Here is a 57671-nt window from a genome sequence, read left to right on the forward strand (position 1 = left end):
CGACCACGCGAGGGTTCGTATTCATCCGGGCTTAACCCCCCTGAATGTTGCCCCTACGATGCCCCTTCGCTACCTTGCCGTCTGTACGATCCGACGCCCGGTGCGCTACGTTTGTGCCTGCGAAACGGCCGAATTCCGCAACCGGGCGACGCTTTGGACACGTAGCGTCGATGAATGTGGGGCCGACCCGTCGGCCCGTTCTGCGCTACGGCGTGATCTTCGCAGGATGACGCGACCGTTTGAGGCGTGAGCCACGATCCCTGTACTGCGGGACCTCGTGTTGTTGTCGGACTCCGTACCTGCACCCACGACCACTCAGATTTGCCGATCGGGCTCATGGCCGCTGCACCTTTCATGTTTTTTCTGCTGGCAACGGTAGCTGTCGTTGCCGCTATCGGGATGCTCATTTCACGTAGCCCGGTTTACAGCGCCCTCTGGCTTGTACTGAATCTGTTCTGCGTGGCGGGTCTCTATCTCACGTTGAACGCGACGTTTATCGGCGTCATCCAGATTCTGGTCTACGCCGGTGCGATCATGGTCTTATTCCTGTTTGTCATTATGCTCCTCAATCTTGAGGCTTTACCTCGATTAGAGGAGATCAACTGGACCATGGTAGCGGGCTTTGCACTGGGCGTTGTGGTGCTTTCGCAGCTGCTCTACGTCATTGCCAGCGGCTTCGATCTTCCGATGGAAGCCATGGAAGCGACCGCAGAGACTGGTAGCGCGGAGTTGCTCGGAAAACATCTCTACACGCGCTACGCGCTCCACGTCGAGGTCGCCGCAGTCCTTTTGCTCGCGGCCACGGTGGGCGCCGTCATGCTTGCACAGAAACGGTTTCAATAAGCTGGTTTGTTGCCGGTCGGCTCCGGTTTCCAGAGAATTGTCCCTGGAATCGAGTAGCTGGCGGCGACGCACCAAAGGCAACAAACGACTAAAACCCTTCTCTCCGCGATGGAAGTCGCTCTCAATTGGTATCTCGGCCTCAGTGCGATCCTCTTCTCGATCGGTACGCTCGGCGTGCTGTTCAAGCGGAATGCGATCGTTCTGCTTATGTCGGTAGAGTTGATGCTTAATGCCGTCAACCTCACGCTCGTCGCTCTCAGTCAGTCGATGGGAGACCCCGACGGGCAGTTGCTCGTCTTCTTTACGATCGCCGTTGCGGCCGCGGAGGCCGCCGTGGGTCTCGCGATCGTGATTGCCATCTTCCGTCGGAAGCTGACGGTCGACATCACGGAGATCAATCTGTTCAAGTTCTAGACGATCTCTGCTGGTCTGATGGGGCGTGGGCACTAAGATTCCGCCTGCGCACCGACGACCGACGCATGTAGCATCCTGCCCGACGGTCGGGCCTCTCCTCCACACGTACTCGTCACTCGGCTTCGTCCATGAGTCACGACCTCCTCGTTCGCCTCATTCTGCTCTTGCCCCTCACGGGGGCCGTCCTCCTCGGTGTCCTGCCGCTCTTTATGCCGGCACTTCGGAAACGAGAGAGCCTCATCGGCACGATCGGCACGTCGATGGTGGTGATTCCATTCGCGATCACGGTCTACCTGTTCGCCAGCTACGGCGGCGATCCCGTGACCGTCAACTATTTCACGTGGATGCAGGCCGGCGACCTGACGCTTGATTTCGCATACCGCATCGATGAGTTATCCCTCATCATGACGCTCATCGTTACGGGCGTTGGTGGCGTGATTCACCTCTACTCGACGGGGTACATGCACGGGGATTCCGGGTACTGGCGCTTCTTCGCCTACCTGAACCTGTTCATCTTCGCCATGCTCAATCTGGTGCTGGCGAACAACCTCGCGGTGCTGTTCCTCGGCTGGGAAGGCGTCGGGCTGTGCTCGTACCTGTTGATCGGGTACTGGTACACAGACCTTGAGAACAGCGCAGCCGCAAACAAAGCATTCATCGTCAACCGCATCGGCGACTTCGCCTTCCTGATGGCGATGTTCCTCATCTTCAGCGAGCTCGGGAGCCTCAGCTTCGATGTGCTCCTCTCGGATGCGGCCTCGGTGCTCTCAACGGACACGATCAACTATATCGTGCTCCTGCTCTTCATTGGAGCCACCGGTAAGTCCGCCCAGATTCCGCTGTTCGTGTGGCTCCCGGACGCCATGGCCGGCCCCACGCCCGTGTCGGCTCTGATTCACGCCGCGACGATGGTGACGAGTGGGCTCTACCTGCTCGCTCGCATGTCTCCGATCGTCCTCGAAACCGAAATTGTGATGGCCATCATCGCCATCACCGGTGCCCTCACTGCGATCATGGCGGCCACGATCGCCATCACGCAGAATGACATTAAGAAGGTGCTGGCGTACTCGACGGTGTCGCAGCTCGGCTACATGTTTATGGCCGCCGGCGTCGGCGCATTCTTCGTCGCGATCTTTCACGTCCTCACCCATGCCTTCTTCAAGGCTTGCCTCTTCCTTGGCTCTGGCTCCGTCATACACTCGATGGAGCACGTCGAACACGATCTCGAGCACGAAGGGGAAGATGTGTCCGACTTCGACCCGCAGGACATGCGGACAATGGGTAACCTGCAGAAGTACATGCCGTCCACCGGATGGACGTACTTCATCGCCACGCTCGCCATCTCGGGCATTCCACTTCTCGCCGGGTTCTTCTCGAAGGACGAAATCCTGTTCAAGGCGTTTGAGTACGGCTACGACGGCAACACCTACGCCTGGTTCGTCTGGGTCGTGGGTATCGTGACCGCTGCGCTGACCGCGTTCTACATGACCCGGTCGTACTACCTCACGTTCATGGGCGAAGAGCGCTGGCCGATGGCCGACAAGATACACCCGCACGAATCGTCCTGGCGAATGACGGTGCCGCTCTGGATTCTGGCAGCGGGCTCGGTCCTCACCGGATTTCTCGGATTGCCCGCCGTCATCGCACACGGCGAATGGAACTGGATTCACCACTACCTCGGCGCGGACTACGGCGGGCCGGTCGCCGAAGCCAGTGTCGCCGGCCACGTGTCGCTTCCTATCGAGTGGGCGCTGATTGGACTTAGCAGCGTGATTGCTGTTGGCGTCTTCTTCTACGCTCGCAACGTGTATCTCTCGCAAGGCATTGCCTTTGATGAGTCGCTGAAGGCGCGCTTCGGCGGACTGTACGAGCTGTGGGAGAATAAGTATCGATGGGACGACTTCTACAACAACGTCGTGGTCGAAGCGCTCATCAATCAGATTTCCCGCGACGGTCTCGCCCCGTTCGACAGCAAAATCGTCGATGGTGCCGTGAATGGTATCGCCAGCGCCACGCAGGAGTCCAGCAGCTTACTTCGCCGCATTCAAACGGGTGTTGTGCAGAACTACGCGCTCGCTCTGGTCTTCGGCGTCGTTCTCGTCATCGGACTGATGCTGTTCGGCGGTTGACCGCCCATCGTTTTCGTTCCGCCCTCTGTCCCTGCGCCGCCTCAACGCACTGCTACTGAACATGGAGATTCCTCTTCTCACGTCCATCGTCATCTTTCTGCCGGCTCTCGGTGCACTCGCCGTGGCCCTGCAGAACAACGTATCCTCGATCCGGTGGACGGCGCTCGGTACGACGCTGCTCACGTTTGTGCTGTCGCTCGGCCTCTGGTGGGGCTATGACCCGGCCGCAAGCGCTGCCGCTCCTCAAATGGCAGATGTGGCCTCGGGCTGGTTTCCAGCGTCCCTCGATGTGAAATACTTCGTCGGGATCGACGGGCTGAACATCTTCCTGATCCTGCTGACGACGCTCCTGGGCCCGATCGTGGTCGCGTCCTCGTGGACGTACATCGAAAAGAAGCATCGTGGGTATTACTCGCTCTTCCTGCTTCTACAGACGGGTATTACGGGTGTCTTTGCATCGTACGACCTGATCCTCTTCTACATTTTCTTCGAGCTCACGCTCATCCCGATGTACTTCATCATCGGAATCTGGGGTGGGGAAGATCGCATCTATGCGGCGATCAAGTTCGTTCTGTACACGCTCGTCGGTTCGCTACTGATGCTCGTTGCAATCCTGTTCCTCGGCTTTGAGGCGGGCAACGCAATCAATCAGGGCGTCTTCACGACCGACTGGTTCAAGTTGCTGGAGTTCACGATCCCGGTTCAGACGCAGGCGTGGCTCTTCGTTCTGTTCGCGCTCTCGTTCGCGATTAAGGTGCCGCTCTTCCCGCTCCACACGTGGCTACCCGATGCGCACGTTCAGGCGCCGACGGGCGGCTCGGTCATCCTGGCCGGCGTCCTCCTGAAGATGGGAACGTACGGTCTCGTCCGCTTCTGCCTGCCGCTATTCCCGAATGCCGCGCAGGACTGGGCGCTCGTCTTCGCCATCCTCGCCGTCATCGGGATTATTTACGGGGCTCTCGTCGCCCGCGTCCAGCCCGATGCGAAAAAGCTGGTCGCATACTCCTCCGTGAGTCACCTTGGCTTCGTCGTGCTTGGCATTTTCGCCTTCACCGACATCGCCATGCAGGGGGCTGTCATCCAGATGGTCAACCACGGCATCTCGACCGGTGCTCTCTTCCTCATCGTCGGTATGCTCTACGAGCGGCGCCACACGCGCCTGATGGAAGACTATGGCGGACTCGCGACATCCGTGCCCGTGCTAACCTCGTTTATGATTTTCTCCGTGCTCGCATCGGCCGGACTGCCCGGGCTGAACGGGTTCGTGGGGGAGTTCCTCATTCTGGTTGGGACCTTTAAGAGCGAAGTGATCGCGAGTCCCGTGATCGTCGGTCTCGCTACGACGGGCGTCATCCTCGCCGCCGTCTATCTCCTGTACATGGTGTACGCCACGTTCTTTGGCGAGCTCACAAACGAAGCTAACGCGACGATGCCCGATATGAACGGACGCGAGCTGGCGCTCATGCTGCCTCTCGCCGTTCTGATGTTCGTCATGGGCTTCTTCCCGACGCCGTTCCTGAAGCAGATGGAGCCGTCGACGACGTTTATCATGGAAACCATTGAGGAGCGTCGTGCCGATGCGCTTGAACTGCAGCGCATGCAGGAGGGGATGGAGGAAGGCCGCGCTGTTCGCGTCACCCCCGCGGGCCCCGAGACGGGATCGAAGGGGACCACGAGCGTCCCCACCGCACTCCCGAACGAATCGGGCGAATAAATCGCTCCGGGTTGTTCTCTGACTTGCACCGAGTCGTTTCTTTTCCATCCAACCGACGCCGACGCTATGCCGGACCGTGAACCGCTTTCCGAAGCCGAGATCCAGGATGCACTCGCACGCCTCGACGGGTGGACCTTCGAGAACGATGCAATCCATAAGACCTACGAGTTCGACGACTTTCGCGAGGCGATCTCGTTTATCGTCCAGATGGCATTCTACGCCGAAGAAGCGAACCATCACCCTGAGCTGGAAAACGTCTATAACTCCGTGACGCTGTCGTTTACGACGCACGACGCGGGCTCGAAGGTGACGGACATGGACATCGAACTCGCCCGCACCATCGACGACGCGCTCGGCGCGTAGCGATCGACATTTTAGCAGCGCTCCCACTTGGTGGCGAACCCAACCGAGGAGAGGGCTGCGCATTGCACTGGCGCTCGTAAGACCTGTACTGCAGGCATAGCGTCTCTTCACTGCCAACTTGCTTGCCGCTGTAATGGACCTCTCTCAAGCCTTTTCGACGATGGCAGCCGACCTGCCGGCCATCTTTTCCATGTCGCTGGTCACGCTGGCCAGCCTGGTCATGATCCTGCAGGAGTCGCTGAGCGAAAATGATCGGCCCATCCCATGGATCGGAGTCGGTGCGCTCGCTATCGCTGCGATCTGGGAAGTTGCTCACCTCGGCACTCCCTCGGGCACGGCGTTCTTCGAGTCCATCCGGACTGGAGGCTTTGCGTCTTATATCAACCTCATTGTCCTGGGGAGCGGCATTATCACGATTGTCCTGTCCGTGCCGTATCTGGACAACATCAAGCATGGCTATGGTGAAGTGTATGCCATGATCATGTTCGCCACCGTCGGAATGCTGATGCTCGGGACGGCGAACAGCCTTGTGTCGATTTTCGTCGGGCTCGAGACGATGTCCGTTTCTTTGTACGTCCTTACCGGTCTGATCCGGGAGGACGAAGGATCGGTCGAGTCCGCTCTCAAATACTTCTTGCTCGGGGCGTTCTCGACCGGTTTCTTCCTTTACGGGATTGCGCTGATGTACGGCGCCACCGGGACGATGTACCTTCCGGAGATGCAGGGAGCTGTACCCGAAGGCTCAATCATGTTCTGGGCCGGCGTGGCGCTCTTCCTTATCGGTTTCCTCTTTAAGGTGAGTGCGGCCCCGTTTCACATGTGGACGCCGGACGTCTACCAGGGAGCCCCGACGCCGCTTACGGGATACATGTCGACAGCGTCTAAAGCTGCGGCGTTCGCGTCTCTCATCCTGGTCCTGTTCTACGCGCTGCCGGATGAGCGGTGGAGCCTTGTCCTCTCTGCCGTCGCGGTGATCACGATGATCATCGGAAACGTTCTCGCGGTCGCTCAGGATAACGTGAAGCGTATGCTCGCGTATTCCTCGATCGCCCACGCAGGCTACGTCCTGGTCGCACTCGCTGCTGGGACCAACGAAGCGTATGCTGGCGCCATGTTCTATCTGTTGATCTACGCGCTGATGAACCTCGGTGCCTTCGGTGTGATGGCGATGCTCGAATGGGATGGCAAGGAAGGCCGGGTCCAGTCGCTCAATTCGCTCGCGGGGATCGGATACGAGAAACCCCTCCTCGGTGTGGCGATGGGCGTCTTCATGTTCAGCCTGACGGGCTTTCCGCCGCTGGGTGGGTTCATGGGCAAATACGCCGCCTTCGCTCCGGCCGTCGATGCAGGCCTTACCTGGCTCGTTCTGATTGCGGTCCTGATGAGCGCCATCTCGGCCTACTACTATCTGCGGGTCGTGTACGTCTTCTGGATGCAGTCGGCGAGTGACACTCCGGAAGCACAGGAGACGCCGAGTTCCTTTGCTCTGACAAGCACACCGGCAACGACGGCGATCGTCGTCTGCGCCGTCGCCCTCGTCGTCCTGGGTGTTTACTCCGGCGGGCTGCTTGACATGACCATCGGATTCTTCGACAGTGGGATGATGGCCGCAACGCCGTAACTCGAGGGAGCCCTGACTGATTGGAGAACGCCTGAGGGAATGGAAGACCTGATACAGAATCGAATTCCGCATGCCCCGCAAATGGGGCTGTTCGTGCGACCGGATATTCCCGACACGCACGTGCAGAACGCAATTAAGGATTACGCTCAGCACGTTCGGGCTGGCGATGTCGTCGCGCTGTACGACGCGACGCTTTCTGGCAACGCGAAGGATGGAGCCGTCTTCACGTCCGATCGGTTCGTCTTCCAGAACACGGATCTAGAGGCTCCACAGACGGTCCGATACCGGGATCTGATCGAAGTACACGCCAAACGTCGCTGGCTCGGACTCGGCGGGAAGAAGGTTGAGCTGACCGTGAACCGCGGGCGGGCCACGTTCGACCTGGTGATGGACTTCTCCGGTCAGCCCGATGCCGCCGACTACGTCGCTGAATTTCTGGACGAGGCGATCTCCCGCAGCGTTCAAATCGGCTCGAACCCAGACCCCGAGGATCGTGCTGGTACCGATATGACCGTCGTACGCGATGAGTTGATTCGTTTACGAGACCGCGGGGTGCTGTCGGAAGCAGACATGGACCGGATGCTTGACGCTCTCGAGAGCCCGGGTGACGACGCGAACTCGTGATTGGCTGTCGTTACGCGTCACTGTGATCCGAAACCCACACCGAAGTACAGCAAAAAGCGCCTGCTTCTCGACGAGGCAGGCGCTTTCCGTATGCAGGGCGTAGGTTCTTCAGCCTCGAGTGGCGTGTCGGATCAATGGCCGAGCGCGAATGCGCAAATCTTCTGCTTGAGCTTTTCGGCGCTTTCGGCCCGAAGAACCCGGTTGGCCCCGAGGCGATGAGCAAGGAAAATGCGGCGACTGGACACCTCGTCGACAACGCAAACCCAGCGAGCACCAAACGGGGGGACGGGATAGTCGGCGTGGTGCAAGAGCAGCCGTTCGGCCGCGTTGACGGCCCTACGAATTCGTTCCTCTGCGTTCGGGCTCCACGCCCCGCTGAAATGCGCGGCAGCGTCGTCGACCGGGAAGGATGTCACGTATGCGCTCGGGTCTTCCGAAACGAGGGGAGGCTCCGGAACAGCGACAGGCGCGTCGATGGGATCACCGGATGGCGACTCGTGACACCGACTTTCGGGACCCGATGCTGAACTGTGCGGTCGAAGTGGCACTGAATTGACGTGGGGGTTTGGGACGACGGCTTCTCGGCCTAACATATTGATAATAGCGTGCCAAACTCGACTGCTCCACGTGTTGAATAACAGTCTCGTTGATTGAGAATCCGCCCTGCCGGACCCATAGCCGCTTTAACCGGGCATGAAGCGGTTCTCTACACAACCATGTCGTCACATACGATCCTTCTGACGTCGAACACGAATGTGGAGAATATACGTCTGGATGATTCAAGTGTAAGACGTTGGCGCATGCCGTGTTGAGACGAGACACGGGCGGAGTCAATCTCATGCGCGGGCTCGTTTGGGCACTGATTCATCATTGGAGGCAAACGAAATAAGACAATTGATTGGAAAGTCCACGTCCTGTTTACGAGACGCGAGAAGGGGAGGCTGCGATGGATCATCTTGTGCTTACGCCGAGACGGGTTGTTTGGCTCGGGCCCTCACTGATATGAGATCCTGACTCTGAGGGGGAAAAACGATTGAGTTATGGGGAGGAGAAGGTCCATTGATGCGTCAGAAGACGATCCCTGCTGACTGTAAGCAAATGTATCCTTCGATCGTCTCCCTTCGGAACGCTCGTCATACTAACAACAGCAAAACGTCGTAGCGCTGGGTTGGACGGTACCGGGAGGCATCGAGTCCCCTTCGACCACATGTCTCAGCATCATGCCCATCTCTCTACGCACTCTCCGGGCGGCACTTCTTGCTATCGTTGTCGTCCTCTGCTTCGTTCCCGCTGTGCAGGCTCAGGTGCCGGTGAAGCCGGGCATCGAGCGCGCCGGTATTGAAATCAAGCGCGGACTCGATATCGTGCAGCCGCCATCCGTCTTCTACAAACGCGTTCTACGAAATGCGGCCCGGCCGATTCGTGTCGATTCATTAGGCATACTACGCGTCCCACGGCCGCAGGACCTCGACGCGATCCAGTATCGCGACCGTTCGCTTGGGTTCGCGATCAACCTCCAACACGCTATGGTTGTGTCGGATGGGCAAATTGTCGACGTCGACGTGAGCAACCAGGCTGTCCGAGGGACAAGCGGTGGAACCGACCGAATCGAAGAGGAAGTGATCATCCTGCGTCCGCCGCCGGAAGACGCATTTGACGTAGCGATACCCGATGGACTTGAGTGCGTCGAACTAAAGCCGGGATCGGCAGAGGACGTCGCATCACGCGGGCGTCTACATGCAGTGGATGGGCAGCGTCCCGCACCGTGCAAGCAGGTGCAAGGTGTCGAAACCGTAATCGACGTTGCAGCCTGGTACGATGCATCGATGACGAATGCCCTGACCGGCGTCCGCGCTCGGAGTCAGCGATTCCACAACGCCCGGGAGCTCCGAGGATGGCTGAAAAGTCGGGCACCGGGAGGAGAGCAAGTCCGATTTATCCTCGTCGCGACTCCTCCGGCGGAGGATCGGATTGTCTTTCGTGAGCGACCGGGTGTCGACAACCTTCCGCTACAGCCCATCAACGTGAACGTCACCTTCACCGAGGTGTCGGAATCCGGTTTCGAGTGGATCACGACCCTTGCGGGTCTCGGAGGTCCCAACCGGAGCGATCTTCCAGGTGCGCCGGGACCGCGATACAGCGCGCGCCGCTTTAAGGGGGACGCGATGACGGCGGTGCGGTGGAATGTGTCACCCAATCAGCGCTACGAGATTCAACTCTTCGGGAGTACGCAGGCCGCAATCTCCGACGAGGCGCCCGGGAACCATCACGACGTGCCGTATGGAATGAGCCTGGCCGCGCGATTCGGCGAACGAAACGCCACAGGCTTCGAAATCCGGATCGAGGGTTCGTACGAAGACGACCCGTTCCAGCGGAATACACTCCGCCGCGGGGACCAGCGCATTCGCGTCCTCGGAGGCTTCGACCACGGACATTTGCTTACGAGTCGCACCCAGTGGCACCTCGCTGCCGGACCGACATACTTTGTGGATCGGGTCAACATCTGGGAGGTGCGGGATGACGGTCGACAACTCGGTTACACCGTCGACGCGGCGTTCCACAGAAATACAGTTCTCTTTCGTCTACCATCGATCTTTAGCGTGGCCGGCCAGCTCTACCAGTCGTTCGGATACGTGCAGGACACCGGCAACTCGAACCTGACCGTTCGAGGACGCATAGCAGCTAAGCCCCGATTTATCGTCGGCGGAACGATGCTCGCGCTGGGACCTGTGGCTCACGTAGAGTACACAGATAGTGACTACGCAGACATTCCGGGCTTCTCCGAGACGAACGTTCAGGTGGGGCTTGAGGTCACATCGTGGATCACGTTCTAACAAGACTCCACGGTCGGTGGATGCTGCATCGGCGTACGCGGCTTGCGCATGCCGAATGCGAAAAGCGGTGGCCGCGACCAAGCGACATCGAGTAATGAGGTGTACACGTGGGCTTCTTCCCGAACGGGAGGGAGCCCACACGTTTGTCTAGGACCTGTGGCGACTGTCGGTCGCTAATACTGAATCCAAATGATCGTTAATCCGACGTTGTCATATAGATTTGGTATCACGAGTCGCGCAGTGATAGAGAGCTCGTCCGTACAGGGCTTACTGCGGGGAAGATGCCGATGGCGGAGGCGGAAGGCTCGGCACCAGATCGACAACGTCGAACGTTTCCACGCACATCCACACGATGAACAGCGTGTACAGCCCGATCAGAATCCACGCCTCGGGCCGGGTGAGAACGAGGTTCGTGCGCATCATGAGAAAGACGATAACGGTAGCGACGGTCAGAACGCCCATGAGCGGGGCGGCGATGGAGTAGTTGACCGTTACGGCACCGGCGATCATGACGCCCGCGGGGATGCAGACGAGCAAGTCGAAAATATTGCTACCAAGAACGTTCGCTACGCTCGCGATCGCGTTGCCGGATCGTGCGGCTCGGATGCTCACGAAGGCGTCGGGGATCGAGGTTCCGGCGGCAACGACCGTGACGCCCCACAGAAAATTCGGCGTTCCCAGGACATCGCCGAATCCAATGGCCGCACGAATGAGCCCTTCTACGCCGAGGAGGATTGCCCCGAGCGCCACCGTGAGGCGCATCCATTCATGTCCCAGTGCGATGCCTCCGTTGTCGACCCCGGAGGAATATTCGATCGTGTCCTGATACTGAACGAACACGTATACGCCGTACATAATGAGCGGGACGACGGCCAGTGAACGCGTCACCATCCCGTCCAGAGCACCCGGTACGCCATCGACTGGGTGATAAATGACGGCGAAGGAAAACACGAGGAGCAGGACCGCGACTGCGATCATGTAGAACTGCGCTTCCTTATAGACGATGTCGCGGTTTGCATTGAGCGCAGTGTCCGAGGTGAGGCTCGAGAGCGCTGGGATGATCATCACGTTGAAGAGCGCGGATCCCACGACTGCAGCGATCCCAAGCTCAAATTCACCATGCAGGACCGTGGAGAAAATGACAGTCGATAGCTCTGGGAAGCTCGATCCGATGGCCACGACCACAGCACCTTGAATAACGGGGGGAAGGTCATAGTATGTGGCCAGGCGCTCACTTGCTGCCTCCAGCCACCCGCTCGCTTTCCATATCACAGCTGTAGACACAGCGGCGAGTGCTATGAACGCGAGAACGATTTGTACAGGGCCCATGCGGGGGCGGTGTAAAGTCTTGTGTGAGCGTAACGTATTGTAGCCGGTCCCGGCGAGTGGGTTCGTCTCTATGTGCAGAAACCGGCCGACCGACGTTGAACACATTCAGCGGAGTACGAGAGTAGGATGCTTTATCCTACGATCGGTCGTACTGTGGTTCTGGAGTCAAGGGTCGAGTCGAGGTCTTGGTCCTGATCAAGGAGGGGTCGCGGGTCAAGGCCGAGGACGACACCAACATGTCCCGCCGACCGAGACGGTGAGCGGGACATGGTAGGAAGGATAAACCGGAAGCGCGGGTTTACTTCATTTATGGGCAAGCACCTCTACCTTCTCAATCGTCGGCGGCTCGGCCAGCAGGTCGTCTGCCTTTTCCATGAGGGCTGCGGCAATATCTCCGTCGAGATGCGCTTGTCGGCCCGCTTCGTCCTGGGCGGTGTCAAAAATACCAAACGTCGTATCGTCGATCTGGAGGGCATAACACGACACGGTGAAGTCCTCATCCTCGGCGAGGGGAAGCGCGGACTCGAGGAAGTCGCGAACCTCATCCACTTTGTCAGGCTTTGCGTTCAGGCGTGCGAGAAGGGCTTTTCGTTCTGTAGCCATCACGAATCAGAGTCTATGAGAAAAGGTACTCTATCCCAACGGCTTCCCTCAGTGCGTGTACCTGCTGAACTGTGACTATCGGCATATACTCCTCCATTCGACTGATGCCGGAGGCCCGGGGACCGCTCGGTGATACGTTCCCCAACAAAAAAACGCGAGACGCCCCATTCGGCGCCTCGCGTTCTCGGGGTGAATTCGCCTCGGTTTCGTTACGGAGCCGGTGTAGCGACAGCACCGTCCGGAATACGGTAGTAGACGACGCGATCATCCTTATCCAGCACGTACAGAGACGCGCCGTTGTTCGTCACGAAGAACCCAAACGGGAAGTTCGTCGAGACGGTTGAGCCGTTGGACGAGAAACTAAGATTCCGAATGATGGCCCGCTCCGTACGCTCCGCCATGTCGATGACGTGAACTTCCGTTACGGCAGAGCCAATTCTCTTCGTGCTCACGGGAACGAACAGACGGTCCCCGACGCGCTCTTCGCTCGGATAGAGGCCGCGAACAATAGTGCCGCCGAGGTTCATCGACTCGCTCACGGTCCCGTCGGCACTCATCCACGTGATCCCAGATTCTCGGAGGACCGCCAGGCCGTCCCCGGCAGGCATCGCGGCAAGAGCATTTCCGAGACTCTTCTGCCCGAGATTCGTCACATCGCCGAACTCACCCGTGTCTAGATCGATCGTGCTATGCGAGGAGTCGGTGACAGCGTGAACGGTTGCGGACGTGAGCAGGACATGGCCGGATGACAGGCCGCGAGTCCAGGCGAGTTCGCCCGTTGACGCGTCCCACGATGCAACAACCTGATCACCACCCGCGGAATCCTTCACGATGTGGGCAACGAGCCGCCCGTCAACGAATCGCAGTCCACGGACGTCAACCGCTTCCTCAATTGGCTCCGATTCCCAGGTCATCTCGCCCGTCGCAAGGTCGTAGGCCTGGATCATCTTGTCCGGTCGGCCAACGGCTTTGAAGTTGGTCGTATGCGGCACATACGCGGTTCCGTCGTGGACAGCGGCGGACGCGGTCAAGCGGCCTCCGATTGTCGATTCTCCGCCCAGCGCGGTGGCCATCCGGTCGGTCGATCGGGTGGTTGCAGACGACTTGAACAGCTGAGAGCCATCGGAGAGACGGTAGGCTTCGGTTCCGCCCGTGTCCATGTCGATCATGACGGCATCGTCGAAGACGCGGATGCCTCGAACCGGTGGGGCAACGCGGGCTCCGTACGGGGACGACCAGACGACATCACCGCTCGTAGCATCGAGCCGTATCACGCGCTGCGCGTCCTCCGACCATTGTGCTAGATCCGTCTGATCTGTGGCCAGAAGCAATTCGTCTTGTTCCGGCAGGTAGTGAACGGCGGCGATGCCCGTTCCCGTCACTCCGTCGGCACGCCAGCGAATGTCGCCGGTGGACGGGTCAGTAAGGACGAGGCCGTTGTTGACCTTTATTAGCACGCCGTCGATGGCCGGGACTTCGGCCGCGAGACTCTGTGCGTACCGGTTGAAGAGCTCGCCTCCTTCGACGGTTGTGTTCTCATCGCTCAGGGCGGCGGCAAGCCGCTTCGTGGCCGCATCGCCGATCGCCTTCTGCTCGCTCAGGCTCCAGTCGAATTCGGAGGTCTCCCAGAGAACGGAGCCATCCCTGAGGTCAACGGACCGAATCTCGTCAGAGCCTTCCCGGTTATCGAACACCATCAATACATTGGATGACGGCATCGCGACGGTTGTGAGCTGCTCGCCGTCAAAATCGGCGAGGGAGAATCCAGCAAAGGTGGTTGACTCTTTGAACGACTGTTTCAGCATTCCACCGAGGCCCTTCTTCTCGCGGGCGTCGTAAATGAGCTGTCCGGTGTCGTCCATGACCCAGGCATCCTTCTGTTGCCGGGCGACAATTTCGCCTGTTGGCGTGGCACGGACAGCGTCAACGTCTTCGGTTGACATCGACCACTCCTGGGGCACCGTGCTTTGCATCGATGAGCCGCAGCCGGTTAGCAGCAACAGCATGAACAGGCCGGCAGCGCCGTGTAGTCCGCGTCTTGAGAGCCATAGATGCACGTTCGTGTGTCGCAGTCTTTCAATCATCTGTACGAATGTAAACGAAGGGAGAGAGGAGGGGAGCCTCGACGGATGAGCACACCCAATTGCACGGGATCGCTGCTCATCGAGACATGTCATACGCCCACTGATCGAACGAGGCTACATATAGAGAGGCGCAATCCAGGTGCTGCGGCGGACATTCCAGGAGGTCATACACGATGTCTTCATCGACTCTAAAACGACTCTTCCTTAGAGAGGCCCGAGCGGACGAGTGGCGTTCCAAATCTCCGGTCCAGATGAATGAAAAGGTTCGGATACCTGCGCCAGATCGTGCGTACCCACTCGAGGAAGGACGTCGAGGGTTTTATATCGTCGATCACACTCAAGGGACGATCGAATTGCATTATCCGCGACCTGTCCGACGTCCGGCTTGCTATCCTACTTGTTTACCGCGAATGCTATGTCCGCTCTTGACCTCGTTTCGTCCGATACGCGGCGTGAGCTGCTACGACTTGTCAAGCAAAAAGGAAGTCTCTCTCTGGACGAGGGGATGGAGGCGCTCGGTATGGCGCGGACGACGGTTCGAGAGCACCTGCTACGCCTGGAGCGAAAAGGTCTCGTCGAGCGATCGACGGTGCGAAGCGGGCGCGGGCGCCCGAGTCTGCTATACACGATCACGGCGAAGGCAAACGTGCTATTCCCGACGCGTGACGACGAGTTAATGAATGACCTTCTGACATTTTTGAACGATCAGGGCGCTGGTGATCTCGTGACCGCCTTTTTCGAATCCTACTGGGGCGAGCGTACCGAGCGGGTCGAGAGACGGCTAGAGGATGTCGGCGAAGACGACGTCGATGCGCGAGTCGAACTCCTACGGGACATCCTGGAGGAAGAAGGCTTCATGCCGAAAATCGACCGCACTGCAGATGGGATTACGATCCGTGAATGCAACTGCCCATTTCCAGAGTCTGTAAAGCAGACGCAGGTCCCGTGCAACCTGGAGGTCGCCTTCTACGAGTCGGTCCTGGGCGTCGAGGTAGAGCGGAGCGCGTATATTCCGAGTGGCGATGCTGCCTGTACGTATCACGTCGACACGAAAGGACCGGGCGAGGCGTGATCGTCCCGGAATCGATTCACTTGGACGTATAACCTTATTCGGATCGACAACTCTTATTTAATAATAAAACGTTAATTGGCTAATCAAACTTGAAAACGGAGTGGCCATTATCTAGGATGCATGACGTAAGAGTTGTCCAGCACCTTCTCCAATCCGCTCGGGACGATTCGACGCATTCCGGAATCCGTAGACGCGCATGGTCGGAATCGCCAGGAAAGACGTTTCCCGTCATGCTGTCGAGTAGGAGGTTGAGTGATTTGATGGTGGAACGTGCCGGATCGAAGGGGATGACCACGACCTTTGGCCGGCAAGAGTCAGCCCCAATATTGCCTGAGCCCATGGAGCTTCTTCTGAGTAGCACACCGTCTCCGCAACGTTCGATGGAAGACCTTGACCGCGTGGCGAAGCGGAGCCGCCCGCAGGGCATTGAACTCGTGATCCCGGATGATCCGTTGGTACGACCCACGGGGGCAGAGCCGGGAGCGACGTTTCTTTCGGGTCTCGAGGGGATGTCTTCCAAGAAAAGCTCGGCCCGGCCCCGGTGGTTGATGCTGCCGCCAAACGCATCCGATGCCCAGTTCCTGTACTGGCAGCAGTACGCCCACGTGCTCCGCGCTGGACTCGTCGTGCAGCGGCCGGTGGATGAGGTGTTTGCCGGTGTACGCGTCGCGATCACTCACGGCACCAGCCTCGCAGACGTTGTGGAGGCAGTCTCCTGGGCTCGAGACTACGACGCACACACATGTTGGGAGATCGGGCCTGGAGCATGCGACAGCGAGGACTTTGACCGGGTACTGGAGGTCACGCTGCCTTATTTGGCGCATGTCCGCCTGCTCAACACCGACCCGGAGGTGCTGGTACGATCAACGCGGGCGAGCCATGTTGATGTGGTGATGCGAATGCTTGCTCGAAGGCAAACCCGTGAAGGTGAGGGATATTCGGGGACAATCGCGCTGGTGCCCTCCGCTACGACAGACCAGGAGGACGCACGCACGACCCCGATGCACGCGTCGAACTGGCGATGCTGCACAGCCGCGTAACCGAACACCGAGGCGGTATGGCCTCTGATGAATCGGTGGGACCCGTACCGTAGAAATTCCCCGAACACATGAAGCCCGTCCGAAAGCAAATTGCCGATTGCCTCCGCCACGTCGATGACCCAGAGCTCGGAATCAACATCGTCGACCTCGGACTGATCTACAACCTCAACTTTGACGACGGCGACCTGACGATCACGCTGACACTGACGACGCCGGCCTGCCCCTTGAGCAGCTACATCAAGAAGAACATCCGGCACGTGATGGGGCAGGTCGGCGGCATCGATCGCGTGCATATCGACACCGTCTGGCAGCCCCCGTGGACGCCCGAGATGATGGATCCGAGCGTGCGTCGGGGTAGGTTCCGTCGCCCCCGTCACTCCGTGTGAATCCTGCTGGCCGCACCCCGATCCACCGAATTTCCGACGCCCGAACATCGCGCCCCTCCGGCCCACCTATTCCGCTCAACACGCAGACCTGAAACCCCATGCGCGACGACGCACCCACTGACATTCAATCGCGCAACGACGTCCACTCGATCGTCGACGCCTTCTACCGGGACATCGCCGATGATCCGGTCCTCGGCTCGTATTTCGCCGATATCGACCTGGAGTCGCACGTGCCTAAGCTTGTTGATTTCTGGACGTCCGTCGTTTTCCAGTCCGCGACCTATCGCGGCCAGCCGTTTGAGGCGCACGCCGCCCTCGACGGCCTCGAGGGTCGACACTTCCGGCGCTGGCTCGATCGCTTCGAGACAACCGTCGACGCACGATTCGCGGGGACCAACGCAGATCGAATGAAGCAACGCGCCCGCCAGATTGCGACCATTTTCCAGTCGAAGCTCGGTGTCCTTGACGAGACGGATGTGGCTCGCCGATTTCAGCAGCGTACGTCCTAGTTCGGTAAAGTAGGTTACATTGGCAATACGTGAATCTAATAATGTCAGTGACATTTTAAGGTCTTGCAGACTTCTACCGACGAATTCTTTCAGCAGATTGCCCGGCTTCGGTTCAAGTAGTCTGTTGCTTTTTGGCTTGATCCAAAAAGCAACCCAAAAAGATCACGCGGCGTGTCGCGCTGCGCCTGATGTTCACTCCCGACGCGCTCAAATGCTCAAACTCGACCTCTCTGAAAATTCTGGTGCTTGTAAGATCAGGTGCTCGCTTCGAGGTCTTAGACAGTGAGCATTTGCCCTTCCGAGCCACCTTGCCATGCGACATCCTATGTAGTGTTTGGGACGCGTGTCGTCCGCGTCCATCCGGGCGGCGCACCGCGAAAGGCCGCGAAAATCGACAGCAAGCCATTGTGAATATGACACCTTTACTGATTCCGAATGCGAAATCCGTGGTGCCGAGAAGCTACACCACGATCGACTACAATGGCAGTCGATCGTGTCGTGGTGTAGTGATAGCCATGTTCAGGAAAAGTACTCACACCCCATCCCTCACACCCCAAACCCCATAGCAATGCCTTACGTCGTCACCGAACCCTGCATCAACTGCAAGTACACCGATTGCGTCGAGGTCTGTCCGGTCGACTGTTTCTACGAGGGGCCGAACATGCTCGCCATCCAGCCGGACGAGTGCATCGACTGCAATGCCTGCGTGCCGGTCTGCCCGACGGAGGCCATCTACCCGGACGATGAGGTGCCCGAGGAATGGAGCCACTACACGGAGTGGAACGAGTACCTGGCCAACCAGTGGCGCGATATGGGCTGCAACCTGACGGAGAAGAAGGAGCCCCTGCCCGACGCACTTGAGTGGGAGGACCGCGAGAAATCCGAAGATGACATTCTCACATGGGATGTCGAGGCATCTGGTTGACCGTCACGTCCGGCACATAGGATAATCGAGGAACGTCAGGGATGGATCGAGAGAGCACGCAGACGGGCATCCGCTTCGCCCTGATGGCGATGGGGATGGTGGCCCTTCTCAGCGGACTCTGGGCGGGGCTTCTCCGACTTGGGTGGGCTGGGCCGATCCTGCAAACGAACCTGCCCATGGCGCATGGACCGCTGATGGTCTGTGGCTTCCTCGGCACGCTCATCAGTCTCGAACGTACGGTTGCTCTGGATCGAGCATGGGCGTACGTCGTGCCTGCTCTCGTCGGAGTGGGAGGCATGGTCCTCCTATCCGGTCAACTCGGAATGATCGGACCGCTACTCATCCTGCTGGGGAGCGCAGGTCTGGTCGTACTGTTTGGCGTGGTGCTCTCGATTCAGGCTTCTGGATTCGCGTTCGTGATGGCTGGCGGCGCGGTCGCCTGGGCGGTTGGGAATGGCCTCTGGCTCGCCGGATGGCCGATATCTGATCTCGTGCCGTGGTGGATGGGCTTTCTCGTGCTCACCATCGCGGGCGAACGTCTGGAGTTGAGCCGAATGCTATTCTACGCCGAGTACGTCGAAAAGGTGTTCTTCGGCATCGTGGGAGGCCTCGGGATCGGAATGGTCGCGACACTGTCCTGGCCCGATATCGGACTCCGCACGGTCGGCTTGATGCTGATCGCACTCGCGGCCTGGCTCGCGATCTACGACATCGCGCGGCGCACGGTGCGGGGCAGGGGGCTGACTCGCTTCATTGCAGTGTGCCTGCTGACCGGATATGCCTGGCTCGCCGTCGGTGGTGCACTCATGATGGTCTACGGTAATCCCGGCGCGGGGCCTGTCTACGACATCGCATTCCACGCCGTCTTCGTCGGCTTCGTCTTCAGTATGATCTTCGGTCACGCCCCCATTATCTTTCCGTCCGTTCTGGGCGTGTCGATCCCGTACCGACCACTGTTTTACGGGCACGTCGTGCTGCTTCATGTGGCACTCACCCTGCGTGCGGCGGGCGACCTGACTCTTCATCTTCCTTTGCGTGCATGGGGCGGATGGGGAAATGCCGCAGCCATTGTTCTCTTTCTGGATGTGACCGTTTACAGCGTCATCCGGGGAGATGAGCATCCGATCGGAGGAGGACCGATGCCGTCCCTCGATCTGAATGAGACGTCTACGGAGAGGCAATCCGACGAGATACCGGACCTCGACCTCTCGGCGACGACGCGGTGATCTTCGTTGTGCCTCTTCACGACAACAGATTTCGATGCCCACGAAAGCCCGATGGCTCATCAAAACCGCCCTCCTGCATCTGCTCCTGGGATTGATCCTCGCAGGGGTGCGCTCCGCACAGGGCGCCGGATGGGTGCCGGGGAATCCCGGCGTGTGGTGGCTGCCACAGCTTCACCTCATCACCGTCGGGTGGATCACCCAGCTCATTTTTGGTGTCGCCTACTGGCTGTTTCCCCGCCCGCGATCCGGCATGGAGGCATGGAAGGAAACCGTCGTCTGGGTCGGGTACGTGGCTCTGAACGGTGGATTGCTTCTTCGGGTCGTCCTTGAGCCGGCTGAGACGAGCTCCGTCATGGAAGCATGGGGCCTGGGGCTGTCGGCGGCATTGCAGTGGATTGCCGGCTGTTGCTTCGTGGGACATCTCTGGATACGCGTACGCAAGAAATAGTCAGCCGCCCATGCCACGCATCAGCATCTGGTTCGTACGTGCCGCTCTCCTGCACTGCTTCTTTGGGTTCACCGCGGGCGCATGGCAACTCGCCGTGCTCGGCGGGCTGCCGCTGCCATCGATCGGCCCGGTCCGGACGTTTCACGTCGAGGTCGTTATGCTCGGCTGGATCGTGCAACTCGCTATCGGCGTGGCCATCTGGATTCTGCCATTTTCGCGTGGCGTATCCCGCGACTGGCGTCTCTGGACCGCCCTGGGCCTGCTGAACGGGGGCGTTCTCCTCGTTATCGCGGGCGCACTCGTTGAACTGGACCTGGCCCATGGCCTCGGCCGCCTCGCGGAGATCATTGCCGGCGGCTTCGTCGCATGGGTGCTCTGGCCGCGGGTTCGTGCGCTACCGTCGCGTGACCATTCGTGACGTCCGGTTCGGTCTACGTTGGCGCGAGTTTCCGTGTCTAGAAACGTAAAGGGCGTTCCCGCACCTTCCCGCGCAACGATGTAAGTGCGTTGCGGTGGGAGGAGCAGGAACGCCCTCTCGATGCCGAAAACGTGTGCTGCCCTTAGGAGGCTGCGGCTGCGGGCTGAGCGACCCCGGCGTAGAGATAGTCGATTACGTCCTTCGCCGTGTAGTGTGGTTCATCGACTGAACCGAGGGGGAGATCCACGAGGGCGTCGCCTCCGGTGAAGAGGGAAAGCTCCTTGCCCGATTTCTTCTGAATCTGTGCCTGCCCGATGTTCGCGGTGAGCGCGTTGCAGAGGCAACTCCGACCTTCCGTGTCGGCAGCATCGCCCCCTTTGCGCACGTAATCGTCGACCGGCTCACCGGGGCAGCGGCCCTGGAGGCGTCCCTTCGCATCGACGTACGGCGTTCGCAGGTAGCCAAGATCGCAGATGCGAGTGCGCTCCTCATAGATCTCGGGCACAGCGAGCGTGCCGTCGAGTTCGACCACCTTGAACGGGAACCCGGTCGGAGAGGTGCGCCCATCGGTGCGAATGGCGGCTTTGCCCGAGTGGAGGGCGCGGATCAGGCGGCGTGTGTAGTCGGTCGGGTACCCCGATTCCTCCGTCAGGGAGAAAAGAGAGCCAACCTGTACGCCCGCTGCGCCGCGGTCGAGGGCTTCTTGCAGCTTCTCGGGCGTGCCCCAGCCGCCTGCGAGATAGAAGGGATAGCCCAGAGCTGCGACCTGATCGAGATTCGCGATATCCCGCTCGTCGTACACCGGGTGGCCGTCCTCATCCGTGTTCTTGTTTCGCGGTGGCGCGTTGTGTCCGCCCGCGATGGGGCCCTCGATGATCCAGCCGTGGATGAGCCCATCGGGGATCTTCTTGTCGAGGATGCGCGCCAGAAGGTCCGAGGAGACGATTGGATAAAACTCAGGGGCGTCCAGCTGGGGCGGATTCGAGAGGATGTCGGCTGGATCGAGTTCATAGTAGAACGGGCCGTCCACGTCATCGGGGGCTTGCGCCGTGTCCACATCGAGGCGGAGGCGTGCCGATTCGCCCGCGGCGAGTTTCGGGAGTTGCTGTGCCTCCTCCGTCGGGATGCCCGCGCCTATAAAGACCGCATCGACATCCGCCAGCATCGCTCCATAGCAGCAGGCCAGCGTGTAGCGCTTGAGCTTGCCGAGAAGGTTCATCCCGATCACACCGTCGTGGCCCTGCTTCGCCAATAGTACCTCGCTGAAGGTCGCCGCACTCAGAATCCGCTGGGAACGAACCTTCGGCTTGTAGCGGTGAATGGGAAGGAGGCGGTACGGCTCGTCATCTGCTTTCCCGCCTTCGATGTAGAACCGGTCGATGATGTAATCGACGATCTCCTGGTCGGGGTAGGACCGGAGGACCGAGCGTCGGTCATGCGGGTCGCCGTCCTGTAGCTCGCGCACCACGACCGTGTCGATCGCCGTGCCCGAGATGACGCCGATTTCGCCCAGTTGAGCGACGCGGCGGGCGAGGCGCCAGCTGGAGACGCTAACCCCCATGCCGCCCTGGATGATGTTCGGTGCATTCGCTCGGAGGAGGGAATCAGAAGAGTCCACAGAAGGTCAGGTGGTTAGTGTAGGATGGAATGTCGTGTCGTCGGGTGTTGTGCAGCGCGATCCCGGGGCGCCGGTGGTCGAGGGGCGTCAGGCGACGGCGGAGAATTGATTCAGCATGCTCGGTTAAGTACGTGCCAGTTTCTTCTTAAATGGTTTCGTGTCGGACACTCTCTGAAGCACCAAACCAGTCTTGCAAAGTAATGAGTAGTACGTTATCCGAATTAGCAAGGTGGGATTTAGTTCCGTACAGGATGCCGGCTTTACCGCCAGCAGGGTACCAATTGGACGGAGGCGTAAGACAGGAGAAGATCCACACCGTGCGGTGGTCACGCTCAATTGCGCGCAGCCTTTTAGCGGGAAATGCAGACTAGCTTCGGAGGCCTACCGCGTACCGAAACGGTTTTGTGGCAGTCGTAAAGACGGTTGACGACACGCATTGGAGGGTGTGGCTCATTCAGTAGTAATGTAGAAACGCGGAAGGCGTGCCGCTTCAGACGAAGAAGGAGGCAATGCTTCTGCGTCGTTCCACTGCTGGCGATCCCGGAAATTCACTGCTATAATTACGTGACGTGGCCCGCTGGATCGTCTCGATCACTCCGCGCTACCCTGGATGGATTCCGGGTTGTGCATTAAAAACTGTCCCGTCTTCGGTACTCATCGCCATCATGACCTCTCGTCCTATGAGAACCCTCGTTCTCGTTGCGCTTGCTCTTGTACTATCTAGCTCCCTCGCTCTCGCTCAACAGTCTTCGGCCTCAACCGACTCTACCATGTTTCAGGGACTGCGTACGACCATCTACGTTGTTGACGATCTCGACCGCGCGAAAGCATGGTATGCCGAGGCTCTCGGTGCCGAGCCATACTTCGACGAACCCTTCTACGTTGGATTCGATGTCGGCGGATTTGAGCTGGGGCTTCTGCCGGCGGACGAGCGAAACAGTCCGGGCGCCGGCGGCACGCTGACGTACTGGGGCGTGCCGGACATTGAGGCGGCGGTGGAGCGTCTCGTTGAGTTAGGGGCGACCGAGCACGATCCAATCCAGGATGTGGGCGATGGCGTTAAGACGGCGACCGTGCTTGATCCATTCGGAAACGTCCTCGGGGTGATCGAGAATCCACACTTCCAGCTTCCCGATCAGGAATAATCGCCTACGCGCGAGACCCCACTTCAGACACGCCAACACGGGGAGCCGAAACAAATTACTGCGCTAGAGGGCACGATGTATTCTGCAGCACGTCGAGTGGGACCTCTGTCGCAGGACCGCGGGAGCGAAGAGACCGTCGATCTCGAGCTGACATCCGTTCATGCAGGAAAGCGGCACGCTGACGTCGCCCTCATAAACATCAACGTTCGCAGTGCCGTTATCGAGCGGTGTGCGGGCGCGTCCCGTATGTGCCGAAGTATCACCGTGGTCATGCTCATCGATTCTCCTCTGGGGACGCTTTCCGCGGAGCGAAACCGTTAGGCCATCTTTCGTCGGTGTCGCCAAATCGTATGATCGCAGGCCGACCTCGGACGTGGATTTACATAAGGGGTGCGCTTTTCTGACATTCGAACGAGCCATTTGGTGTCACTGCGATACCGGCCCGATCTCTTCTTTTGCTGACACGGACCCAGATGGACAATCTCGGTATTCGAAGGGATACGCAACATTCGAGTGTGCCAGATAAATCCAGAATCAGGCGTATGCCTCTACTGTCACGTGCTTACGTGTCGCCCAAATCAACCATACGTCAACAGAGGCCATGACCTATCTCGAGCGAGCGAAGGATCTCTATGCCCAGATGGCAGAGGGCAAAATAATGGAAGCATTCGAACGATACTATCGCGACGATGTCGTCGTAGTGGAGGCCGACGGCCAGGAACGACACGGCAAAGACGCACAGCGGAAGGCGATCGAAGAGTGGCTGGCCTCCGTAGAGGAAATGCACGGTGGGGCGACCGAGCACGTAACGTCGAATGAAGAGGAGGGAGTCACGATGGTACAGAGCTTCACCGACGTCACGATGCACGGGGAGCGAATGCCGTTTCGTGAGATTGCGGTCCAAGAATGGGAAGGCGATCAGATCGTGCGCGAGTCATTCTTCTACTTCGTGCCGGCAGAAATGCAGCAACGGATGGCTGAAAAGCAAGCCCAGCCGAAGCGCGCATAGTGGCTCGATTCGGTGACCGGCTCGGGAGATAGAAGTAGACAAGAAGTATAAGAGCATAGAAAAAGCCCCGCATACCAGATGGTTTGCGGGGCTTTTGTTATTGGTGGAGATGCCGGGAGTCGAACCCGGGTCCGAGTAGCCGCACTTGTCGAACATCTACCTGCATAGTCACTGTTTTTCATGTCGCGTCTGGCTCCAGCCCAGTGTCGAAGCCAGCCAGATGCCAAGGCTGATCAAATTTTGCCATCTAATCGCTCAGCCGGAGCAACAGATGACTAGACCTACTAATCGATGTCTCTAGCGGCTCATAGGCCGAAGCCCTCTAGAGACAGATGGGGCGTTTACGCCGCCATCGCGTACGAATAATCGTCCGCAGTTACATGTTCCTAACGAGATTTACGAGCATATTAGGAAGCTCGGCAGGACAGTCCGCAGCACGTTTACTACCCGTCGAAGCCGTGTCATCCCCATAAGTGAAAGAGCGTGAACAGGCACACTCCGGCGGCTGTGAGGGCCACCCGGGTGTTTCCCCTGTTCGCATCATATTAGACACGTGTGTACCCTGTGTGTTCCGGTCTCAAGGGCTGTCCTGGGGGCCACGGGGCGCCTGAATCGCGGACACCATTCAGAAGCAGTGAAAGCTGGAGATGACCGTCTATAACACGTCCCGGGACTGCGGCCCGGCAGGCGTCTGGCTACAGAGATCACCGGATCGTGAGCATCGGCGACCCCAAGGGCTTGTCTTTTCTTACGACTTCACGCATTTTGGCGGTCTGCCTGGTACCCGTGCCGTTGTCGCGAGTATCAATTGTGTTCACGCCCGAAGCATAAAACCCTGGCTGCATGTCCACGCCTTCGAACGGCGCGTCCGCGCCCGCCTTCGATCCGTCCGAGAAAATCTACGACGATGAGTTCGCCGAGTCGAAAGATCGGCTCGAGACGTACGCTGATTTCGCTGCGATTGTGAAGCAACTCCGCCGCGATTGCCCGTGGGACCGCGAGCAAACCCACGAGTCGGTGAAGCATCTCCTGATTGAGGAAGCGTACGAAGTCGTCGATGCCATCGACTCGGGGGATTCAGACGAGCTGAAAAAAGAGCTCGGCGATGTTTTCCTTCACGTCCTGTTTCACAGCCGCATCTCGGAGGAAAACGGCGGGTTTACGATCCAGGACGTGATTCAGGCCGAAACGGAGAAGCTGGTGCGACGCCATCCGCACGTGTTCGGTGATGCCGCAGCTGGCGACGCCGATGAGGTCATGTCCACGTGGGAGCAGATCAAGCAGCAGGAGCGTGATGAGGAGGGAGAGGACGAACCGTCGTCGGTGCTCGATGGCGTGCCCCGTCACCTGCCGGCGCTCCTCCAGGCTCTCCGTATGCAGGAAAAAGCGGCCGGGGTTGGCTTCGACTTCCCGGACGCCGATGACGCCTGGGAGAAAGTGGAGGAGGAGATCGAGGAATTCCGTGAGGCTGTCGACTCGGGCGATGAGGCTGAGCGAGAAGATGAGTTCGGCGATGTCCTGTTCGCTTTGGTCAACTACGCTCGCTACGCCGACGTGAATCCCGAAACGGCTCTGCGAAGCACCAACGACAAGTTCAGTCGCCGCGTCCGCTACATCGAGCAGCGCCTCCGCAAAACGGGTCGCACGCTTGAGGAGGTAACGCTGGCCGAGGCCGATGCGCTCTGGAACGAGGCAAAGAACGGCGAAGAGAACGGTTAAATGTCAGACGACGAAGAGCGATGAAGCATCTCTATCGAGCACCCTAAAATGTACTGCGAGACCGGGCATCAGGCCTGAGTCGACGGCAGCATTCTGTTTCTCCATCTTCTTTTGAACGCCGCTCCAACATGGCCGTCACGACCATAGATGCAATCCGTACGGGGCATCCCCCGCTCCGAAAGCCCCAATCCGACGCGGCTGCCATGATGAAGCAGCTCGACGGCTTTTCCGACCCGCTGCGGAATCGTCTGCCGATGGTGTACGAACGGTCGGCGATCGACTACCGGCACACATGCATCCCAGACTGGGGCGCGACATCCCCGGACCAGTTTGAGTTCTTTCCGCAGAACTGGGCGCTCGAACCGGCGCCGTCGACCGGGGAGAGAAATGATTGGTACCGGAAAGCGGTCATCCCGATGGCGGAGGACGTCGGGCGACGAGCGATCGAGGCGTCGGACTCGGCCCCCAGGGACATCACGCACGTGATTGCGGTGAGCTGCACGGGGTTCTTTGCACCGGGTCTCGACATTGAGCTCGTCAAGCGCCTGAATCTGCGCCCCTCCACGCAGCGGACGTTCATCGGGTTCATGGGATGCTATGCCGCGTTCAACGCGCTACGCACGGCCCACGCTTTCTGTCAGTCGGACCCGAACGCACGCGTCCTCATCGTTTGCGCCGAGCTCTGCACCCTTCATTTCCAGATCGAGGACTCGCTGGAGTCGGTCGTGGTGAACTCGCTGTTCTCCGATGGAGCCGCGGGCGTCGTGATGTCCGCCCGGGACGAGTCGGATGCTGCCGGACGCCTTGCGTACATCGACAACGCCTGCCGCCTGGACGACGACTCGATGGGGGACATGACCTGGGACATCGGCGACACGGGATTTCAGATGGGCCTCTCCTCCCGCGTCCCGAAGGTCATCGCCAAACACCTCCCCGATTACGTGGACGACCTGCTCGGGCGCCACGACCTATCAGCCGATGAGATCGACTTCTGGGCGATCCACCCCGGCGGACGAGCCATTGTCGAGAAGGCGCAGTCGGTGCTCGGTCTGGAGGACGCCGATGTCGAAGACAGCCTGGAGGTGCTTCGCCAGCACGGCAACATGAGCTCGCCGACCATTCTGTTTGTATTGAAACGCATCCTGGAGCAGAGACAACAGCAGATCGCCGGCGACGGCGCGCCTCCCTCAAACGACCACGGCGTGGCAATGGCCTTCGGCCCCGGCCTCACGATCGAAGGGGCGCTGTTTAAATGGTGTTAACCTTTTTACGTTATAACGTTTGAACGTTTTAACGTTTTAACGCACCAACGTACCCAACGAAAAAGCCCCGCTCCAACCGTAATGGTCAGAGCAGGGCTTTTCTGTATCCGTTTTCGCGGAGTGTCATTCTTGAACTCCCGGATTCCGGTTCAGGAACTCGTTGTAGAGCTTCGTGTGGCGGCTTTCCATCGGGATCTTGTAGCCCTGAATGAACAGGTGGCGCACCTTCGTCTTCGTCTCGAACGGGTCGCCGTCCGTGACGAAGAGATTGGCCTGCTTGCCGACTTCGAGCGAGCCGAGGCGATCGTCCACGCCGAAGATGCGGGCCGGTTCGATTGTTATGGCCGCAAGCGCGTCATCCTTGCTCATGCCGTAGGCCGCGGCGAAGCCTGCGTGGAAGGGGAGATTCCGGACATTCTCGGCGTCTCCCGTCCGCAGTGCGACCTGTACACCCGCGTCGTGGAGAAGCGCGGCGTTGCGGTAGGGCTTGTCGTAGCGGTCGGAGTCGCGCGTCGGAACGGACAGCACCGGGCCCGCGATGACGGGCACGTTGGCGTCGGCAATCTTCTCGGCCACGCGCCACCCTTCGGCTGCTCCGCTCAGCACGATCTGGTCTGTCAAGCCGCGCTCGTCGGCCCATTCGAGTGCGGCTTCGATATCCGCGGCTTTGCTGGCGCGAACGAGGAGCGGCATGTCGCCCTTCACGACACCAGCGAGTGCGTTCATCGCCGGCACGTATTCCATGTCCTGCGTGGACCGGTCGGTGGCTGCGCGGGCGGAGTCGATGCGGGCGTACAGCTCCGCCTCGTCCCACGTCTCATTCAGCTTGTCCATCGCTTTCTTGGCCGCCTTCTCGATTTCCTCGTTGGAGCGCTGGTCCCAGCGTCCGCGTCGGCCGGTGGAGGGGAAGTCGAGCACGATGAGTTCGACGCCGCTCTGGTGCATCTGCGACGGCGTGTAGCCATGAAGGTCGATCAGCGCAGCGGTGCCGGGGAAGAGCCCGCCCGTCGGGGCGGTGAGCACCGTCGTGACGCCGTTGACTCGGGTCACGGGAATGTTGACGGAGTTCGGGTTGACGGCGGTCAGGGCCTTCATCTGCGGAGTGAGTTCGCCGATCTCGGAAAAGTCCCTCGTTTCATCGAGGGAGCCGACCTCCACGAGACCGAGCCGCGTCCCGCCGTCGAACAGGCCGGGATAGACGGTCAGACCGGACGCGTCGATCACTTCGGCATCGGATGGTACGGTGACATCGGTGCCGAGGGCGGCGATCGTGTCGGAGCGGACGAGAACCGTTCCGTTTTCGATGGCGGAAGAGGTCACGGGGACGATGCGCGCGTTGGTGAGCGCGTACGTGCCCTGGCGGCCGGGCCGTTTCTGGCCGTGGGCAGCATCGGCTACCGGGCCAGCAATGAAAAAGAGCAGGAGCAGATAGCTAAAGAAGCGGATAGGCATCGCAGGTGCAGTCAAGTCGTGCGGCAGGCGGAAGGAAGGGAGTGGGGCCGAGGGATCAGCGTCCGGATTGCCAGAAGGTCGTTCCCTGGCTGCTGTAGCGGCCCACGTCCTGCAGGCAGCGGCCGTGGCGCGTACCGGTTTCGGACCAGTCGAACGCGCTCTCAACGGAGGCTTCCGGGTCGAGGCGCAGGCGCATGTCGTCGGGATCGTTCTCGCGGTCGAAGCGCACGACGCCGTCGACGTACGTCCGCTGGGCGACGGCGTAAACGGAGAGCGGGTGCGCGTCGAAGATAGCGAGATCGGCGTCCTTGCCCACCTCGATGGACCCGACGCGGTCGTCGATGCCAAGCTGCTTGGCCGGGTTAATCGTGATGAGAGAAAGCGCCTCCTGATCCGTGAGTCCGCCGTACTTCTGTGCCTTCGCGGCTTCGTGGTACAGGTGACGGTTCAACTCGGGGGAGTCGGAGTTGATGGAGGTCGTGACGCCGTTGTCCGTCAGAATCGCCGCGTTGTACGCGGTGGAGTAGTAGACCTCAAACTTGTAGGCCCACCAGTCGCTGAAGACGGAGGCGCCGGCGTTGTGCTTGGCCAGCTCGGGCGCAACCTTGAAGCCCTCGTTCACGTGGTGGAACGTGAAGTTCTCGACGCCGAAGTCATCGAAGACCTGCATGAGCATGAGAATCTCGTCCGCCCGGTAGGAGTGGCACTGTACGAGAACCTCACCGGCGAGGATATCTGCGAGAACTTCCATTTTCTCGCTGTGCGGCGGCGGGGCCGGGGCATCGCCGTTCTCGTACGCTTCTTTCTCCGCTGCGTAGCGACGCGCCTTGGTCAGAGCATCGCGAATGACGCGTTCCACGCCCATGCGTGTTCTGGGTACCACATCGTTGCCTTCGCCGTGCACACGCGTGGGATTTTCGCCAAGTGCAAATTTTATTGTGCGTGGCGCACCGTCCATTCGAAGCGCGTCTGGGTCGGTTTGACCGTAGCGGTGCTTGATGGTCTCGTTGCGACCGCCGATCACGTTCGCCGAACCGTGCATCAGGTGGCTGGTGGTGACGCCACCGGCGAGTGCCCGGTAGAGATTGACGTCGTACGGATTGATCACGTCTCCGACACCGACCTCGGCCGTGACCGGCGCGGTGGCCTCGTTTACGCTGGAGACGGCGATGTGAGAGTGCGCGTCGATGATGCCGGGCATCACGAACATGCCCGAGGCGTCGTACGTCTCGGTACCGCCGGGAGCGGAGAGGTCGGAGCCGATCTCGTCGATGGTGCCGTCACGAACGAGGATGTCGGTATTTTCGAGCGTTTCGCCCGTCACCGTGATCACTGTCGCGTTGGTGATGAGCCAGTCGTCGGGAGCGTTTGCGCGAAGCTTATCGGACTGCGCGTGAGCAGGAGAGCCCAGGAAAAAGGTGGTCAGGAGGACCGCTAACATAGCACGGGCCCGTGCGGATACGTCGTACATGAGAGAGCAGGTCAGGCCAGAGAAAAATCGGGCAGGCGTGGGTGCAGCAGGGGAGATGTGCATATCGGCAGGGTCAACGTCGTGGAGAAGGCGAGAGGGCATTACCGGCCGTCGGGCGATGTCCGGCTTCCGGTAATCGGGAAGGAGCCAAACGCTCCACTCACCGACCCTTCGAACTGATCGCCTTCCACATCGACCGTGACCGACAGTTGACCTGCATTTTCAGCATTGAGGTCGAACGAAAGCGTCGTTCCGTCGAACGAAATGTTCTCCAGATCGGTCGTCTCGTCGCCTTCTGCACCGGAAATCGTACCAGAAAGGTTGTCTTCGTCACCTTCCAGCACAATCTCGCCTGTGGTCGTGCCCTGGGGCGTTTCCAGTTCGTATTTCCAGGTGCCGACGAGGGCTTCGACGGAGCCGGTTACTTCTGCTTCCGACTCATCCGAGGTGTACGGAAACCGTTTCCCGTCAACGAAGACGTATTGAATGGACGTGTCCTCGGAGAAGAAATCGCCATCCGTCACGACAAGATTCGCAATCTTCCCGGATTCCACCGTGCCGAGCTGATCGCTGAGGCCGAGGAGGGAGGCCGCGTTCGTCGTGAGCGCGGCAAGAGCAACGTCTTCGGGCAACCCGTGCTCGATCATCACCCTCAGGTTGTCGCGGATGTCGCCCGGTTTTGCATCGATCGTCGTAAAGCCGAACTGGAGACCGGCATCGTGCAGCGTGGCCGCGTTGCTCCGGTACTGTTTCAGGATCGACTGCTGCCGCGCCTTTAGCACCTGCTCTTCGGATTCGAGGTCATCTTCCGACGTGATCCGAAGATCCGTTTTGAAGAAGCTCGACGGATCATCGGGTGTAACCGCGTGGCCCGGTGCATCCGCGCGGGTCGTATCGGCGTCGGACGTATCGGGTTCGACACCGTCCGCTGGCTCGGGCAACTTGAGCGTGAGGAAAAGGGGGACATTGGCTTCCTCGAGGGCGTCTACGGTTTCGAAGGCATCGCCGAGGCCGGCCATCATGATCGGCAGGTCGAGTTCGTCGGCCATGGCGAGGATGCGGTGCGTGTCGAGCGCATTTTCCGCGTAAAACGCCACGGGGAACTGTCCGTTGAGGACGGGGACAAACGCCGAGTGGACGGCATCCGATGGCGGACGATTGCGTCCACGCGGATCGTCTTCGTATGCTTCCGCGAGCATCTGACGGCGACGCGTCTCGCGAACGAGATCGCGCATCTGTGCGATGACGGCCATTGGCGTACTCGGCGCGACGACGTTCGGCCATCCGCCCGGAGCGCCTTTCATCTGAGCGAAGAGGGAGGCCCGATCGGCGAGGATCATCTCGTCCGGGTTATCGCCTGCGAGAAAGATCAGGCCGCCGTGTCCGGGAAGCATGTATCCCTCCGGGGCGACGTGGGCGAGACCGAATCCAGCTTCGCGGAGATCGTCGACCTTGTCCGGATCGAGCATTGGACGGATGTCGCGCTGCGGCTGGATTCCAGACTCGGCGTAAGAGCCTTCTTCCACGTCTTCCCGATCGTCAGGCGTGTCGACACCGGCGTGGGAGAGTCCGTCGATGAAGCCGGCGTAAACGGTCAGCGAATCGCCTTCGATAATGCGCGCGTCGAATGGCGGGTCAACGTCACCAACGGCTTCAATCAGTCCGTCGCGGATGATGACGGTTGCGCGGTCGATCACGTCGCCGGGCGCCTGGACGACGCGAGCATTTGTGATGGCGACGGTCTGCGTAACCGACGGGACGTCCTCCTGTGCGAGCGCCTGACCGGGCGGCCATGCGAGCACGATCGCAAAGAGGAGAAGGCTGAGAATCACCGATAGAAGGCCCCGGTCAGCCCGGGCCGGGGAAGGGAGCAGGGGAGATGGCGTCATGCAGAACGTTGGGTGCAAGACAGACGGGGACGAGTGGATGGTCCATGGTACCGCACGGACGCGACATTATCGAATTCACAGTCACCGTTCGTAACGCCCATTCGCCGCTGGTAAAACCAGCAGGTTGTCGGGGCAATCCGGAGCTAGCAAAAGACGCTGTTGTCGGTTCGTATGATGCGCTGGATCTAGCCGATCTCGTGCTGCAGCTCCTTAACGCGGCGAACGACCTCCGCCCGATCCATGTCGCGATACTTCGTCGGAAGCAGGTCGCGACTCGTGCATTCGAGGACGGCGGCGAGCTTCTGGAGCTCGATCTCGGTCGGGTACGTGGGCGGAATGAAGTCGCGGACGGTCTCGGCAAGGATGTCGGCTGTGACGGTGCCATCCTCGCGGCCGGCGGCACGAAAGGAAGCACGGGTGAGAATCGCTTCCATGTCGGCGCCGCTGTACGTTCTATCGCCGTCGAGCAGTTCTTCCGGGACGTCCTCCATGGGGAGATCCACGTTGGTCCGTCGCATCATGACCTGGAGAAGCTCCTCGCGGTCCGCGCGCGTGTTCGGGTAGAAAAGGGCAATGTGCTCCTCGGCGCGTCCCTGGCGCTTGAGGTCGACCGGCATCAGGTCCGGGCGGGCGGTGACGAGGAAGAAGATCACGCGGCCGCGATTTTTCGGGTTGCTCATGAAGGACACGATCTGCGAGAAGACCCGCTGACTCACACCGGAGTCGCCGGACGCGTCGCGATCACCGAGCGCAGCGTCGGCCTCGTCAATCATGACCGCAACCGGCGTCATCGCTGACAACAGATTCAGGATCTTCTCCAGGTTGCCCTCGGTCACGCCCTGCCACTGGGACCGAAAGTTCTTGAGCTTGACCATCGGAATCCCGATCTCGCCGGCAAAGCACGTGATCAAGAACGTTTTTCCGCAGCCGACGGGACCGCTGATAAGGTATCCCATCGGCATCACGTCGGGGCGACCGGCACGAAGGGCGCGGGCGGCCTGACGTAAATGCTGTTTCGCTTCGTTGTGGCCCGCGACGAGGTCCAGCGAGTAGTCGGTTTCGATAAACTCGAGTAGTCCATACGCTTCGGCCTCGATGAACTCCTTTTTGAGCTCTGAAAGCGTCTCAAAGGTGAGCCGGTTTTTGTTTTCCAGCACATCCGCGACGATCGAGCGGAGCTGCGTGTAGTTCAATCCGGCCGTGTTTTGAGCGAGATTCGACGGGCTCACGTCCGAGTGCGCGTCGAACGTCGACCGCGAGCCGACGAGCGACGTGTCGATGAACCGCTTTCTGTCGTCCTCGTCGGGAATCGGGACGTGAATCTCCGCCGTATGCGGGCTCTGAACGAGCTGCTGATTCAGATCCGTGAGATTTTCTGTGATGAGGCAGATCGTGAGATCGTTCTCGACGAACAGCGGGTCGCGCGACCATTTCTGCAGAAAGACCAGCGCGCGCCGGTCCTCGGCGGAGTACATCGAGGCCTCCGCCATCGGGGCGATCGTCTCCGCGTAGTCGATTACAAGAGCGATGCGCTTGCCGTCCGACAGTCGGAGCCGCAGGTAGTTTTCGAGGAGCTGGAAGACCTGGCTGGGCTCCTTCGGCAGCTTGTTCTGGTAGTCGGTCCCAAAGATCGAATCATATCCCGACACGGCCCGGCTGAAGTCGGCCCGTGATGCGTCGTCGGCGAAGTGAATGCCGGCGCTGCGATCGTAGAACAGGACCGCATCCCGTGCGGCGAATAGATCATCCACCAGGAAGGAGTGCAAACCGACGTATGTCGTGTTGCCGTCGCGATCCTTCGTCGGGACGAGATCGCGAACGTCGCCATGCAGGATGAACTCGGCGACCGTTTTCGTGAAGTACTTCCGCGCCAGTTCCTGCGCCCAGTTTGGGTAGTGGCCGATGAAGGGCTGCAGCGCGTCGGTGACCTCTTGTTCGGACGTCGCGCTCATAACCGACTCGGTCGCTTCCTCGAACGAAGCCTGCGACGCGTCGCCCGATCCGTCGCCGCCGTCTCGTTTTGGTGACGGTGTGTTCGATGCAGGATTGTTCGACGCATCGGCGTCCGATGGCGTCGGCCTTGAGTCGTCGGGGGTAGAGCCGTTGGGGGAGTTGGAGAACGGACGGTCGGACTCAGACATGGGGTAAGCGGGGCTGGAGAATGGAGGTGCTGTAGCCGTACGCCGAGACGGGGGCGCGGATTCCGTAAATGAGTACGCGAGGCCCTCGTTGATCGTTACGGTTTGCGCAGGCGAATCCACGTTGCGATCGAAGGAGCGCCGGGCCGGGAAAACAGGGCCGCCGCTTCCGGTGACGTTGATACCACGACACCGACAACATAGAACAGGATCGGTATACAAAAAAGCGGCCCGCCCCGAAATGGGGCAGGCCGCGATCTGCAGTAGAACGTGGTGTGATTGCCTACGCGACGGTAATCTCATCGTCGAGGTACACGTCCTGGATGGCGTTGAGCAGTTCGACGCCGTCTTCCATCGGTTTCTGGAAGGCTTTGCGTCCGGAGATGAGGCCCATTCCGCCGGCGCGCTTGTTGATCACAGCCGTGCGGACCGCCTGGTGCAGATCGTTCTCACCGGAAGAACCGCCCGAGTTGATCAGGCCGCAGCGTCCCATGTAGCAGTTGACGACCTGGTAGCGCGTCATGTCGATCGGGTGATCGGTCATGAGGTCCGAGTAGATGCGCTCGTCGAGCTTTGCGTACGAGCCGTCTCTCTCTTCGCGCATCTTCTTGAAGCCGTAGTTCACCGTCGGCTGCTTCGCCTTGATAATATCGGCTTCGATCGTGACACCGAGGTGGTTGGCCTGTCCGGTCAGGTCGGCCGAGGCTTCGTAGTTCGTGCCGTCGATCGTGAAGTCGGAGTTGCGCACGTAGCACCAGAGGATGGTCACCATCCCGAGCTCGTGAGCATAGGAGAACATCTCCGAGATTTCCTGCAGTTGGCGACGCGATTCTTCCGATCCCCAGTAAACGGTTGCGCCAACACCGACGCAGCCCATGTTGTACGCGTCTTCAATGCGCGTGAAGGGCACCTGGTCGTACTGGTTTGGATACGACAGCAGCTCGTTGTGATTGAGCTTCAGGATGAAGGGAATCTTGTGGGCGTATTTGCGCGCCACAGAGCCGAGGACGCCAAAGGTGGAAGCCACGCCGTTGCATCCGCCCTCGATGGCGAGTTCGACGATGTTCTTCGGATCGAAGTAGGCCGGGTTCGGCGCAAACGAGTTGCCACCCGTGTGCTCGATGCCCTGGTCGACCGGAAGGATGGAGAGGTAGCCGCTGCCGCCCAGTCGGCCCGCATCGAAGAGCGCCTGCATGTTTCGCAGGACGCGCGGATTACGGTCTGAGTCCCGCCAGACGCGGTCGACGAAGTCCGATCCCGGTAGATGGAGCTGATCCTTTGATACTTTGCACTCGTGCTCGAGAAGATCTTGGGCCTCATCACCGAGCATGTCGGCGATGCGAGAGATGGTTGCTTCAGCCATAGTTACCTGTCCTAATTACAGGGTGAACGAAGAAGTTCGGACGTTGCGACGGGGAAGAGCCGCCCACCGGATCCGGGGCGTCCGTACGGTTCTGATTTTCAAGTAAAAGGTGACGCCCATCCGGCTGCGTCGGGTAAGGTACGAAACAGATGGTTGGGTCTCCACACCCAAATCATAGCGGTTCGGCGCATCTTTGTTGATTTCAAGTTCAGAGTCAACGTTCAGGGTTCAGCGTTCAGAGTTCAAGGTTCACGGTTAGGTACCGGACAGTTTGGTTCCACCACGGAATGGTTCCGTGCGACGTCGAGAAACGGACCGCGTCAGCCCCACACGTCTCGGAAACGAGGCGTTATCGTCGAGAAATGACGCACTCTCACACTCCCATACCCACATACTCCCGTCCATGTCGGAGCAGCCGCGCCGGGGAATGTGGACGTGACGTGGGTACCAGTGAAAGTGTCCGGTAGCTAACGCTCGACGTTCTAACGATTCAACGCCACAACGTCTCAGCGTCCCAACGTTTTAACGTCGAACGTTCTAACGTGTCAACGTTGACAGCGTCCATCGGAAGGCCCAGTGCCACCGGATGTCGGGAGAGGAGAGGCCGGCTGCCAGGGCGATGGAGCGGAGTTCGTCGGCTCGGAAGCCGCGGCGTACGCTAAGCGGGGCATCGTGACGGTACATCGATGATGCCGGGAGCAGTCGGCTCAGGGTGAGCACGCCGAGGTAAGCGAGCATGTGCCTGTGCAGGTCGTTGATGATGATACCGTGACGGGCGACACGGTCCATTTCGCGCAACAGCGTCGCGGCGTCGTCGGCCTCGAAGTGATGGAGGAAAAGCGAGGCGATTGCGACGTCGAAGTGATCGTCCGGCATGTCCAAATTCAGCGCGTCGCCCACGCGGACATCCACTCGAGTCCGCATCCGTGGGCTGAGCGTCCGGTCGAGATGGCCGCGAGCGTACTCGACGGCACCGGCATTCAGGTCGATTCCCACCACCTCCAGCCGGCAGGCCTGCGAGTGTCCGAAGCGAATGAGGTCGACGAGGCTGTCGCCGCCGCCGGTCCCGATGTCTAGGACCCGAAGCCGCGAGTGATTCTGTAGCAGCGGGCGCAGGGTGCGCCGAGTCGCAGCATAGCCGCCCAGGAGACGGTTCGTCCAGCGAAGGTCGCGCAGGGCGCCCTCCAGTCGCTCGTCGGTGATGGAAAAGTCATCCATGATCTCGTCGGCATGGATGCGCTTGCGTAGGTCGGGAATGGAGAAGGCGATGGCTGCATGAGCGGTGTGTGATTGGAGACCGGCAAGCTGCCCCTATACTTTTCCTGTGTGGCGTAATGCACGAAGGTGGTAGATCGAGCGGTTGACGTTAACGGGAGGATAACCTGAAAGTGATCTGGTAGACTATCGGTTTAAAAAAATTTCCCTTAGTCTATTCGCGTACGATTGTAAATTCAGCACTTGGCGCTGCCGCGATTGAGGGGTTCCCTCCGAAGTTTATCGTTGAGCTGACAACGTGGGCGATATCGATTTGAGTTAAATCACCCTCTTTGCTAGGGGCTGCCAAAAGAAGCGATTTCACTCCGGTTCATAAACTAGACAAGGCGCATGAGAAGTTCGCTATTATACGTTTTCGCATTCTTAATCATGATCGCCCTGCCGTCATCGGCGTTGGCACAAACGACGATTGTCGCCAACGATTTTGAACAAGGGCTTGGCACAGCAGCAGGCTGGACGACATTCGATGCCAGCGGTTCGAATAACTGGGTCGTGGACTCATATAGCGGCAACCAGTTTGCCGAGATGACCGAGTATCAAGGAGATGGCACGCACGACGACTGGTTGATTTCTCCAGAGATCAACCTAGATAACTTTACGGGTGAGACGCTCGAATTTGCAACGGCTGTTGGATACAGCAGTGGTCAGGCACTCGAGGTCGTGATATCAACGGACTACCAACCGAGCGTTAATTCTGATCCGGCGTCGGCCACATGGACCCCACTCTCGGCTAACTACCCTAGCAATGCCAACGGATTTAGTTCACAGGAGTCATCTGGCACGATCGACCTTTCGTCCTTCTCTGGCACGGCATACCTGGCCTGGCATTTCGACGAAACAAGCGGTCAGGGCACATGGCAACTCGATGACATTGTCGTAGAGGGATCCTCTACGCAACCCGTTCTCAGCTTTGTGAATGAGACAGGCACGATTTCGGAGGACGGCGGGTCCACAACGATTACCGTGGAGATTCAGAACGTAAACGGATCAGGGGTAAGTGCAGATGTGGCCTTGAGTGGTCTCGGCGGTGCGGAAGCCGCCGACCTCGATGTCTACACGGCGCAGACGGTTTCATTTCCCGCATCCGCAAGTAACGGCGACACGCAATCGATCACAGTGAATGTCACGGACGACTCCGAGGTGGAAGGCGACGAGGTCGCCATATTCTCGCTTGAGAACGCGAGCGGTGCGTTCGCCAGTGCAGAAAATTTCAGTCTCACGATCACGGATAACGATGCCGTGCTCGTGATCAACGAGATTCTAGCTGATCCTGCACCGGATGCCGCTGGTGATGCCAACGGCGATGGCACACGCGACGGCTCGGAGGATGAGTTCGTCGAGATCTATAACTCTGGAACAGAGAGCGTCGACCTTAGCGGGTATGTAATCCAAGATGGATACGGTGATCGGCATACGTTCCCAACAGGAACGACGCTGCCTGCGGAAACGGCTGTGGTCGTATTTGGTGGAGGATCGCCATCTGCCTCCATTCCGGGTGTTGTGCAGACCGCATCTAGCGGGATGCTCGGCTTCAACAACAGCGGCGATACAGTCACGTTGGTCAACGCCGGCGGAGGAACCGTTGGTACAGCGTCTTACGGGAGCGAGGGCGGAAACGATGAATCGTTGACGCGCGAACCAGACTTCACCGGTTCGTTTGTGCAGCATTCTACTGCATCCGGTTCGGGGGGCGCGTTGTTCTCGCCCGGTCGCACACTGGACGGATCGGCGCTCCCGGTCGAACTCGCGGCGTTCGATGGTCAGTTCACCGGATCGAGCATCGCGCTGACGTGGAAGACCCTCTCGGAGACGAAAAACGCCGGTTTCGAGATTCAGCACAAGGCGCCGAGCGCGTCTTCGTTCTCCGGCGTTGGCTTCGTCGAAGGAAATGGCACGACCAATCAGGCGTCGGATTACCGTTTCATTCTGAACTCGACGCAGCCTGGAACGCATACCTTCCGCCTGATGCAGGTGGATGTGGATGGAGAAGAGACGATCCATTCCCCGATTACGGTGCAGGTCACAGGTGACCCCGTTTCGCTCACCGGCCCAAATCCGGCTACGCCGGGGGACCGTGTCGGCGTCTTTGTCCAGGTCGAAAGCACGCAGCAGGTCGATGTCGCGGTTTACAACCTGCTCGGCCAGAAGGTGGCCACCGTGTACAACGGACCGATCTCGGGCAGTAGCACGCTGAACAAGTCGCTCGATCTGTCGTCCTTCACCAGCGGTGTGTACTTCGTGCGCGTCATCGGTGAAACGGTGTCTGCGACCGAGCGGCTGTCTGTCGTGCGCTAGGCGACGCATTGTCGTGCGCTAAGCGACGCATTGTTGTACGCTAGGCGACGAAGTATCGTGCGCTAGCGTCACGAACGTATGGTTCAGGCTCACGGGCTTTCATCGTGAGTCACGCGCGGGATCGGTCTCCGGATCGGTCCCGCTTTTTTTAGCTCACGGTTCAGAATTCAGAGCCCGCACGGCGGAGAGCCTTCGTCGATTCAAAGGTACGGACCTCCCGTTGGTCGGTCCTTGCTGTGCGCGCAATACAAGGCTCGGTTGATCACACGCACTGTGTCTTCTGCGTGATTGCGAAAAGACCCCCTCCGGTCTGCGAATAGACATGAACGACCGCGCTTACGTTTTCGCGACCATCCGCCAAACGGGTTGTCAACGCCCCAACGTCTAACGACTCAACGCCTGACCGACGCCAATAACTCCGCAATGCCCAATCCCAAATCCATAAACCCGCGTCCCCCCAGACCTCACACCCCAAACCCCGAACCTCACAAACAATTGTTCATCGAAAATGACGAACGTACATTACGAGATTGGAACGTTTCAGGCCTATTATGAACGAAGTGGCCCCCTCAACCAACCCCCGTTCCGATGAAGCGTTTTGTCGCCTGGTGTGTCGCTCTCCTCACGATCATTCCGATTTCCGGCGCATCGGACGCGCTCGCACAGACAACCGTGTGCGACGGGCAAACCGGGTTGACCTTACTGACGTGCGTTCAATCTGGGTATTCGATGACCAGTCCGCAGGGCTACGGTCCGGCCCGCGACATCCTCTATGGCACGATCGATTCGGACGGAAACGAGCTGGAGGGATTCTACACGGGCTACACCATCCAGCTTGATCCCGGGCAGGATCCGTCACAGGATGCTTATGACAAAGACATTAACGCGGAGCATGTCTACCCGCAGTCGCAGGGGGCCAGCGGAAGTCCGCAGAAAGGGGACATGCACAATCTGCGTCCGACCCTCGTACAGGCCAACAGCGATCGCGGCAGTCTTCCCTTTGGAGAGAGTCCGGATTCGCAGACGAACGACTGGTATTATCTGACGACGATTACGTCGGCGCAGCCGTCACCGCAGAATATTGATCTGTACAGCGAACGCGGTAGCGGCGTGTGGGAGCCGCGCGAGTCGGTCAAAGGCGATATCGCTCGTGCTGTATTTTACTTCTACACAATTCACCGGCAGGAGGCTAACGGCTCGTTCTTCGACGGCATGAAAGACGTGCTGCTGACGTGGCACACAAACGACCCGGTGACGCAGGTGGAGTTGGATCGAAGCGCAGCTATAGCCAGTCACCAGGGCAACGAAAACCCGTTCGTCCTTGACGAAACGCTCGCAGACCGGCTGTACAGTGGGGACGGCGGCTCCGATCCGAATCTAATCACATTGATCGACGAGGACTTCGAAAGCACGCAGTTCGACGCGGCCTGGGAAACCGTCAGCGACGGGGGAAGCAACGACTGGATTGTCGATGAGCATAACGGCGACCACTTCGCCGAGATCACGGAGTTCCAGGGTTCTGGCTCGCACGACGACTGGCTCATCATGCCGGAAATCGACTTCGATGCTCAGGAAGACGAGCAATTCTCCTTCGACACCGTTGCCGGCTACCGGTCGGGAGATGCTCTTTCAGTCCGGATCTCGACCGATTACGACGGCTCCGGCAATCCGTCATCCGCCACGTGGACCGAGCTCAATGTGACGCTCAGTTCGCATCAGGGAGAGTACTACGCATCTGCGCCGACGGGGTCGGGCATCGTGGATTTGTCCTCGATTCAGGGGACCGGCCACATTGCCTTCCACTTCGTCCAAACGGCCAGTGACTACGGAACGTGGCAGGTCGACAATGTTCTTCTGCAGGCAGCCAACCCCATCCCTGTCGAACTTGCATGGATGCGGGTCCGACCAGACGGGATGGATGCTGCGTCCGTCGAGTGGGCAACGCTCACGGAAACCAATAATGCCGGGTTCGACGTGCTGCACCGGGCGCCGGGCATAGAAAGATACCGCGCCGTCGCCTCGGTCAACGGCGCCGGCACGACGACGGAGATGCAGCGCTACAACGTGCAACTGACAGGGCTCGATGCGGGCACGCACAGCATTCGCCTCCGACAGGTTGACCTCGACGGCACGGCCACGCTCACGGCTCCGGTCGAGGTGTCGGTTGCGGGCTCGGAGGCGGTTCAACTGGAGGGGCCGAGTCCAATGCGCGCCGGGCAAACCGCAGCGGTCGTCGTTCGACCCACGGCCACGGGACCCGTTACCGTTGAGATGTTCGACATCATGGGGCGGCGCGTCCGGACGCTGCACCGCGGCACCGCGCAGGAAGGGAGCAGGGTGAATGTGAAGCTGGATGCGAAGGGACTCGCAAGTGGTTCTTACTTTGTTCGCGTTACCGGTGGAGGGCTGATGGAAACGATGCGCGTGCCGGTCGTTCGGTAGTATGAGTGCGCCGGATCGACCCACCAACCTTCGTCACATCGCGTCCCATGAGCACAGACACCGCCCCGTTACTTTCGGTACGCGATGTTACGGTTGAGCGGGGAGGCAAGACGATCCTTGACCACGTCTCATTCGACGTCCGGGCGGGGGAATGGCTCGGGGTGATCGGGCCGAATGGTAGCGGGAAGACCACGTTGCTCCGCGTTGTAAGCGGTGCGATGGACGCGTGCGGCAGCGTGGACCTGAAAGGGCGCACGATTGACACGTGGGGCGCTCGAGAACGGGCCCAGACGCTCGCCTTCGTTCAGCAATCGACCGGGACGGCGTTCGACTTTACCGTGCGTGATCTCGTTCTACTGGGACGTGCGCCTCACCGCGGTTGGCTGTCGTCATTCTCGGCCTCCGATCGTGCGGCGGTGGACCGCGCGCTGGCCGAGGTCGACCTGGAGGGGTTCGCCGATCGCTCGATCCAGTCGATGAGCGGAGGCGAGGTGCAGCGCGCGTTCTTGGCGCAAGCGCTCGCCCAGGATGCAGACCTGCTGTTGCTCGATGAGCCGACCACGCATCTCGACGTACACTACCAGTTTCGCCTGCTGGACGCGGTGCGCGCACAAGTCAATCAAGGAAAAACGGTTCTTGCGGTCGTTCATGATCTCGAAAGCGCAGCCCGGTATGCCGATCGGCTGCTCGTCCTGTCCGAGGGAAAACGGGTTGCCACGGGCGAACCGGCGTCCGTCCTAACCCCCGAATGCATACGCGAGGTCTTCGGGATGGAGGCCACCGTCCGTCAGGACAACCCGCTCCGCATCGATTACAGCACGCCGCGATCGCGTGGGTGAAAATACCCGCGTCATAATGAAACGGTATCTCCCTGCGCGCGTGCCTATCGCGCCCCGTGTCCTTTCCGTATCCGCTCCGTCCACACGATGAAGAAAATCTACACGCGCACCGGCGATGACGGAACGACGTCGTTGTTCGGCGGCGACCGCGTTGGCAAAGGCAATGCACGCATCGATGCGTATGGCACCGTCGACGAAACGAACTCGGTCGTCGGTCTGGCGCGAGCGCACCTGAACGGTGACCCAGGAGCCGAACGGCTGGATCCCGTCTTGCAGGAGATCCAGGATGAGCTCTTCGTGGTGGGAGCCGATCTCGCGACTCCCATGGATGCGAAGCCGGTCGTACCGCGCGTCACGGATGACCACGTGAAGGAGGTGGAGAACCGCATTGACGCGTTCGATGAGGAGCTCAAACCGTTGAAAAACTTTATCTTGCCGAGCGGTACGGTGGCTGCGACGCAGTTGCATCTCGCGCGCACGGTGTGTCGGCGGGCGGAGCGCATCCTGGTGAAAGCAAGCGCCACAACCACGTTCAACGAGACGGCGGCGCATTATCTGAACCGCCTCTCCGACCTGCTTTTCGTTCTCGCACGCTGGGCCAATAAGCAGTCCGGCGTTCGTGAAGATACGTGGTCGCCAACATCGGCAACGGACGCCGGCGGGGAGGCCACCTGATGGGTCGCCTTACAAAGGCGTTCTCACCGTCCACAACGAGAGACTCCGTTCGAGTTTTCGTCGAGTCCTTCACGATTCACCCGGTTCGAACGTGTCTCCGTGGCACGAGCATTGATTTTCATAGATGCTGGGTCGTTTCTTACCAGACGACTCCTTCGCGACATCTATGTACCGCTTCACGCGAATTCTCCCACTTCTATGGCTCGCCGTTCCCCAACGGGTCGTCTTCCCGCCGCCGCTGCCCTCGTCTTCCTCTTTTCGTTGACGCTACTGTCATCGGGGCCGGCGTGGTCGATATCGTCTTCCACAATGTCGTCCACGACCTCGAACGCGGCTCGATCGGCTACCGATAATGCCTCTGCCGACGCCTTTGGTATTGAGCGAAAGAAGTACACGGTTGAAGAACACCGCGTACGTCGGAATCAGACGTTTGCAGATCTGCTCTTGAAAGAGGGCGTCGAGTACCAGGACATCGTGCAGCTCGCGGATGAGACCCGGGATGTGTTCGATGTGCGCGACATTAGAGCGGGACGCTCGTACCGCGTGTACCGGAATCCGTGGCTCGAACGGGCGCGGTACATTGTTTATCGACCGGATGCCGTTCGGTACGTCGTCTTCGACGTGCGATATCCGGAGCGGAGCCGCGTTGGGGAGCGACCGGTGTCGGTTGCGTGGCGAACGGCCGGTGGCACGATTAAGTCGTCGCTCTATCAGACGCTGATGGAGTCGGGCGGGCGACCGCAACTCGCCATTCGACTGTCGGAGGTGTTCGCGTGGCAGATTGACTTCTTCCGCATCCAGCGGGGCGATCAGTTTCGCGTGGTGTACGAGGAGCGCACGGTCGACGGCCAGCAGATTGGGCCGGGCGATATCGTAGCCGCGTACTTCGTTCACCGTGGACGCACCTATTACGCCTACCGATTCAACGATGGGGAGGGAAGCGAGTACTTCGACGAGAAGGGAAATAGTTTGCGTCGGGAGCTACTCAAGGCGCCACTCCAGTTCTCTCGTATCAGCTCGCGATTTACGAACCGCCGATATCACCCCGTACTGAAGCGCTACCGCCCGCACCACGGCACAGACTACGCGGCCCCGACCGGCACGCCGGTTCACTCCGTCGGGGACGGCGTCGTCCTTTTCGCGGCGTACAAAGGGTACAACGGCAACTACGTCAAGGTGCGCCATAACGCCACGTATACCACGGGATACCTTCACCTCTCGCGCATCGCAAAAGGCATTCGCCCGGGGACGCGCGTCAAGCAGGGCGAAACGATCGGCTACGTTGGTAGCACGGGCCTGTCCACGGGTCCGCACCTCGACTACCGCTTCTGGAAGAATGGCCAGGCGATCGACCCATACAGCATTGAGCTTCCCCCCGCACGTCCGGTCGCGCCGCAACACATGACGGCCTTCACACAGGTTGTTGACGGACTGCACAATTTCCTGCTGAATCACTCGCCGCGTACTACGTTTGCGGACGCCAGGCTCTAAGCCCCGTCGTTCGCAGGACCCCTTCCTTTTCTTCGGCTCCTCTGACGTCGCATGGATGTTTCGGTCTGTAGCGCGGCGTTTCCCCTCGACGGCCCCGGAATTCTCGTTCACGGCGGCGCGTGGGATATCCCGGACGAAGCGCTCGCAGACCATCGTGACGGTCTTCGCACCGCCATCGAAGCCGGCCGTGCTGCGTTATCCGAAGGGCAAGCTGCTGCTGACGTCGCAGCCGAGGTCGTTGCTGCTCTCGAATCCCATGGGGCGTTCGATGCGGGGCGCGGGGCCATGCTCAATCAGGAGGGGCGCGCACAGCTCGACGCCGGCATCATGGACGGAGCATCGCTCTCATACGGGTCCGTGATGGCGGTCGAGCGTCTGGCCAATCCGATTCGCGTGGCTCGACGACTGATGGACGCGGGGCGAGGACAGGTGCGCATGCTCGCAGGACGAGGCGCCGAGCAGTTTGCAGCGGCGGAAGGAATGTCTGTTGTCGATAACGGAGACCTGGTGTGCGAGCGGGAAAAGAGCCGCTACGAGAAGCTGTCCGGAGAGGCGGGCGTGTACCACACGAGCCAATCGTTTTTGCCCGGCGTGCCCGAAACGCAAACGTCTGGAGGCCACGACACCGTTGGGTGCGTTGTACGGGACCGCGACGGTCGGTTTGCAGCGGCGACGTCCACCGGGGGCACGCCGTTCAAGCCGCCGGGACGGATTGGCGATTCGCCGTTGCCCGGCGCCGGCTTCTACGCAAATGAAGACGCAGCCGTAAGCTCAACTGGATGGGGCGAAGCGATCGCCGCCGTCGTTCTTGCGCACTCCGTCGTACGGGCGGTCGAGGAGGGCACGTCCCTCCAGAACATTGCAACGTCATGTTTGGAGGACATGCATCGGAAGATCCAGAATCCCGACGGGGAGGGAGCGTGTGCGGGATTAATCGCTGTCGACCGGTCCGAGGTCGTGTGGGCGTTCACGACCCCGCGTATGGCCCGCGCATTCTGGACCCCGGCACGCGGAGATGTTCAGATCGAGATCGAAAGACGATAGCGTTACCAACCGATTCGGCGTGTCGTCTCTTCTTCTTTCTCTTCTTTCTTGCGCTCCTTCGGGGGATTGGAGGCGACGGGACGTGCGGGCGCATCGATCTGTGCTCCGTCGAACGAGCGGATGTCGACGCCCGAGTAGTAGAAGGAAAGCATATCCTGATAGTCGCGCCCCTGGTCGGACATCTCGTGGATGCCCCACTGGCTCAGGCCGACGCCATGGCCGAAGCCCCGACCACTGAAGCGATAGGTGTTTCCGTTGCGTGAGGCATCGAACCATGTACTCTTCAGGTCAGCATCAGGCAGCCGGCGTGTGATAGCCAGTCGAAAGTTGTTGGCGCGAACGGTCATGCGGCCGCCCGGCGTAAGGAGCGTGACGGTTTTGAGGCGGCCCTCTGAGCTGCGTTTCCCCAGGACGAAGCCGGTAATCCGAGTCCCAAACTCGTTCGACAGCGCGGAAAGCAGTTGAGAGCTCGGGACCGAGGTGCTCCACCTGTGATGGGGCGAGTTCCGGTCGTACGGGTCGCGCTTGCCGCGGAGATACGGGAGAACGTCTTTCGCATCCCACACGTCCTCGTTATTCGCCGTATGACCGCCACTGGAGGAGAAGTAGACGGCTTCGATCAGGCTGCCGTCGTAGGTGAGTACCTGGCCGGCGGTTGCCTGTGTAGCGCGTCTCGAGGTTGGCGTGATGGCTCGGACGCCGCGATAGACCTGGGAGACGGTGTTGTCGACGTGATCGTAGTCGCCCGAGTTGAACTTATCGGATGCACGAACGCCGTACGTTCTCGCGACAACGGCCATTGCCTTCGACCCCTCGAGATCCTTGAACCCATATTCTGCGGCGACGACGCTCGCCACGTAGTCGTCGAGCGGGGCGTGGTTGACCAACTGCAGGGACGATCCGTCCGGTTCAACATGAAGCGGGCCGGTGTACGCACGCGTCACATCGCCGCTCGTCAGGGTCCACGTAACACCCTCGTCGGGCTGAATGTCGAGCGCCGAGGCGTAGATGCCGTCGGCCGACCGCTCGATGGCCACCTCGGGTCCGCGCAACGAGAGGGTTGCAGACTCGCCGGGGCGCAGGCGCATGACCGGAGAGGAGGTGCTGGGCAGGTGGATCCGAAGATCGCCTCCGGTCGCTTTCACGCTGACAGATGTGGGTTTCTGGCTGCCGAGCACGCGCACTCGCACGTGAGGGTCGGATTGCGCCGCGGTGTCCTTGACACAGAAGGACAGCAGTAAGACGGCGATACATACGCGAACGATCATGGCGTCGGGGAGACGTGAAAAACAGGACAACAGGTTTCGGCTGAATTCGGCTCGTGCCATGTTTGGTATGCGGCGTCATGGCCACCGGCGGTGCACAATGTACAGGCATCTACGGCACGTCCCGCGTGCTGTTGCGTTCGCATCAGCAGTCGACCGATCTGTAGGCTACAGCCGCGATCGGATCCGGGAACGTCACATCCCAACGCCCGAAAGTGATTTTCATCCTCGGTGTTGGCGCCCGTGTTGGTCGTACTCGTTTCAGAACCTGTTTGGCGCCAGCCTTCAGCCATCCAAAAGGACGGACCTTCCTAGGGGCGGTCCTCGGGCCGCGTGTCGCCCAGGCCTCGTTCGTTTCGCGCACCGTGTCTATGGCACACGTGCCATAGGATTACGATCAGGCTTGCGAATCGACAGGAACGACCCCACTTGCGTTTTTGAGACCCAGCCGCCAAACAGGTTGTTGACTTCTCTTATTCTAATCAATCTCAGCCTTTCATGCTCATCGATACCCATGCCCACCTGTACGTAGATGCGTTTGATGATGACCGCGACGCCGTTATTGAACGGGCAAAACAGTCGGGCGTCGAACAGATCGTTATGCCGGCCATCGGCGTTTCCTCGATTCAGCAGGCGATCGATTTAGCAGATCGGCACGAGGGACTGTATGTCATGGCGGCGCTCCACCCGTCGGAGGTGAAAGGTGCCACGGATGAGGATCTTGAAGCGATTCGGTCGTGGTGCGAGGATCCCCGTATTGTCGCAGTGGGGGAAAGCGGTCTCGATTATTACTGGGATCGTTCATACGACGACAAGCAGAAGGAGTATTTTCGCTGGCATATCCAATTGGCGATCGAGACGGACCTTCCGCTCATCATTCACAATCGGGAGGCGACGGAAGACGTTCTACGTATCCTGGAGGAGGAAAGGGAGGCATCGGAAACCCCAGAGCGCCTGCGCGGCATTTTGCACTGTTTTGTCGATCCGCCCGACGTTGCCGAGCGAGCGTGGGATCTCGGGTTCTACGTCGGACTCGGTGGAATCCTCACGTTTTCGAACAGCGAGGTCGACACGTTCGCGGCCGACATCCCGCTGGAGCACATCGTTGTCGAAACGGATAGTCCGTATCTCGCTCCCGAACCCAACCGCGGCGACCGCAATGAGCCTGCGTACGTCCGCCATGTTGCTGAGCGCCTTGCAGACGTCAAGGGGCGATCCTTCGAGGATGTTGCGCGCATCACGACGGAGAACGCTCGCACGATCTACGATTTGTAAGCGGGAACCAGCGGGAGAGTAGCGCCGCGGGAGGTCGGGCGAGACCGGCCGATGAACGGTAAAACAGATCTCTGGCACAAATAAAAACGCCCCGGTCCGTGGTGGGACCGGGGCGTTCTCGTGCGAGGGTGGATCGCGAGGATCCGTTCGCTCGCGCAGACGTCACTGGATGCGACTTACTTGTCGTCGCCTTCATCCACGACTTCATAGTCTGCATCGCGGACATCCTCATCCGAGGACGAGCTGCTGCTCGACGAAGAAGAGGAGCTGGACGAGCCGTTAGCGGCGCCTTGCGGCTGACCCTGCTGCGCCTCTTGCTGCGCGGCATAGATCTCCTGGCTGGCAGCCGCCCACTTCTCATTCAGCGTCTCGAGAGCGTCCTCTACGTTGCTGACATCCTGGTCAGCATCGACGTCTTCGAGCAGTCCCTTCAGTTCATCGAGAGCCGACTGGATTCCGTCGCGCTTGTCTTCCGGAATCTTGTCGCCGTACTCTTCGAGGTTCTGCTCCGTGGTGTACACCATGGAGTTGGCCTCGTTGATCTTCTCGGCACGCTCCTTCCGCTTCTTGTCTTCCTCGGCGTGCTGTTCGGCGTCCTCGCGCATCTTCTCGATTTCCTCGTCGGTCAGACCGCTCGAGGCCTCGATACGGATGGACTGCTCTTTGCCCGTGGCCTTATCGGCGGCAGACACGTTCAGGATACCGTCCGCGTCGATGTCGAACGTCACCTCAATCTGAGGCGTGCCACGCGGGGCGGGCGGAATGTCGGTCAGGTGGAAGCGACCGATCGTTCGGTTATCCTTGGCCATCTCGCGGTCGCCCTGCAGGACGTGGACCTCAACCGAGGTCTGGTTGTCTGCGGCGGTAGAGAAGACCTCCGACTTCTTCGTCGGGATCGTTGTGTTGGCCGGGATCAGCTCCGTCATCACGCCGCCCAGCGTCTCAATACCGAGTCCGAGGGGCGTAACGTCGAGCAGAAGAACGTCGTCGACATCGCCGGAGAGAACACCACCCTGAATGGCGGCACCAACCGACACAACTTCGTCCGGGTTCACGCTCTTATTCGGTGCGCGGCCGAAGAACTCTTCAACCGTTTCCTGAACGAGAGGCACACGCGTCGAGCCACCCACGAGCAGAACCTCGTCGATATCGCCCTTGCTGTAGCCCGCGTCGCTCATCGCCTTCTTCATCGGCTCGATGGTCCGGTCGACCAGATCACCGATGAGTTGCTCGAACTTGGCGCGGTTGATGTCCAGGTTCAGGTGCTTCGGACCTTCATCCGTCGCCGTGATGAACGGCAGGTTGACCGTCGTGGTTGTCGAGCTAGAGAGCTCGATCTTCGCTTTCTCAGCCGCTTCCTTCAGACGCTGGAGCGCCATCGGGTCATTGCGGAGGTCGACACCCTGCTCCTTCTTGAATTCGTCGGCAATGTAGTTGATAAGCGTCTGGTCGAAGTCGTCGCCGCCGAGGTGCGTATCACCGTAGGTTGCTTTGACTTCAAAGACACCATCGCCGAGCTCGAGGATCGATACGTCGAACGTACCCCCACCGAGGTCGTAAACCGCAACCACTTGCTCCTTTTCATCGTCGAGACCGTAGGCGAGCGACGCCGCGGTCGGCTCGTTGATGATGCGCCGGACGTTCAGGCCAGCAATCTTGCCGGCTTCTTTCGTCGCCGTACGCTGCGCATCGTTGAAGTACGCCGGCACGGTGATCACCGCGTCGGTGACCTCCTCTCCGAGGTACTCTTCGGCGGTTTGCTTCAGCTTCTGCAGGATCATCGCAGAGATCTCCTGCGGCGTGTACTCACGATCACCCAGCTTGACACGGGCCGTGTTGTTGTCGCCTTTGATGATCTCGTACGGAACGTCGCCGATCTCGCTCTCCACTTCGCCGTACTTCCGGCCCATGAAGCGCTTGATCGAGGCGATTGTGTTTTCCGGATTGGTGATTGCCTGGCGCTTCGCAGGCGCACCAACCAGTCGCTCTCCGTCCTTTTTGTATGCAACGACGGACGGCGTTGTGCGGGCACCCTCCGCGTTTTCAATGACCTTCGGTTCACCGCCCTCCATGACGGCAACGACGGAGTTCGTCGTTCCGAGGTCGATACCAATAATTTTACCCATAGTAGTGACGTTCTCTTTTTTTCAGTCGAAAAGCGTAACAGATCGTTCGGTGCGTATCGCACCCTCGCAAGTTGTTTAGTAGAGGATCAAGAACAGTGCCTTGAGGGGAGTCGGCGCGATTCTATGTCAGTGTGTCACATTTTGACTGGATCCTTCCCGGGACCTGCAAAAACACTCTGCCGGATCTGACAAAAGATGTTGGTGGCCTTCGATTCAATCTGCCGCTTTCGCCGAATTGGGTCTCCAGTTGATCTCGGCGAACGAACAAACTGCGACGGTAGCCCACTGCGTCTAGATCGGGTTCGGGTGCAAATTCGGTCAACATCAATGTCCGTCGGGTAAACCGGGCAGAAATCGTGGATGAGGACACGTATATTATCGTCCTATGTCTAGACACACGGCCTTACATCACATTCCGAATCTGCTAACGGTGGCGCGTATTCTGCTGACGCCGTTGGTGCTCGTCCTTCTGACGGTCGCGTCGTTCGCCGGTCAAGCCGCCGCACTGTTATGTTTTATGGCTGCGGGCATATCGGATTACTATGACGGCGTACTCGCCCGGCGGATGAAGGCGCGGTCGCGGCTCGGGCAATTTCTCGACCCGCTGGCGGACAAGATTCTCGTGCTCGGCACGTTCATTATGCTCCTGTTCGTCGAACCAGGGGCGGTCACGTGGTGGGGCGTCGCGCTCATAGCACTCCGCGATATCGTGGTGACGGCGGTTCGCTCGTATGCCGAGTCACAGGGTCGAACACTGAAGACCTTTCGGGTCGCCAAGTGGAAGACGTTGCTACAACTCTTCTTTCTGTGGGCCATCATGCTCCTGCGTACATTAGAATACACGGGTGCGGGGCCCACAGTCGACTGGATTCTGCGGGAGAGCGGGATGGCGCTCTTAGCGTTTTACGCGGTGGTCGCGTTCACTCTCTTTACGGGTGCTCTCTACATTTTCCAACCGCAGGATGACTCTGTATAGATCGCGCCGTCGTTCTGTCCTACACTCACACGCTTAGCTGATGGATTCTGCAGCGGACGACCTTCCCGATATGCCCGACCCTCTTCCGGAGGATGACGAAGGCAAAACCGATCAGAGCAATGCGGTGTCTCCACCGAAGCCGACGCGCTCTTCGCGGTTGCCTCCGGTTGGACCGCCCGAGCATGCTGATCCGCACGACATAAATGCTCGTCGCGCGCTCGCTGCCGACCTGCTTCAGATTGGGGCGGTCAGTTTGTCGCCGCAGGATCCGTATACGTGGAGCAGTGGAATGAAATCGCCGATCTATTGCGACAACCGGGTCACGCTGGGCTTTCCTCGCATCCGCGGAGCCATCCGGGACGGGTTTCATCGATTCGTGTACGAAATGGATGTGACGCCGGACGTTGTCGCGGGAACGGCCACCGCGGGCATCCCGCACGCCGCCTGGCTCGCCGATCGCCTTCACCTGCCGATGGCGTACATCCGGGGAGAGGCCAAGTCTCACGGCCGCAAGAACCGAATCGAAGGGATCGTTGAGTCGGGTCAGCAGGTCGTTCTCGTCGAAGACTTGATTTCTACCGGCGGTTCGGCTCTATCTGCGGTGCATGCGATTCAGGAAGCCGGAGCCACCGTTCCGGCGGTCGTAGCGATCTTTTCGTATGAGCTCGACAAAGCAAAACAAGCGTTTGACGATGCCGGAGTCCCACTCTTCACGCTGACAGATTTCTCGACCTTGATCGACGTGGCCCGGAGGGAGAACGACCTTCCCGTCGACGCTTTCGATTCCTTGTCGGAGTGGAGAAAGGATCCAGAGGCCTGGTCGTCGGCGCATGGCGGAGCGTAATCCCCGGCGCCCTCGACGACTGTCTTTCGATATGTTGTTTCAGACCATCTGAATTTATGAAGGCCCATCTCTTAACGATCGGCGATGAACTGCTGATCGGCCAGACGACGAATACGAATGCGACATGGTTGGGGGAGGCCTTGAGCCGAATTGGCGTTCACGTCGAGCGATCTGTGACCGTCGGTGATGATGCAGACGCAATCACGCGGGAGCTCGACCGATCGTACGAGGAAGCGCAGCTTGTTATCACGACCGGGGGACTCGGTCCGACGCATGACGACGTCACGAAGTCGATCGTGAGCGAATACTTCGACGCACCGCTCGAAACGGACGACGAACTCCTCGAGCGGGTCCGCCAGTATTACGAGCGGCGGGGACGGGAGATGCCGCCGGAAGTGGCGGACCTCGCGACGGTCCCGCGTGGCTTTGAGAAGCTCGAGAACAAGGTGGGCACGGCGGTTGGCCTGTGGTACGCAGAATCCGGAGACGATGGAGAGCGACTCCTGGCCGTACTCCCGGGTGTTCCAGATGAGATGCGCTCGATCTACGATAATGGCGTGGAGCCCCGGTTGTCCGAGCGCGCAGACTTACAGGATCTGGTCCACAAGACGCTTCTCACCACGGGCGTACCGGAGTCCAGTTTGCAGCAAAAGATCGGAGATCTATCCGACTGGCTCGACGGCGAACTGAAGCTTGCTTACCTGCCGTCGACCAGTGGCGTTCGCCTGCGACTGACTGCGATGGGACGCGATCGCGATGTGGCAGAACGGCGTATCGAGGCGCTGGAGGAGGAGTTGCGCGACCGCATTGGAAAGTATATTTTTGGTACCGGAAAGGACACGCTGGAAGGCGTTGTCGGCGATTTACTTCGTGAGCATGAATGGACCGTCGCAACAGCTGAGAGTGCGACCGGCGGTCTGATCGGACATCGCTTAACGAGTATTGCCGGCTCATCCGACTATTTTGTCGGCGGCGTCATTTCGTACGCGAACGAGGTGAAAATCAACACACTCGGCGTGTCCGCTAGTACACTGAAGGCGCACGGCGCTGTGAGTCAACCGGTCGCTGAAGAAATGGCCGCCGGTGCAGCGACGAAGCTCGGTGCCACGATTGGGATCTCAACCTCCGGAATTGCCGGTCCGGGCGGCGGGACCGAAGAAAAGCCGGTCGGCACGCTCTGCGTTGGGTTTGCGAGGCGAGAGGACGGCAAAGTTGTCGATCTAGACAGCGTCCGTCTCCAATTGACCAATGATCGTGTGCTGAACAAGGAACTGTTCGCAACCTCTGCACTGGAGATGATTCGCCGAAAGATCCTCTGGTGAGTACCGTCAGGGGAGCAGAAGTGAACTTGGTCCGTTGTTGGCCGTTGCGACATACTGTGTGCAATATGTGATGCCTCGCCATCCAGCGCGGATCTATCTCAGACGCCTCCTGTTTTTGCCCTGGCGGAGACGGAGGGCGAGCCGGGGCACAGGCAGGTTGCATGGTTATGACACAGGGGTGTCACTCCCGAACGTTATGTTCTTGGGTGTCCATGTGTCTTGGAGCATGTATCGTGGTGAGTAAGAATGGAAGATCTCGCCCGGCACGGACAGCGGGGGCCTAGCGGCTCGGCCGCATAACATATGTTGCGCAGTCCGCTGCGCACTCAAACGAATTCACGAAGCAACCACCGCATCATGGCAGACGATAACGGTCAGAAGAAGAAAGCGCTCGACCTAGCCGTCAAGCAGATCCATCGCGAGCACGGGAAAGGGTCCATCATGAAGATGGGCGAAGAGCCGGATCGTGCGATCAAGTCGATCCCGACCGGGTCGCTGACGCTTGACGCAGCTTTAGGGGTCGGCGGTGTCCCTCGAGGGCGTATTGTTGAAATTTACGGGCCGGAGTCGTCGGGGAAAACGACGCTAGCCCAGCATATCATTGCAGAAGCACAGAAGCTGGGCGGGTCCTGCGCCTTCATCGATGCGGAGCACGCACTCGATCCGAACTATGCGGAAGCTCTCGGCATCGACATCGATGAGCTCCTGATCTCTCAGCCGGATACGGGTGAGCAGGCACTGAATATTTGCGATACGCTGGTTCGAAGCGGTGCGCTGGATGTGATCGTGATTGACTCGGTGGCCGCCCTCGTGCCGCAGGCGGAGCTCGAAGGCGACATGGGAGACTCCCACGTCGGTTTGCAGGCCCGTTTGATGAGTCAGGCGCTTCGGAAACTCGCCGGCACGATCAATCGAACGAAGACGGTCCTGATCTTCATCAACCAGATCCGAATGAAGATCGGCGTGATGTTCGGTAGCCCGGAGACGACGTCCGGTGGGCGTGCGCTGAAGTTCTATTGCTCTGTCCGACTGGATATCCGGCGAATCGGTGCGGTCAAGGACGGATCCGACGTTGTCGGTAACCGAACTCGTGTCCGCGTGAAGAAGAACAAGGTCGCCCCGCCGTTCCGTGAAGCAGAGTTCGACATCATCTACGGCGAGGGAATCTCGTCGCTGGGTGAGCTGATCGATCTTGGCACTGAGCACGACATTATAGAGAAGCGTGGCTCGTGGTACTCGTACCAGGACGACACCATCGCGCAGGGTCGTGAAGCCACCAAAGAATGGCTCGAGGAGCACGACGAGGAACGTGAAGAGATCAAGACGGCGATTCGTCGTGAGCTTGGTATGCTCAGCGAGGAAGAGGAAGCTGCTCTCGCGGCCAAAGAAGAAGGGGACGATGAAGAAGAAGCCGACGACGACTCGTGATCGTCACCGTGTCTGTTAGTACGACAGGATCGAAGCCGCTCTCTCCAACGTGGAAGGAGCGGCTTCACTGTGTTTGTAGCTGTGAAAACGATTTGTTTTTGCTGGGAAACAGCCAGATGTGACGACGATGAGTAAGACATTGCGACCTAAGGTGCCACGGCACTGGGTGATATTGCTTCTATGCGTTTGCAGTACAGTGGACGTTCCGTCGGCGTCGGCTCAGCTGCGGGCTACTGCCGGCAACGGATCGAAACAAGAGTCTGTCGCTGCCACACCGGCGAAGGCGAGTCACGCACCCGAAGGGAGAGCCCACGGCGGTAAAGCATGTCTTCCCCGGGCGAACCGAAATTCGATCGACGTGCGGGGGCTTGCGCTCCTCTACTGTGCGGAATCGCCGTTGGTAACCACTCCACTGACGCTCGCTCACAAGAGTGCGTATCCCGTCTTCTACGGCGGGCTGCCCGCTGCGTGGATTGGAGTCTGGGCGATCCGGGGATCAGATGACTTTACTGATGTTTACCGCCTTACGGTAACGCAGGGAGCCACCTTTCTGACCGTCACTGCGTTGAAGCGGCTCTTTGGACGGCCTCGGCCGTTCATGACCGTCGCGGGCGTCCGGTCTCGATCAGCGTCATACGGACGGTCGATCGATGATGGCCAGTTTGCCTCTCTGCCATCGGGGCATGCGTCGTTGTCTGTCGCACTGGCCACGTCCTGGAGTCTGTCTCACCCGTACTGGTACGTGATTGCTCCGGCTGCCGTCTGGGCGGGAGGCGTGTCGCTAAGCCGTCCCTATCTGGGCGTTCACTATCCGTCCGACATTCTCTTCGGTGCGGTTCTCGGTGCCGGAATTGCCGTGGCGGTTCATCTATTGCGGGGCTCGATCACACCGGCGGTGTTCAAACCGAACGACCCCGCTGCCATCAAGGCAACGGGGCCGAAGGTGTCCCTACTGAAGGTGACGTTCTAACGCGAGCGCTGGAGCGAGGCATCCGTCCAGCCCAACTCGCACCGTGCTATCGAACGATCGAAATGGGTTGCGTGGCAGCACCTGTTTGCCCGAGTGCGCGAATGAAATACCGTCCCGAACTCAGCTGGCTCAGGTCGAGATTCATCACCGCGCGTCCCTGATCGGCGTCGATCTCCTCGTTAAACACGACGAAGACGCGGCGTCCGAGAACGTCGTAGATCGCGACATCGACCGTCTGCTGTTCGGTTGTTGCGACGCGGAAACTGACGGATTCCGTGACGCGCGACGACGATGGCTCGGTTAGAACGAGGGTCGATGTCGCTACGGCGCGGTTCTCTTCGGTTGTGCCGATCGGAGATACGTTGCCTTTGTTGTCGATGGCACGGACGGCAAAGTAGTAGGGCGTGTTCGGTTCGACGTCAACCACAACCTCTTCCGTCTGACCGGGACCCACAGGATTGGCCGGGCCGTCGATGCGCTCCGCGGCCTCAAAGTCTGCCTCGCTCGTGATGGGCGAAACGGACAGTCGAACATCGTACTCGGTAACGGTCCGCATCTTCTGATCATCGCCCGGTGCGGTCCAGGTCAGGCGCACCTGCTCCGCGTCTCGATCCGCAACCGTTGTCACGAGATCTTCGGGCCGGGCTGGCGGTATTTCATCGGGGAGAGGCGTCGCGGAAGATGTGCTGCTTGCTGTCGACGTATTGAAGTTGTCGTCAACCGCTTTGATCGCAAAGTAGTAATCGCGCTCCGGAATGAGTGACAACGTCGTCGTTTCCTGTGTGCCGGGCGCTTGGGTGTTGCTGGTAAATGGGACGCGCGCGGCTGTGTTAAATTCGCCAGCTGTCGTTATCGGCGATGTGGCGTACCGGATATCGTATGTGTAAACGGGCTCCGTGCCATTCCCATCATCGCTTGGAGCGATCCATGATAGGGTTACTTCTCCAACCGATGGGTCCGCTGTGGCTGCCAGAGACGTCGGTGCAGACGGCGGGATGTTGTCGTCGGGATCGAGGCTCTTGCGTCTGCCATCGGTCGTTGTCGCACCCGTACCATCGGGATCGAGCCAGTCGCGTAGTCGCGAGTCCGGAGTGCCTCCACCTTGCCAGGCCTCGGAGATGCGACCGTACCAATCCGGGGCGTCGTTCCCGCAGGATGCAAATCCGCCGGAAAGCACACCTACGACACGTTTGTTTAGGTCGTAAAGCGGTGAACCGGATGATCCACCCTCCGTGGTCCCGTCGTCCCAGTCTTCTATTCGAAGGTGAGATCCGCCGCTCGTGGAATCGGTGTACGGTGTGATACTGGTTGCGTCGTATTCGAAGCTGATGCGCTTCCCATGTCCTCGCGGGTGATGGATCGTTACCGCTTCTGCTGGTGCGTTGCCTTCAACCGACCAGCCGCTGAAGAACACTTCATAGGAGAGTGGGATCGAGTTGTTGATCTCCACGAGGGTAACATCCGGTTTCCCCGAAATGGTACCTTGCGACTCAAAATTCCCGTATGACATGCGGAGTGTTGCCCCGCTCATGGTTTCGTCATTTCGATCATCGCTGGTTACTGTGCCGCTCTGCGTACCGCCGGGTGTGCGGCACGTCGGGTTCTGATAGTTAAAATAAAACACCATCGAATTGGCCTGGGACTCGGTCGACACGCAGTGTTCAGCCGTCAGAACGTATGGGGGGACTGAGTTCAGATCCGTCGTGTTAACGAGCGAGCCGGTGCAGACGAAAGACCCCGTGCCATCAGAATACGT

46 protein-coding genes and 1 other RNA gene (1 of these 47 running past the window's edge) are annotated in these 57671 nt (G+C 59.7%); 32 read left to right on the plus strand and 15 right to left on the minus strand.

Features of this window, described 5'->3' with window-relative positions; translation table 11 throughout:
- Positions 1-336 precede the first annotated feature (336 nt).
- The 7 genes from CRI94_RS00920 (at position 337) to CRI94_RS00950 (ending at position 7708) form a co-directional block, all read left to right on the plus strand.
- Positions 337-843, plus strand: coding sequence for an NADH-quinone oxidoreductase subunit J family protein (locus CRI94_RS00920; RefSeq protein WP_098073784.1), 507 nt, complete (start codon positions 337-339; stop codon positions 841-843).
- A gap of 108 nt (positions 844-951) precedes the next feature.
- On the plus strand, positions 952-1257 hold the full coding sequence (nuoK, locus tag CRI94_RS00925; protein ID WP_098073785.1) for an NADH-quinone oxidoreductase subunit NuoK: 306 nt from the start codon (positions 952-954) through the stop codon (positions 1255-1257).
- Between the two features lie 128 nt (positions 1258-1385).
- Positions 1386-3386, plus strand: a complete 2001-nt coding sequence (nuoL, locus tag CRI94_RS00930; RefSeq protein ID WP_098073786.1) for an NADH-quinone oxidoreductase subunit L — start codon at positions 1386-1388, stop codon at positions 3384-3386.
- 61 nt (positions 3387-3447) lie between these two features.
- Positions 3448-5100: a complex I subunit 4 family protein gene (locus tag CRI94_RS00935; RefSeq protein ID WP_098073787.1), complete on the plus strand. Its 1653-nt coding sequence runs from the start codon at positions 3448-3450 to the stop codon at positions 5098-5100.
- 66 nt (positions 5101-5166) lie between these two features.
- Complete coding sequence (locus tag CRI94_RS00940; protein ID WP_098073788.1) at positions 5167-5463, plus strand: 4a-hydroxytetrahydrobiopterin dehydratase; 297 nt, start codon at positions 5167-5169, stop codon at positions 5461-5463.
- 133 nt (positions 5464-5596) lie between these two features.
- Entirely contained in the window at positions 5597-7084 is a 1488-nt protein-coding gene (locus CRI94_RS00945) for an NADH-quinone oxidoreductase subunit N (RefSeq protein WP_098073789.1), read from the plus strand.
- A gap of 39 nt (positions 7085-7123) precedes the next feature.
- Complete coding sequence (locus CRI94_RS00950) at positions 7124-7708, plus strand: hypothetical protein (RefSeq protein WP_098073790.1); 585 nt, start codon at positions 7124-7126, stop codon at positions 7706-7708.
- Between the two features lie 131 nt (positions 7709-7839).
- On the opposite strand, the gene CRI94_RS00955 is transcribed toward CRI94_RS00950, so the two are convergent.
- Positions 7840-8124: a hypothetical protein gene (locus tag CRI94_RS00955; RefSeq protein WP_098073791.1), complete on the minus strand. Its 285-nt coding sequence runs from the start codon at positions 8122-8124 to the stop codon at positions 7840-7842.
- An 804-nt stretch (positions 8125-8928) separates the two neighbouring features.
- Between CRI94_RS00955 and CRI94_RS00960 the strand changes: the two genes are divergently transcribed.
- On the plus strand, positions 8929-10542 hold the full coding sequence (locus CRI94_RS00960; protein WP_098073792.1) for a hypothetical protein: 1614 nt from the start codon (positions 8929-8931) through the stop codon (positions 10540-10542).
- A gap of 267 nt (positions 10543-10809) precedes the next feature.
- Here CRI94_RS00960 and CRI94_RS00965 read toward each other — a convergent pair whose 3' ends face one another.
- From CRI94_RS00965 to CRI94_RS00975, 3 genes are all read right to left on the minus strand, one after another.
- Positions 10810-11871, minus strand: a complete 1062-nt coding sequence (locus CRI94_RS00965) for a sodium:calcium antiporter (protein WP_098073793.1) — start codon at positions 11869-11871, stop codon at positions 10810-10812.
- A gap of 303 nt (positions 11872-12174) precedes the next feature.
- Positions 12175-12474 (minus strand): putative quinol monooxygenase, encoded by a 300-nt coding sequence (locus tag CRI94_RS00970; protein WP_098073794.1) that lies wholly within the window; start codon positions 12472-12474, stop codon positions 12175-12177.
- 209 nt (positions 12475-12683) lie between these two features.
- The gene (locus CRI94_RS00975) at positions 12684-14480 is read right to left on the minus strand and encodes an outer membrane protein assembly factor BamB family protein (RefSeq protein WP_179862099.1); all 1797 of its coding nucleotides are present in this window, start codon (positions 14478-14480) and stop codon (positions 12684-12686) included.
- A gap of 493 nt (positions 14481-14973) precedes the next feature.
- On the opposite strand from CRI94_RS00975, the gene CRI94_RS00980 reads away from it, so the two are divergent.
- From CRI94_RS00980 to CRI94_RS01015, 8 genes are all read left to right on the plus strand, one after another.
- Positions 14974-15630, plus strand: coding sequence for a helix-turn-helix transcriptional regulator (locus CRI94_RS00980; RefSeq protein WP_098073796.1), 657 nt, complete (start codon positions 14974-14976; stop codon positions 15628-15630).
- Between the two features lie 338 nt (positions 15631-15968).
- On the plus strand, positions 15969-16670 hold the full coding sequence (locus CRI94_RS00985; RefSeq protein ID WP_143815256.1) for a hypothetical protein: 702 nt from the start codon (positions 15969-15971) through the stop codon (positions 16668-16670).
- A 68-nt stretch (positions 16671-16738) separates the two neighbouring features.
- Positions 16739-17056 (plus strand): metal-sulfur cluster assembly factor, encoded by a 318-nt coding sequence (locus tag CRI94_RS00990; protein ID WP_098073798.1) that lies wholly within the window; start codon positions 16739-16741, stop codon positions 17054-17056.
- Between the two features lie 98 nt (positions 17057-17154).
- A complete protein-coding gene (locus CRI94_RS00995; protein ID WP_098073799.1) occupies positions 17155-17565 on the plus strand; it encodes a group III truncated hemoglobin in 411 nt (136 codons plus the stop codon).
- 568 nt (positions 17566-18133) lie between these two features.
- Positions 18134-18490, plus strand: a complete 357-nt coding sequence (gene fdxA / locus CRI94_RS01000) for a ferredoxin FdxA (RefSeq protein WP_098073800.1) — start codon at positions 18134-18136, stop codon at positions 18488-18490.
- A gap of 41 nt (positions 18491-18531) precedes the next feature.
- Positions 18532-19716, plus strand: a complete 1185-nt coding sequence (locus CRI94_RS01005; protein ID WP_218919335.1) for a hypothetical protein — start codon at positions 18532-18534, stop codon at positions 19714-19716.
- A gap of 34 nt (positions 19717-19750) precedes the next feature.
- Entirely contained in the window at positions 19751-20164 is a 414-nt protein-coding gene (locus CRI94_RS01010; protein WP_098073801.1) for a hypothetical protein, read from the plus strand.
- A 10-nt stretch (positions 20165-20174) separates the two neighbouring features.
- Positions 20175-20582, plus strand: coding sequence for a hypothetical protein (locus CRI94_RS01015; RefSeq protein WP_098073802.1), 408 nt, complete (start codon positions 20175-20177; stop codon positions 20580-20582).
- A gap of 142 nt (positions 20583-20724) precedes the next feature.
- Here the strand turns inward: CRI94_RS01015 and CRI94_RS01020 are convergent, their stop codons facing one another.
- Positions 20725-22200 (minus strand): nitronate monooxygenase, encoded by a 1476-nt coding sequence (locus tag CRI94_RS01020; protein ID WP_143815257.1) that lies wholly within the window; start codon positions 22198-22200, stop codon positions 20725-20727.
- Positions 22201-22970: 770 nt separating this feature from the next.
- Between CRI94_RS01020 and CRI94_RS01025 the strand changes: the two genes are divergently transcribed.
- Both CRI94_RS01025 and CRI94_RS01035 read left to right on the plus strand, forming a co-directional pair.
- On the plus strand, positions 22971-23345 hold the full coding sequence (locus tag CRI94_RS01025) for a VOC family protein (protein WP_098073804.1): 375 nt from the start codon (positions 22971-22973) through the stop codon (positions 23343-23345).
- Positions 23346-23946: 601 nt separating this feature from the next.
- Positions 23947-24354: a nuclear transport factor 2 family protein gene (locus tag CRI94_RS01035; protein WP_098073806.1), complete on the plus strand. Its 408-nt coding sequence runs from the start codon at positions 23947-23949 to the stop codon at positions 24352-24354.
- A 101-nt stretch (positions 24355-24455) separates the two neighbouring features.
- Here the strand turns inward: CRI94_RS01035 and ssrA are convergent.
- Positions 24456-24823: a transfer-messenger RNA gene (gene ssrA / locus CRI94_RS01040) on the minus strand.
- 374 nt (positions 24824-25197) lie between these two features.
- On the opposite strand from ssrA, the gene mazG reads away from it, so the two are divergent.
- Both mazG and CRI94_RS01050 read left to right on the plus strand, forming a co-directional pair.
- A complete protein-coding gene (gene mazG / locus CRI94_RS01045; RefSeq protein WP_098073807.1) occupies positions 25198-26073 on the plus strand; it encodes a nucleoside triphosphate pyrophosphohydrolase in 876 nt (291 codons plus the stop codon).
- A gap of 128 nt (positions 26074-26201) precedes the next feature.
- Positions 26202-27335: a type III polyketide synthase gene (locus CRI94_RS01050; protein WP_098073808.1), complete on the plus strand. Its 1134-nt coding sequence runs from the start codon at positions 26202-26204 to the stop codon at positions 27333-27335.
- A 123-nt stretch (positions 27336-27458) separates the two neighbouring features.
- Here the strand turns inward: CRI94_RS01050 and CRI94_RS01055 are convergent, their stop codons facing one another.
- The 6 genes from CRI94_RS01055 to CRI94_RS01080 all read right to left on the minus strand — a co-directional run bounded on the left by CRI94_RS01055 (position 27459) and on the right by CRI94_RS01080 (position 36866).
- Positions 27459-28787: an amidohydrolase family protein gene (locus tag CRI94_RS01055; protein ID WP_098073809.1), complete on the minus strand. Its 1329-nt coding sequence runs from the start codon at positions 28785-28787 to the stop codon at positions 27459-27461.
- 55 nt (positions 28788-28842) lie between these two features.
- Positions 28843-30258 (minus strand): amidohydrolase family protein, encoded by a 1416-nt coding sequence (locus tag CRI94_RS01060; RefSeq protein WP_245846020.1) that lies wholly within the window; start codon positions 30256-30258, stop codon positions 28843-28845.
- Positions 30259-30359: 101 nt separating this feature from the next.
- Positions 30360-32147 carry an amidohydrolase family protein gene (locus CRI94_RS01065; RefSeq protein WP_098073810.1) on the minus strand — a complete coding sequence of 596 codons (1788 nt, stop codon included), beginning with the start codon at positions 32145-32147 and terminating at the stop codon, positions 30360-30362.
- A gap of 185 nt (positions 32148-32332) precedes the next feature.
- Entirely contained in the window at positions 32333-34099 is a 1767-nt protein-coding gene (locus CRI94_RS01070; RefSeq protein WP_098074280.1) for an ATP-binding protein, read from the minus strand.
- A 469-nt stretch (positions 34100-34568) separates the two neighbouring features.
- A complete protein-coding gene (locus CRI94_RS01075; RefSeq protein WP_098073811.1) occupies positions 34569-35648 on the minus strand; it encodes a class I fructose-bisphosphate aldolase in 1080 nt (359 codons plus the stop codon).
- Between the two features lie 537 nt (positions 35649-36185).
- Positions 36186-36866: a methyltransferase domain-containing protein gene (locus tag CRI94_RS01080; protein WP_098073812.1), complete on the minus strand. Its 681-nt coding sequence runs from the start codon at positions 36864-36866 to the stop codon at positions 36186-36188.
- A 426-nt stretch (positions 36867-37292) separates the two neighbouring features.
- Here CRI94_RS01080 and CRI94_RS01085 point away from each other — a divergent pair, with 426 nt between their 5' ends.
- The 6 genes from CRI94_RS01085 (at position 37293) to CRI94_RS01110 (ending at position 45709) form a co-directional block, all read left to right on the plus strand.
- On the plus strand, positions 37293-39218 hold the full coding sequence (locus CRI94_RS01085; protein WP_179862100.1) for a lamin tail domain-containing protein: 1926 nt from the start codon (positions 37293-37295) through the stop codon (positions 39216-39218).
- Positions 39219-39806: 588 nt separating this feature from the next.
- Positions 39807-41660, plus strand: a complete 1854-nt coding sequence (locus CRI94_RS01090; protein WP_098073814.1) for an endonuclease — start codon at positions 39807-39809, stop codon at positions 41658-41660.
- A 47-nt stretch (positions 41661-41707) separates the two neighbouring features.
- On the plus strand, positions 41708-42499 hold the full coding sequence (locus tag CRI94_RS01095) for an ABC transporter ATP-binding protein (protein WP_098073815.1): 792 nt from the start codon (positions 41708-41710) through the stop codon (positions 42497-42499).
- An 87-nt stretch (positions 42500-42586) separates the two neighbouring features.
- On the plus strand, positions 42587-43174 hold the full coding sequence (locus CRI94_RS01100; protein ID WP_098073816.1) for a cob(I)yrinic acid a,c-diamide adenosyltransferase: 588 nt from the start codon (positions 42587-42589) through the stop codon (positions 43172-43174).
- 198 nt (positions 43175-43372) lie between these two features.
- Positions 43373-44665, plus strand: a complete 1293-nt coding sequence (locus tag CRI94_RS01105) for a peptidoglycan DD-metalloendopeptidase family protein (protein ID WP_245846022.1) — start codon at positions 43373-43375, stop codon at positions 44663-44665.
- A 51-nt stretch (positions 44666-44716) separates the two neighbouring features.
- Positions 44717-45709 carry an isoaspartyl peptidase/L-asparaginase family protein gene (locus CRI94_RS01110; RefSeq protein ID WP_098073818.1) on the plus strand — a complete coding sequence of 331 codons (993 nt, stop codon included), beginning with the start codon at positions 44717-44719 and terminating at the stop codon, positions 45707-45709.
- A 2-nt stretch (positions 45710-45711) separates the two neighbouring features.
- Here CRI94_RS01110 and CRI94_RS01115 read toward each other — a convergent pair whose 3' ends face one another.
- The gene (locus tag CRI94_RS01115; protein ID WP_179862101.1) at positions 45712-46977 is read right to left on the minus strand and encodes a SpoIID/LytB domain-containing protein; all 1266 of its coding nucleotides are present in this window, start codon (positions 46975-46977) and stop codon (positions 45712-45714) included.
- Positions 46978-47472: 495 nt separating this feature from the next.
- Here CRI94_RS01115 and CRI94_RS01120 point away from each other — a divergent pair, with 495 nt between their 5' ends.
- Positions 47473-48249: a TatD family hydrolase gene (locus tag CRI94_RS01120; RefSeq protein WP_098073820.1), complete on the plus strand. Its 777-nt coding sequence runs from the start codon at positions 47473-47475 to the stop codon at positions 48247-48249.
- Between the two features lie 176 nt (positions 48250-48425).
- Here the strand turns inward: CRI94_RS01120 and dnaK are convergent, their stop codons facing one another.
- On the minus strand, positions 48426-50375 hold the full coding sequence (gene dnaK / locus CRI94_RS01125; RefSeq protein ID WP_098073821.1) for a molecular chaperone DnaK: 1950 nt from the start codon (positions 50373-50375) through the stop codon (positions 48426-48428).
- A 385-nt stretch (positions 50376-50760) separates the two neighbouring features.
- Between dnaK and pgsA the strand changes: the two genes are divergently transcribed.
- From pgsA to CRI94_RS01150, 5 genes are all read left to right on the plus strand, one after another.
- On the plus strand, positions 50761-51351 hold the full coding sequence (gene pgsA / locus CRI94_RS01130; RefSeq protein ID WP_098073822.1) for a CDP-diacylglycerol--glycerol-3-phosphate 3-phosphatidyltransferase: 591 nt from the start codon (positions 50761-50763) through the stop codon (positions 51349-51351).
- A gap of 70 nt (positions 51352-51421) precedes the next feature.
- Complete coding sequence (pyrE, locus tag CRI94_RS01135) at positions 51422-52195, plus strand: orotate phosphoribosyltransferase (protein ID WP_098074281.1); 774 nt, start codon at positions 51422-51424, stop codon at positions 52193-52195.
- 56 nt (positions 52196-52251) lie between these two features.
- Complete coding sequence (locus CRI94_RS01140; RefSeq protein ID WP_098073823.1) at positions 52252-53517, plus strand: competence/damage-inducible protein A; 1266 nt, start codon at positions 52252-52254, stop codon at positions 53515-53517.
- 357 nt (positions 53518-53874) lie between these two features.
- A complete protein-coding gene (recA, locus tag CRI94_RS01145; protein ID WP_098073824.1) occupies positions 53875-54945 on the plus strand; it encodes a recombinase RecA in 1071 nt (356 codons plus the stop codon).
- A 397-nt stretch (positions 54946-55342) separates the two neighbouring features.
- Complete coding sequence (locus CRI94_RS01150; protein WP_218919337.1) at positions 55343-55915, plus strand: phosphatase PAP2 family protein; 573 nt, start codon at positions 55343-55345, stop codon at positions 55913-55915.
- Between the two features lie 46 nt (positions 55916-55961).
- Here CRI94_RS01150 and CRI94_RS01155 read toward each other — a convergent pair whose 3' ends face one another.
- On the minus strand, positions 55962-57671 hold the 3' portion of the coding sequence (locus tag CRI94_RS01155) for a trypsin-like peptidase domain-containing protein (RefSeq protein WP_179862102.1). Its footprint extends 651 nt past the window's final position; only the last 1710 of its 2361 coding nucleotides appear in the window; its start codon lies beyond the right edge, outside the window; its stop codon occupies positions 55962-55964.

Source organism: Longibacter salinarum (assembly GCF_002554795.1).
Taxonomy (GTDB): domain Bacteria; phylum Bacteroidota; class Rhodothermia; order Rhodothermales; family Salinibacteraceae; genus Longibacter; species Longibacter salinarum.

What these genes read in the sequence shown, in the direction of transcription:
- CRI94_RS00920 (WP_098073784.1), top strand. Translation starts at nt 337, where the DNA reads ATGGCCGCTGCACCTTTCATGTTTTTTCTGCTGGCAACGGTAGCTGTC.
- nuoK (WP_098073785.1), top strand. Translation starts at nt 952, where the DNA reads ATGGAAGTCGCTCTCAATTGGTATCTCGGCCTCAGTGCGATCCTCTTC.
- nuoL (WP_098073786.1), top strand. Translation starts at nt 1,386, where the DNA reads ATGAGTCACGACCTCCTCGTTCGCCTCATTCTGCTCTTGCCCCTCACG.
- CRI94_RS00935 (WP_098073787.1), top strand. Translation starts at nt 3,448, where the DNA reads ATGGAGATTCCTCTTCTCACGTCCATCGTCATCTTTCTGCCGGCTCTC.
- CRI94_RS00940 (WP_098073788.1), top strand. Translation starts at nt 5,167, where the DNA reads ATGCCGGACCGTGAACCGCTTTCCGAAGCCGAGATCCAGGATGCACTC.
- CRI94_RS00945 (WP_098073789.1), top strand. Translation starts at nt 5,597, where the DNA reads ATGGACCTCTCTCAAGCCTTTTCGACGATGGCAGCCGACCTGCCGGCC.
- CRI94_RS00950 (WP_098073790.1), top strand. Translation starts at nt 7,124, where the DNA reads ATGGAAGACCTGATACAGAATCGAATTCCGCATGCCCCGCAAATGGGG.
- CRI94_RS00960 (WP_098073792.1), top strand. Translation starts at nt 8,929, where the DNA reads ATGCCCATCTCTCTACGCACTCTCCGGGCGGCACTTCTTGCTATCGTT.
- CRI94_RS00965 (WP_098073793.1), bottom strand. Translation starts at nt 11,871, where the DNA reads ATGGGCCCTGTACAAATCGTTCTCGCGTTCATAGCACTCGCCGCTGTG.
- CRI94_RS00970 (WP_098073794.1), bottom strand. Translation starts at nt 12,474, where the DNA reads ATGGCTACAGAACGAAAAGCCCTTCTCGCACGCCTGAACGCAAAGCCT.
- CRI94_RS00975 (WP_179862099.1), bottom strand. Translation starts at nt 14,480, where the DNA reads ATGCTGTTGCTGCTAACCGGCTGCGGCTCATCGATGCAAAGCACGGTG.
- CRI94_RS00980 (WP_098073796.1), top strand. Translation starts at nt 14,974, where the DNA reads ATGTCCGCTCTTGACCTCGTTTCGTCCGATACGCGGCGTGAGCTGCTA.
- CRI94_RS00985 (WP_143815256.1), top strand. Translation starts at nt 15,969, where the DNA reads ATGGAGCTTCTTCTGAGTAGCACACCGTCTCCGCAACGTTCGATGGAA.
- CRI94_RS00990 (WP_098073798.1), top strand. Translation starts at nt 16,739, where the DNA reads ATGAAGCCCGTCCGAAAGCAAATTGCCGATTGCCTCCGCCACGTCGAT.
- CRI94_RS00995 (WP_098073799.1), top strand. Translation starts at nt 17,155, where the DNA reads ATGCGCGACGACGCACCCACTGACATTCAATCGCGCAACGACGTCCAC.
- fdxA (WP_098073800.1), top strand. Translation starts at nt 18,134, where the DNA reads ATGCCTTACGTCGTCACCGAACCCTGCATCAACTGCAAGTACACCGAT.
- CRI94_RS01005 (WP_218919335.1), top strand. Translation starts at nt 18,532, where the DNA reads ATGGATCGAGAGAGCACGCAGACGGGCATCCGCTTCGCCCTGATGGCG.
- CRI94_RS01010 (WP_098073801.1), top strand. Translation starts at nt 19,751, where the DNA reads ATGCCCACGAAAGCCCGATGGCTCATCAAAACCGCCCTCCTGCATCTG.
- CRI94_RS01015 (WP_098073802.1), top strand. Translation starts at nt 20,175, where the DNA reads ATGCCACGCATCAGCATCTGGTTCGTACGTGCCGCTCTCCTGCACTGC.
- CRI94_RS01025 (WP_098073804.1), top strand. Translation starts at nt 22,971, where the DNA reads ATGTTTCAGGGACTGCGTACGACCATCTACGTTGTTGACGATCTCGAC.
- CRI94_RS01035 (WP_098073806.1), top strand. Translation starts at nt 23,947, where the DNA reads ATGACCTATCTCGAGCGAGCGAAGGATCTCTATGCCCAGATGGCAGAG.
- mazG (WP_098073807.1), top strand. Translation starts at nt 25,198, where the DNA reads ATGTCCACGCCTTCGAACGGCGCGTCCGCGCCCGCCTTCGATCCGTCC.
- CRI94_RS01050 (WP_098073808.1), top strand. Translation starts at nt 26,202, where the DNA reads ATGGCCGTCACGACCATAGATGCAATCCGTACGGGGCATCCCCCGCTC.
- CRI94_RS01055 (WP_098073809.1), bottom strand. Translation starts at nt 28,787, where the DNA reads ATGCCTATCCGCTTCTTTAGCTATCTGCTCCTGCTCTTTTTCATTGCT.
- CRI94_RS01060 (WP_245846020.1), bottom strand. Translation starts at nt 30,258, where the DNA reads ATGTACGACGTATCCGCACGGGCCCGTGCTATGTTAGCGGTCCTCCTG.
- CRI94_RS01065 (WP_098073810.1), bottom strand. Translation starts at nt 32,147, where the DNA reads ATGACGCCATCTCCCCTGCTCCCTTCCCCGGCCCGGGCTGACCGGGGC.
- CRI94_RS01070 (WP_098074280.1), bottom strand. Translation starts at nt 34,099, where the DNA reads ATGAGCGCGACGTCCGAACAAGAGGTCACCGACGCGCTGCAGCCCTTC.
- CRI94_RS01075 (WP_098073811.1), bottom strand. Translation starts at nt 35,648, where the DNA reads ATGGCTGAAGCAACCATCTCTCGCATCGCCGACATGCTCGGTGATGAG.
- CRI94_RS01080 (WP_098073812.1), bottom strand. Translation starts at nt 36,866, where the DNA reads ATGGATGACTTTTCCATCACCGACGAGCGACTGGAGGGCGCCCTGCGC.
- CRI94_RS01085 (WP_179862100.1), top strand. Translation starts at nt 37,293, where the DNA reads ATGATCGCCCTGCCGTCATCGGCGTTGGCACAAACGACGATTGTCGCC.
- CRI94_RS01090 (WP_098073814.1), top strand. Translation starts at nt 39,807, where the DNA reads ATGAAGCGTTTTGTCGCCTGGTGTGTCGCTCTCCTCACGATCATTCCG.
- CRI94_RS01095 (WP_098073815.1), top strand. Translation starts at nt 41,708, where the DNA reads ATGAGCACAGACACCGCCCCGTTACTTTCGGTACGCGATGTTACGGTT.
- CRI94_RS01100 (WP_098073816.1), top strand. Translation starts at nt 42,587, where the DNA reads ATGAAGAAAATCTACACGCGCACCGGCGATGACGGAACGACGTCGTTG.
- CRI94_RS01105 (WP_245846022.1), top strand. Translation starts at nt 43,373, where the DNA reads ATGGCTCGCCGTTCCCCAACGGGTCGTCTTCCCGCCGCCGCTGCCCTC.
- CRI94_RS01110 (WP_098073818.1), top strand. Translation starts at nt 44,717, where the DNA reads ATGGATGTTTCGGTCTGTAGCGCGGCGTTTCCCCTCGACGGCCCCGGA.
- CRI94_RS01115 (WP_179862101.1), bottom strand. Translation starts at nt 46,977, where the DNA reads ATGATCGTTCGCGTATGTATCGCCGTCTTACTGCTGTCCTTCTGTGTC.
- CRI94_RS01120 (WP_098073820.1), top strand. Translation starts at nt 47,473, where the DNA reads ATGCTCATCGATACCCATGCCCACCTGTACGTAGATGCGTTTGATGAT.
- dnaK (WP_098073821.1), bottom strand. Translation starts at nt 50,375, where the DNA reads ATGGGTAAAATTATTGGTATCGACCTCGGAACGACGAACTCCGTCGTT.
- pgsA (WP_098073822.1), top strand. Translation starts at nt 50,761, where the DNA reads ATGTCTAGACACACGGCCTTACATCACATTCCGAATCTGCTAACGGTG.
- pyrE (WP_098074281.1), top strand. Translation starts at nt 51,422, where the DNA reads ATGCCCGACCCTCTTCCGGAGGATGACGAAGGCAAAACCGATCAGAGC.
- CRI94_RS01140 (WP_098073823.1), top strand. Translation starts at nt 52,252, where the DNA reads ATGAAGGCCCATCTCTTAACGATCGGCGATGAACTGCTGATCGGCCAG.
- recA (WP_098073824.1), top strand. Translation starts at nt 53,875, where the DNA reads ATGGCAGACGATAACGGTCAGAAGAAGAAAGCGCTCGACCTAGCCGTC.